Here is a 56,842-nt window from a genome sequence, read left to right as displayed (position 1 = left end):
CGCACTTCGTCTCGACCGCGGCGACGTAGGCCGGCTGTGCCGGGTCGCTGATGTCGAAGACCCGGATGCCCTCCCAGGACTCCTTGACCCGCGCCGACTGCGCGACGTTGTCGCAGGTGTTGTTGCTGCGGCTGGAGTCGACGGAGAGGACGAGCAGGTCGCCGTGGACCGAGATGTCGTTCTGCGAGCCCGGGCACACGACCTGGGTGACCAGCTTGGGCTTGTGGGGCTTCTTGATGTCGATGACGTTGAAGCCGTTGTAGTTGCCGGCGAAGGCGTAGCGGCCCTGGAACGCCAGATCGCTGTTGAGCGCACTGGTGGGCGTGAACGCCCCCGACTTCGGGAGGTTCGCGATCAGGTGCAGGTTGGGGGTGCCTTCGGTCTCTCCTGCCTCCACGGCCGGGTTGTTGACGCCGAGCTTCGCGATGTCGTTGCCCGGAGCACAGGCCGAGGCGAAATTGTCTCCGGCCGCGGCCAGGATCTTCTTCTCCGCCTCGGTGCAGCTGGGCTGGGGAGCGGCGCTCTGGGAGCCGTGCGAGTGGGACTCGTCGGCCGAGGACGGCGCGGCGATGGCCAGCCCTCCGGCGACGATCATGGCCGATGCGACTCCGGCCAGGATGTGGATAGGACGTCTCATGGGGGGGTCGCCTTCCGAGTCGACTGCCGTGCGGATGAGCCACGGGCCTGTCGATTCTAGGGAAATCCCCTTCCGCCGACGGCGAGAATGAATAAGTTGACTACCCTGCGTACGCCTCGGAAGGCAGGTCCATGCGGAAACTCGGCGTCCCCACCGCTGTGCTAGCACTGCTGTTGCTCACCGGCTGTGCCGAGGAGCAGCACGCCCACTCAGGCCACGAACCGAGTGCATCGGGTTCGCCTCAGTCGGCGCCCGTCCTCCAGCCGGGCGCTCCCGGCGAGGCTGCGGGCACGATCGCCCCTTCGGACGTGCCGGTCGACGCCGAGTGGAACCAGACCGACGCCACCTTCGTCACGATGATGATCCCGCACCACGCCCAGGCGCTGGAGATGACCGAGCTGGCCGTCACCCGCGCCGCCAGCGACGACGTGAAGTCGCTGGCCAAGAGCATCACCGCGGCTCAGGGACCGGAGATCGTCTCCATGAGCGGATGGCTCCAGGCCCGCGGCCTCGAGGTGCCTGCTGCCGGTGATCTGCCAGATCACGCCGGCATGCCCGGCATGCTCACTTCCGAGCAGCTGAAGGAGCTCGGAGCGGCTCGGGGCGAGGAGTTCGACCGGCTCTTCCTGACCCGGATGATCACTCATCACGAAGGCGCCCTTACGATGGCCGCCCCGGTGCTCAGCAAGGGCAGCGACACCCTCGCCATGGAGTTGGCCCAAGACGTCGAGGCCTCGCAGAAGACCGAGATCGGAATCATGCAGAAGCTGCTGGAATCCCAGTGAGTCGAATCCCAGCGAGGCGCCGCCTCGCCGTCGCAGCCGGCGCCTTCGTCGCCGCCGCTCTCACCCTCGCGCTGCTGGTCTACACCGGCGTGGTCATGCCCACCCGCCTGTTCGCCGCAAGATTCGACGTACGCGGCATCGACGTCTCCCATCACAACGGGGTCGTCGACTGGTCGCGGGTCGCCGAGCAGGACATCGACTTCGCCTGGCTCAAGGCGACCGAGGGGTCCGCCCACGTCGACTCGCGTTTCGCCGCCAACTGGTCCGCGTCGCGTGCCGCCGGGATCGCCACCGGCGCCTACCACTTCATGAGCTTCGAGAGCCCGGGCGCCGGTCAGGCCCACAACATGATCGCCACGGTTCCACGCGTAGCCGGCACGCTCGCCCCGGTCGTCGACCTGGAGCCGTACGGTTCGTTCAAGGGCAACCTGCCGCCCGCCACCGAGGTGCGGGCCATCCTCGATCCCCTGCTGAGCACGCTCGAGGACTACTACGGGATCGCGCCGGTCATCTACACCACACCGTCGGCCTACCGCGCCTATCTGGTCGACCGCTACCCGGACAACCCGATCTGGTTCCGCTCCGTCGCCTGGCCCCCGCGGGTGCCGGACGGACGCGACTGGTCGATCTGGCAGTACTCCAGCCGCGACCGGCTCGACGGCGTCGGCAGTGACGACGAGGCGTACGTGGACATGAACGTGCTCTCCGACGACGTGTCGCTCGAGTCGCTGGTCGTTCGCTGAAATCGCCGAGTCGGCGCATCGGCCCCCTCTCGCCTCGCTTCGCTCGCGAGACACGGGGGCAGATGCGCCGACTCGGCTATGCCTTGCTGTGAATCAGTGGCCGTGCCCGTGGCCGTGACCGGCCGCGGGCGCGTCGTCCTCTTCGGGCTTGTCGACGACCAGCGTCTCGGTCGTGAGCAGCATGCTCGCGATCGAGGTGGCGTTGGTCAGCGCGGAGCGGGTGACCTTGACCGGGTCGATGACGCCCTGAGCGATCAGGTCGCCGTACTCACCCGTGGCGGCGTTGAAGCCCTGACCGACGCCGAGCTCACGAACCTTGGTGGTGATGACGTAGCCGTTGTCGCCACCGTTCTCGGCGATCCAGCGCAGCGGCTCGTCGGCGGCCTTGCGGACGACGCGAACGCCGACCGCCTCGTCGCCCTCGAGACCGAGGTCCTTCTCCAGCACCGAGACGGCGTGGATCAGGGCGGAGCCACCGCCGGGGACGATGCCCTCCTCGATGGCGGCGCGGGTCGCGGAGACAGCGTCCTCGATGCGGTGCTTCTTCTCCTTGAGCTCCACCTCGGTGTGAGCGCCGACCTTGATCACGCAGACGCCACCGGCGAGCTTGGCGAGGCGCTCCTGGAGCTTCTCGCGGTCCCAGTCGGAGTCGGTGCGCTCGATCTCGGCCTTGATCTCGTTGACCCGAGCCTCGACGGTGGCAGCGTCGCCGCCACCCTCGACGATGGTCGTGTTGTCCTTGGACACGGTCACGCGGCGAGCGGTGCCGAGCACCTCGAGGCCGACCTGGTCGAGCTTGAGGCCGACCTCCTCGGCGACGACCTGCGCACCGGTCAGGATCGCGATGTCCTGCAGCATGGCCTTGCGGCGGTCACCGAACGCGGGCGCCTTGACGGCGGTCGCGTTGAAGGTGCCCTTGATCTTGTTCACGACCAGGGTCGAGAGGGCTTCGCCCTCGACGTCCTCGGCGATGATGAACAGCGGCTTGCCGGCGGCGATGACCTTCTCCAGCAGCGGCAGGAACTCCTGAACGGAGCTGATCTTGCCCTGGACGAGCAGGATCAGCGGCTCGTCGATGACGGCCTCCATCCGCTCCTGGTCAGTCACGAAGTACTGAGAGATGTAGCCCTTGTCGAACTGCATACCCTCGGTGAACTCGAGCGCGGTGCCAGTGGTGTTGGACTCCTCGACGGTGATCACACCGTCCTTGCCCACCTTGGCGAAGGCCTCGGCGAGGATCTCGCCGATCTTCGCGTCGCGGGAGGAGATGGTGGCGACCGACGCCATGTCGGACTCGTCGACGACCTCACGAGCGGCGGCGCGCAGCGCGTCGCCGACGGCGGTCGCAGCGGCGTCCATACCGCGCTTGAGGCTCATCGGGTTCGCGCCGGCGGCAACCGCGCGCAGACCCTCGTGGACCATCGCCTGGGCGAGGACGGTCGCGGTGGTCGTACCGTCACCAGCGATGTCATTGGTCTTGGTCGCAACCTCCTTGGTGAGCTGAGCACCAAGGTTCTCGAACGGGTCGTCCAGCTCGATCTCACGGGCGACGGTGACACCGTCGTTGGTGATCGTCGGGGCGCCCCACTTCTTGTCGAGGACGACGTAGCGGCCCTTGGGCCCCAGCGTCACCTTGACGGCGTTGGCGAGGGCGTCGACGCCACGCTCGAGGGCGCGGCGGGCGTTCTCGTCGAACTCCAGGATCTTCGGCATTTCACATACTCCTCATGACACGCGCGGACGCGGCCGGGCCGGCTGGCCCGGCCGCGTCACGTGCGAGACGGATGATCTCAGGCGATGACCGCGAGGATGTCGCGGGCGGAGAGAATGAGGTACTCCTCGCCGGCGTACTTGACCTCGGTGCCGCCGTACTTGCTGTAGATGACCTTGTCGCCCACGGCGACGTCGAGCGGAACGCGGTTGCCCTTGTCGTCGATACGACCCGGGCCGAGCGCCAGGACCTCGCCCTCCTGGGGCTTCTCCTTGGCGGTGTCCGGGATGACCAGACCGGAGGCGGTGGTCTGCTCGGCCTCGACGGCCTTGACGACGATCCGGTCCTCAAGAGGCTTGATGTTGACCGACACTGTGTCGACCTCCCCATTTCTTTTCTACGGAGTCAGACTGGTGGGTGTTGCTACGTCTGTGCTTGCGATGTGCCACGTACGCCGTCGCGGGGGTCGCACCCGGCTCGCAAGCGTTGGCACACTCCAGGGGAGAGTGCCAATGCAGACGTTAGCACTCGGCCGCAATGAGTGCCAGCATGACCGCCCTATCTCTGGCCGGGGAGCCTCACCAGCAGCGCGACCATGCCGGCCAGGAGACCGATGATGATGCCGCCGGCGACCACGAGCGACCGCAGGCCCTCCTCGTCGTCGTCCTCGTCCAGCGAGGTGATCCGGAGCTCTTCACCGTCGCTCAGCCGCGACATCTGCGACGAGTCCTCGTACTGCTCGGAGACCTCGGCGGAGGGTTGGCGACTGGGCTCCGCCGCCGGCGGTGTGGCGCTGGCGGACGGCGTACGCTCGCGCCGTTCGTCCTTCTTCGTGTCCGGCGTCTTCTCGACCGCCGCCGGTGCGCTCTGCTGAGCCTCGGCTTCAGCCGTCTCGGCAGCCTTGTCCGGCTTTTCTGGCTTTTCTGGCTTGCGGTCCTCGTCCTGGTCGTCCCGCTCGTCCTGGTCGTCCCGCTCGTCTTCGGACTGCTCGTCGGCGTCCGTCTCCGGCCCGCCGGAGGCACCGCCCCGGGCGTACTCCACCGAGTAGCCCTCGAGGGACCGCCCGTCGCTGTGCCAGACGACCGTCGTACGTTGCGGCGCGGACAGCGTGCGCACCTCCGACCTGCCCTTCCGGCCGCGGCCGTCCACGCAGTAGGACACGATCAGGTAGCCCTCGGGAGCACTGACCACCACTGAGGAGCCACCGTCCAGTTCGTGGTAGCCCTCTCCGCGCGCACAGTCGCGTACCGGTGTGACCGTTTCGGCCGATGCGGGCGCGGCGAACAGCAACGACAGCAGGGCCATGATCGCCGCGAGCGCCCAGAGGCGCACCGGGACTCGACGCGGGGGTCTGCACACCCGGCGGATCCTAGAGCAGAAACACCCCGCGGGGTAATGGCCTTTTGTCCGGGCCGGAAATGGGCCTGAGAGGATCGGCGCATGGATCTCGACGCCTTCGCCTGGTTGCTGACCGATGACGGCCAGCAGCTGCTGGCGCGGGCCACCGAGATGACGGCAGGTGCAACCGATGGCAAGGGTTCGGCCCTGGCCGTGCAGGTCGCTCTGCGCAAGGACGAGACTGCCGAGCACGTGACCGCGGCCATGAGCCAGGTGGACCTACGCCGGAAGGCCGCCGCCAAGTTCGGCGACCTGGCCCCGAAGATGTACTTCACTCCCGACGGCCTCGAACAGGCCACCCGTCTCGCCGTCGCCCACCATCGGGCCGCGCGCCTGCGCGCCTTCGACGCAGCGAGCGTCATCGACCTGGGGTGTGGGATCGGCGGTGACCTGATCGCCTCCTCGCGCGCCGGCCTCACTGCTGCCGGGGTCGATCACGATCCGGAACGGGTCGCCATCGCCCAGGCCAACCTGGATGCCCTGAGGCTGCCCGGCGCGGTCACCGTCGCAGACGCGACGACCGTCGACCATTCACCGTTCGAGGTGGCATACGCCGATCCGGCACGTCGCGGCGCCAAGGGCCGAGTCTTCTCCGCTGAAGGGTGGACGCCGCCGTGGTCGTGGGTCGAGACGCTCTTCGCCCGCGATGCGTGCGTGAAGGTCGCGCCTGGGATCCCGCACGATCTCGTGCCCGAGAGGGTCGAGGCCGAATGGGTCAGCGACCGCGGCGAGGTCAAGGAGGCCGCGCTGTGGTCGGGCTCGCTGGCCAGCACGCAGCGGCGGGCCACCGTGATCGGCGAGCGTGGTCTGGCGACGCTCACCTCCGAGGACGACCCGGGCGGTGAGGTCGGCCCCGTCGCGGAGTTCCTCTACGAGCCCGACGGAGCGGTCATCCGCGCCGGGCTGGTCACCGCCGTCGCCGCTGGGGTGCAGGGGCACCTGGTCGACGAGCACATCGCGTACGTCACGTCCTCGGCGTCCTTCGAGACGCCGTTCGCCCGCGGCTATCAGGTTCTCGAGGAGCTCCCTTATCGGGAGAAGCAGCTCAAGGCGGCGCTGCGCGAGCGCGGGATCGGGAGGCTGACGATCAAGAAGCGCGGCGTGCAGGTCGTACCCGAGCAGCTTCGTAAGCGACTCGCGCTCTCCGGGTCCGAGGAGGCCACCATCGTGCTGACCAGGGTTGCCGGTGAGGGGACTTGTCTGTTGGTTCGGCCGTTCTGAGGGGGTCTCGACAAGCTCGACCACCGGATGTGGCTCGGCCTCCGGGATGTGGCTCGACCACCGGGATGTGGCTCGATCTCCGGGACGGGAACTGACTTTGGGTGGCCGGGTCAGGCCAGAACGCTGGTGATGGGCTGGGAGGAGTCGGCGGGGAGGTCCAGGGCCGAGGGGGTGCGTCCCCGCGCGACCATCTCGGCTCCCAGAGCCGCGACCATCGCGCCGTTGTCCGTGCACAGGCCGGGGCGCGGGACCCGGACCCGGATGCCGAGCTTGGAGGCGCGTTCCTCGGCGAGCACCCGGAGTCGGCTGTTCGCCGCAACCCCGCCACCGATGATGATGTCCTCGATGCCTTCGGAGGAGGCTGCGTCGAGGGCCTTCCTGACCAGTACGTCGACCACGGCCTCCTGGAAGCTGGCGGCCACGTCGGCGACCGGCACCGACTCGCCGCTGCGCTCCCTGGCCTCGATCCAGCGGGCGACCGCGGTCTTGAGGCCGGAGAAGGAGAAGTCGAAGCGGTGTCGCTCGAGGTCGCGGCGGGCGGTGAGCCCGCGCGGGAAGTCGATCGCGATCGAGCTGCCCGAGGTGGCGGTCCTGTCGATCACCGGGCCGCCAGGGAAGCCGAGGCCGAGCAGACGGGCTACCTTGTCGAAGGCCTCGCCCGCAGCGTCGTCGATGGTCGCACCCATCGGGTCGACACCCACGGTGATGTCGGTGACCTTGAGCAGGCTGGAGTGGCCGCCGGAGACGAGCATGGCGACGCAGGGCTCGGGAAGCGGTCCATGCTGCAGCTGGTCGACCGCGACGTGCGAAGCCAGGTGGTTGACCCCGTAGATCGGCTTGTCGAGGCCGAGCGCGAGTGCTTTGGCCGCCGCCACCCCGACCAGCAGGGCGCCGGCCAGCCCCGGCCCCGAGGTGACGGCGATCGCGTCGACGTCATGAAGCTTGATGCCCGACTCCTGGCAGGCACGCTCGATCGTCGGCACCATCGCCTCCAGATGCGCCCGACTCGCGACCTCGGGCACGACCCCGCCGAACCGGGCATGCTCCTCGACACTGCTCGCCACCGCGTCGGCCAGCAGAGTGTGGCCACGCACCACTCCGATCCCGGTCTCGTCGCAGGACGTCTCGATCCCGAGGACCAAGGGCTCATCAGCGAGGGCACCAGAAGTCATGGGTCCATTCTGCCTCCCCGTCGATCTGGAACTCGGTAGCAGTCTCGGTTCCATGCCGTTGGCCATCCCCGGCGCGGGCACGCCGGCAGGCGAACGAATTTTCGTTCGCCGAGGCTCCGGGTGGGTCGAGCACCTTGCTCCCGCGCGGACCGAGCGCGCACGTCGGTTGCACGAACGAAAATTCGTTCGGCCGGTTTCGAGCCGTTGGCGCCGGCGCCAACGCCGACACCACAAGCCCTGAGGAACCAGACCCTTCCCTCGGGGCGAACGAATTTTCGTTCGCCAAGTCGAGACCGCCCTACCGGTTCACCACCGCTGCGGCGGCGCGGCCAACCGGCGTCCCGGTCAAGCTGCAGCCCCGTTGCTGTCCGGGTCGTCATGCAGATCTGCGTAGGCGGCAGCCCAGAGACTCTGCGCCAGCTCGGGCTGGATCGGATCTGCCGAGCAGAGGCTGTCCCACAGCCCCCGGAGCAGGATCACCAGTCCGCCCGACTCGTAGTCGGTGAGTTCGCGGCCGATCGAGGAACGGAGCCAGAACCTGACGTCGTGCCACAGGTCTCGGACAGTCTCGCCGACCTCGTCGTTCGACCGGGCGAGCTCCTCGATCCCCAACCAGGCCCGCTGGAAGAACAGCTCGTCCTCGGTCGTGGGCAGGTAGCCCGCCCATCCCCGTGCCTTCACACGCTGGGCGACCTGCTCCCACAAGATGCCGGCGAATCCCGCCGCCGCGTGGGGCAGCATGTTCTGCTGCCCGGCGAACCACTGGTGCAGCGTCGACACCCCCATGTTCGCTTCCTCAGCCACCACCTTGAGAGTGGGTGCACGCAAGCCGTCACGACCGATCGTCCTCGCCAGAGCGAGGCCGGCCGTCTGAGATTCGAACCTGTTGCGATTGAAGGCCATGGCACTGATCGCACCACAGACCACCGACATTTCAGCCAGAGGTCGCTGTCGACCCTGGTAGCTCCATCGCCAGCACGAGCCCCGTCGCCCCATCGCGGTAGTAGCGCTCGCGGCGGTCGATCTCGACGAACCCGGCCCGGTGGTAGAACTCGATGGCCGCGACGTTGTTCTCGCGCACCTCGAGGAGAAGACGATCCGCACCCTCGCTCCGAGCGAGGTCGACCGAAGCGGCGAGGAGCGCCCCGCCGATCCCGCGGCGGCGCTGCTGCTCAGCGGTCGCGATCCGCTGGAGCTCGGCGATCTCGTAGACCACGCTCACCAGCGCATGGCCGACGACCTTACCCGTGGCGTCCTCGGCGACGAGGATCCGGACCGTGGGCATCTTCCCGTCGATCGCGACCTGCAGGTACTCCGGGGTCCAGGCGTCGTCAGGAAACGCCTCGAGCTCGAGGGCGGCGATCGCGGCGACGTCGTCCGGGCCGGCCGAACGTACGGTCACCTGGGGCTCACCGGCTTCTGAGTCTCCGGGGGTCGAGCCTGTCGAGACCCCTTCTTCTGGGCAGCCTGATCCACCGCATCGGGCCGACGCAGGTAGAGCGGCTCGGGATCCATCAGCTCGACGCGCTCCTCGGCCACCGCCCGTGCCAGCCAGCCCGCGGACGGACGCACGGGACCGATCGGCGAGGGGAACGCGTCCGGATAGAGCAGCGCCCCTTCTCCGACCACCGGCATCGAGGTGGCCACCTCGCCCGGCCTGACGACAACAGGACCCTCGAGCCGGGCGCCGTCAGGGTCGTAGGAGCCCAGGTAGACCTCCTTGCGCCGCGCATCCGTCGCCACCAAGAACCCGCCCCCGCCGGTGGTCGAGCTTGTCGAGACCACCCCAGACGACACCGCCTCCACCGCCAGCACATCCAGCGAGCAAGCCGCATAGACCGGGATCTCCAGCACGAACCCGAGGGTGCGTGCGGTGACCAGCCCGACTCGCAACCCGGTGAACGGCCCAGGTCCGGCGCCGACGGCGATGGCGGTCAGATCCTGGCGTACGACCCCCGCCGCCGTCATGACCTCGGAGATCAACGGCGCGAGCTGCTCGCCATGCTTCATGGCACGGTCGGAGACCATCTCGGCGACGACGTCGTCGCCGTCGTGAAGCGCCACGGTCACCTGCGGCGTAGCAGTGTCAAAGGCGAGAAGCACACTCACACTCTAGAGCGCGCCGAGATCCACCCCACGCCAGCGGGCCCCGACCGGCACGATCTCCACCCGCCGCGGATCCGCCCCGTCGGGTGCCTCGACCAGATCGAGGGGAGCCTCGTCGGCCTCGGCGCGCACGATCCGGATCTCGAGCCGCGACTCGGAGAGCCCTTCGGCCAGCCCCTCGCCCCACTCCACGACCGTGACCGCATCGTCGAGATCCGTGTCCAGGTCGAGATCGTCGAGCTCTTCGATCCCACCGAGACGATAGGCGTCCACGTGGACGAGTTCCGGGCCGTCGACGGTCGAGGGATGCACGCGGGCGATCACGAAGGTCGGCGAGGTGACCTCCCCACGTACGCCGAGCCCGGCCCCGAGGCCCTTGGTGAAGGTGGTCTTCCCAGCACCGAGGCCGCCGGAGAGGACGAGCACGTCCCCCGCCGCGACCAGCGCGGCCACTCGCCGGCCCAGCTCGAACATGGCCTCGGCGTCGAGCGCCTCGACGACATGCTCGTTCAGCGGGCGACGGAGCCGCACCTCCGGCACTGCCCGGGACTCCTCACGGGGCTCATCACGACCTCGCTCGCGCCTGAAACCCTGCCGCTCCCAGAACCGCAGCGTCTCCGGAAGCTCCTCACGCGCAATCACCGCAAGGTCGTCGAAACCCTCCGCCCGCGCGAGACCGGCGGCGTACGTCACCATCTTGTGCGCCACTCCATGACCCTGCTGATCAGGCAGAACGGCAAAACGACGCAGCCACAGCGTCGAGTCCGCGGGATCCATGAGCACGGCCCCGACAGCGACGCCGTCCCACCGCGCCAGCACGCCGCCGAACCCGGCGAGGCGCTCCTTCATCGTCCTCTCGGTCTCGCCGAGCGCTTCAGCGGGCGGGTCCAGCGGCGGACGGGCGGAGAAGGCCACCCGGACGATATCGAGCACCTCCGCCGCGGCCTCAGACCCGACCCGCTCGAAGACGAGCGTCATGCCGAAGCCGCATCCCGGGTCGCCGAGGCGAGCAGCTGGTCGAGCTCGGCGTTGACCTGGCCGTGCCGCTCGAGGATGACCATGTGTCCGGCCTTCTCGCACTCGACCAGTCGCGATCCTGGGATGTAGGAGTGCAGCTTGCGGCTGTGACCGATCCCGGTGAGCCGGTCCGCGGTGCCACAGATGATCGTGGTCGGCACCCGCCCCATCGCGGCAACGCTCGAGAACTTGTCCAGCGCTCGGAAGCTCGGGAAGAACTCCGCGACGACCTCGAAGGGCGTCTGCGAGAGCAGCCCGTCGACGAACTGGACGTACGCCTCGGGCACCTCGTCCCCGAAGGCGAACACGTCGGTGAACACCGTCGCCACCGAAGCCCCCATCGCACGGAACCGGTCGACGACCCCGTGGCCCTTCGCGAGCGTCCTGATGGTGCGGTTGGCGATCCCGCCGGACAGCTTGGCCGGGAGCACCGGGATCAGCAGTCGGCTCGGGTCGAGACCACCCGCGGTCGTCGAGATCAGGGCGGCGCCGATGATCCGGCCACCCTCGTCATAGGGCGCGAACAGCTCGGGATGGTCCTCGGCGAGCGCGGCGATGGTCATCCCACCCATCGAGTGGCCGACCAGGATCACCGGACCCTCCGGCACCACCGCGTCCAAGACCCGGAGCAGATCGTCGCCGAGCTGGTCGATGGTGGCGTTGCCGAGCGAGGACCGGCCGCTGCGGCCGTGGCTGCGCTGGTCGTAGAAGATCGAGCGCACCAGACCTCGGTAGGCGGCCCGCTGGAAGTGCCAGCAGTCGAGGTTGAGGCAGTAGCCGTGCACGAAGACGAGCGTCACCTCGCTCGATCCGCCGTTGTGAGCTGGGTCGACCTCGTCGATCTCGACATGAAGGGGTACGCCGTCCTCGGTCACCACGGTGACGGGACACGACCGCAGCGTGCCGAGCGGAGTCCGATCAATGGGGCGATCCTCGATCGCGCGACGGCGCTTCTTGACCACCACCGCGCCGCGAGCGGCAGCAGCGACCGCCGCCGCTCCCAACGTCCCTGCCGCGATCTGGCCGACTCGTGTTGCGATGCTCATCGGGCAACTCCCTGCTCGCTGGGGCTGTCAGTGTCCTGGTCGCTGTCGACATAACGCCGTTTCATCCGACCTCCGATCCTGGTGACGACCTCGTAGGCGATGGTCTCGCTCGCCTCGGCCCAGTCCTGGGCGGTCGGCTCGCCGTCTGCACCGGTCCCCCACAGGACCACCTCGTCACCCGGTTCGACCGAGGTGTCGCCGAGGTCGACCACGATCTGGTCCATGCACACGGTGCCGCGTACCGGCCGCCGCTCCCCGCCGACCCACACTGACGCGCGGTTTCCGGCCCGGCGCTGGATGCCTTCGGCGTAGCCGACCGGGATCAGCCCCACCGTCGTCGGCCGCTCGGCCACCCAGGTGTGGTTGTAGGAGACGCCCGCACCGGCTTCGATCTGCTTGACCAGCGCGAGCTCGGCCCGCACGGTCATCGCGGGGATCAGCCCCAGCTCCGACCAGGGCGATCCGTCGACTCCGGGCGCAGGATCGATGCCGTACGTCGCGACCCCGACCCGGACCAGGTCGAGCCGCGCGCTGGGACGCAGCAGCGCTCCCGCGGAGTTGGCGAGGTGGCGTACCTCAGGCCGCAGGCCCGCCTGCTCCGCGATCGCGACCGCCTCACCGAAGACCTTCTCCTGGAGCGCGCTGGCCGGGTCCGCGGGACTCTCTCCTGCGCTGAAGTGCGACCAGATCCCGGTGACGCGGATCGCTCCCTCGGCCTCGAGGATGCGCGCCAGCGCAACCAGGTTCGACCAGTCGGCGAACGCCGCGCCGCCCCGGGCGAGCCCGGTGTCGACCTTGAGCTGCACCCGCGGCGTACGTCCCAGGGCGTCGCCGGCCGCGGCGAACTTCTCCAGGTCGGCGACGGTGTAGGCGGTGACGTCGACGTCCGCCGCCAACAGGTCCTCGGCGGGCTCGCTCGGCATGATCAGCCACGCCAGCAGCCGGCCCTGGTCGCCGGCCGCGCGCAGCGCGAGCGCCTCGTCGACAGAGGCCACGCCGAGCCAGTCCGCGCCGCCCTCACGCGCGGCCCGCCCGACCTCGACCAGGCCATGCCCGTAGCCGTCAGCCTTGACCACCGTCATGATCGGCGTACGCAGATAATCCCTCAGCCGCGAGACGTTGTGTCGGATCGCAGCGAGGTCGATGACGATCTCGGCTCGCCGAAGCGGAGCCCGAGTCGCTGGGCTCGGTGACATGGTGTCAAGGGTAGTTCCTGTGCAGTGCTCTACAGGGAAGGGGGCGAGACAGCGGGGAGGGACCGGATGACGGCGGGTATCGCCGCAGCGACCCCGCTCGCCGTGACCGGTCCGCCGTCGCTCGCAAGGGTCGCTGCCGCGCCGTGCAGCCAGGCACCCGCCGACGCGGCGTCGATGGGGGCGAGACCGGCGGCGAGCAGCGAGCCGATCAGCCCGCCGAGCACGTCCCCGGAGCCGGCGGTCGCCAGCCAGGAGGTCCCGGTCGTGTTGACCCGCACCGGCGCGTCGGGGTCCGGCGAGGCGATCGTGGTCCGGCGGCCCTTGAGCAGCACCACGGCGTCGAACCGCTGGGCCGCGAGCCGCGCATAGTGCAGCGGACGAGCCTCGATGTCACCGCGGTCCTCGCGGATCAGCGTCGCCAGCTCACCCGCGTGCGGCGTCAGGATCGCGGGCACCCCGAGGGGCCCGTTCAACGGACGCAGGCTGTCGGCGTCAATGACCAGAGGTACGCCGCTGGCCCGTGCGAACGCGAGCGCGCTGTTGGCGCCGTCGGCGCTGCCCGAGCCGACCACCCAGGCCTGCGCCTGGCCGTCGCCGACGACCTCCGGGTGGCGGCGCTTGACCCACTCCGAGGCGGTGCCGACGTAGCGCACCATCCCGGCGAGCCCGGTGTTGGCGCCGGCGACGGCCAGCAGCGCGGCGCCAGGATAGGTGGCGCTGCCGACCCGCAGCCCGACGACCCCGCGGGAGTACTTGTGTCCGTCCGGCGCCGGTCGCGGCACCAGCGCGGCCACGTCGGCCGCCTCGAGGCTCTCGATCATCGGTGTCGGCAGGTCGAGTCCGATGTCGACCAGCTGCACCGTCCCGCACGCGGAGGCCGTCGGGTCGAGCAGATGACACGGCTTGTACGTGCCGAAGGTGACCGTCAGGTCCGCGCTCACGTGGGCCCCGTCGATCTCGCCGGTGTCGACGCAGACCCCGCTCGGCGTGTCGACGGCGACCACCGGAACCCCGGCAAGCGCCTCCAGCGCCTCCTCGGCTTCCGGTCGGAGCCCGGGCTTCCCTCCGATCCCGACGATCCCGTCGACGACCACGTCAGCCCCGGTGGTCGAGCCTGTCGAGACCACCCGCGAGGACACGGTTCCTCCCGCCGCCTTCAGCGCCGCCAACCCGCGCGCGTGCGCCCGGTCCGACAACAACCACGCCTCGACCCGCGCCCCGCGACGCGCGAGCAGCGCCCCCGCGTACAACGCGTCGCCGCCGTTGTCGCCGCTCCCGACGAGCAGGACGACGCGTTTCCCGTAGGCGCCGCCGAGGCCTCGCCCGCGTAGGTGGCCGATGACCGCGTAGGCAAGTCCGGCAGCCGCCCGCTGCATCAGGGCGCCTTCCGGCAGGCTCGCCATCAAGGCGTTCTCTGCTGCTCTGACCTGCTCAACCGAGTGCGCACGCCGCATGGGTCCAACCCTACGCGCCCTGTCAGTCCTCCAGGACGACCATGGCCGAGGCGATCCCGGCGTCGTGGGAGAGCGAGAGGTGGACGGTGGCGACGCCGAGCTTCGTGGCCTGCGCCAGCACGGTGCCGCGGAGCTCGAACCGCGGCTGACCCGACGACTCCGAGATCACCTCGGCGTCGTGCCACTCCATCCCCTGCGGCGCGCCGAGCGCCTTGGCCAGCGCCTCCTTCGCGGCGAACCTGGCGGCCAGCGAGGCCATCGGCTTCGTCGCCTCAGCCGGGGTGAACAGGCGCTCACGCAGCCGCGGCGTACGCGCCAACGACTCCTCGAAGCGCCCGAGGTCGCAGACGTCGATCCCGACTCCGAGGACAGCCATCAGCGCGCCACCGTCACTCGACCGTTACGGACTTGGCGAGGTTACGGGGCTGGTCGACGTCGTAGCCGAGCTCGGTGGCGAGCTGGCAGGCGAAGAGCTGCAACGGCACGACCGCGACGAGAGGCTGCAGGAGCACCGGCACCTTGGGCAGCCGGATGATCGTGTCGGAGACCGCGTCGACCGAGTCGTCGCCCTCCTCGACCAGCGCGATGGTCCGCGCCCCGCGAGCGCGCACCTCCATGATCCCCGAGCGCATCTTGTCGTGCAGGAAGTCGCGGCCGCGCGGGGGCACGATGCACCAGATCGGCAGGCCCTCCTCCACCAGCGCGATCGGGCCGTGCTTGAGCTCGCCGGCGGCGAAGCCCTCGGCGTGCAGGTAGGCGAGCTCCTTGAGCTTGAGCGCACCCTCCAGGGCGACCGGGTAGCCGGCGTGGCGGCCCAGGAACAGGAACGCCCGACGGTCGGCGTACTCACGCGCCAGGTCATAGACCTGCGGAGCGGTCTCGAGCACCTTCTCGACCGCTGCGGGCATGGCCTCGAGCTGGGTCATCACCCCGTCGATCTCGTCGCCGTACATCGTGCCCTTGGCCTGCGCCAGGTAGAGCGCGAGCAGGTAGCAGGCGACCAGCTGGGTGACGTACCCCTTGGTCGAGGCGACCCCGATCTCCGGGCCGGCGTGGGTGTAGATGACCGCGTCGGACTCGCGCGGGATGGTGGAGCCGTTGGTGTTGCAGATCGCCAGCACCTTGGAGCGCTGCGAGCGCGCGTGCCGGATCGCCTGCAGGGTGTCGGCGGTCTCGCCGGACTGCGAGATCGCGACCACCAGCGTCGAGTTGTCGAGGATCGGGTCGCGGTAGCGGAACTCGGAGGCCAGCTCGACCTCGACGGAGATCCGGCACCAGTGCTCGATGGCGTACTTCGCCACCATCCCCGCGTAGAACGACGTCCCCGCGGCGATGATGATGATCTTGGTGACCTCGCGCAGCTCGTCGTCGTCGAGCCGCATCTCGTCGAGGTGGAGAGCACCCGAAGACGTACGCCGCCCCAGCAGCGAGTCGGCGACGGCACGAGGCTGCTCGAGGATCTCCTTGCGCATGAACCAGTCGTGGCCGTCCTTCTCGGCGGCGGCCAGGTCCCAGTCGACGTGGAAGTGGCGGCCCTCGGCGGCGGTGCCGTCGAAGTTGGTGACCGTCGCCCCCTCGCGGGTGATGGTGACGACCTGGTCCTGGTCGAGCTCCAGCGCCTCGCGGGTGTGCTCGATGAAGGCGGCGACGTCGGAACCGAGGAATGACTCCCCCTCGCCCAGACCGACCACGAGCGGGCTGTTGCGCCGCGCGGCGACGACCCGGGACGGGTCCTCGGCGTCGATGGCGACGAAGGTGAACGCACCTTCGAGGATCGAGCAGACCTTCTGCATCGCGACGGTCAGGTCGGCTCCGACGACTTCGCGCTCGAGCAGGTGGGCGGCGACCTCGGTGTCGGTCTGCGAGCTGAAGTCGTGACCGTCGCCCTCCAGCGAGGCACGCAGCTCGGCGAAGTTCTCGATGATCCCGTTGTGCACGACGGCGACACGTCCGGTGCGGCCGACGTGCGGGTGCGCATTGTCGTCGGTCGGGCCGCCGTGGGTCGCCCAGCGGGTGTGGCCGATCCCGGTCGTCGACGCCGGCAGCGGCGTGTCCGCGATCGCCTTCTCCAGGTTGGCGAGCTTGCCGGCCTTCTTGTTCGTGGCCAGCTTCCCGTCGGCGATCAGCGCGATCCCCGCCGAGTCATAGCCGCGGTACTCCAACCGCCGCAAGCCATCGATCACGACGTCCTGCGCCGACCGGTCTCCGACGTACCCAACGATGCCGCACATGGCCGATGATCCTACGGCTCTCGTGGACCCCAGCAGGAAGCGGCGGCGCATGTGCGTAACAATCGTTGCCATGTCACACCCCGGGCCACACGGCGATGACCGCGGCTCCTCGCCCTACGTCGAGCTCGACCGTAGCGCGTGGGCCGAGCTCGCGACCGAGACCGAGAGTCCGTTGACCGAGGCAGAGATCGAGTCGCTGCGGGGCCTGGGCGACCAGATCGACCTCAAGGAGGTCGAGGAGGTCTATCTGCCGCTGAGCCGGCTGCTGAGCCTCTACGTGAGCGCCTCTGACAAGCTCCACGACCAGCAGGAGCTGTTCCTCGGCAAGACGATGCCGGAACGTACGCCGTTCGTCATCGGCGTCGCCGGCTCCGTCGCGGTCGGCAAGTCGACCACGGCTCGTGTGCTCCAGCAGATGCTCGCCCACTGGCCCGAGCACCCCAACGTCGCCCTGGTCACCACCGACGGGTTCCTCTACCCCAACGCCGAGCTCGAGCGTCGCGGTCTGATGGAGCGCAAGGGTTTCCCGGAGTCCTACGACCGCAAGGCCCTGCTCCGTTTCCTCGTCGACCTCAAGTCCGGCGAGGACGAGGTGCGCGCGCCGATCTACTCACACCTGACCTACGACGTCACCGACCGGACGGTGACCGTCAAGAAGCCCGACATCGTCATCCTCGAGGGGCTCAACGTCCTGCAGCCCTCTCGGGTGCGCGCCGACGGCACCATCTCGCTGGCCCTCTCCGACTTCTTCGACTTCTCCGTCTTCGTCGACGCCGACTCGCGCGACATCAAGCAGTGGTACGTCGATCGCTTCCTGCGCCTGCGCGAGACGGCCTTCCGTGACCCGTCGTCGTACTTCACCAAGTACGCTGCTCTCTCGCACGACGAGGCCGTCACCCGCGCCACCGAGATCTGGAACGAGATCAATGGCCCCAACCTCCGCCAGAACGTCCTCCCCACCCGCTCCCGCGCCACCCTCGTCCTCCGCAAGGACCGCGACCACTCGGTGCGGTATGTGAGGTTGCGGAAGATCTAGCCACGTCGCTGGTCGAGCCGTTCCCATCAGCGCTCGTCCGAGACCGTGTTGGTCTCGACACGCCTCCGCCTAGCGGCTCCGGCGGCTCGACCAGCGAGGGAAGCTACAGGGCGAGCCGCGCGCGTACGACGCCGGCGAGCCGCTCAGCACACGCCTCGGCCTCGTGGTGCGTAGGAGCCTCGACCATGACGCGGACGAGGTTCTCGGTGCCCGACGGGCGCAGCAGGATGCGGCCGGTGCCGGCGAGGGCCTTCTCCTCGGCGGCGATGGCCTCGAGGAGCCCGTCGTCGGTCTTGCAGCGGGTCTTGTCGACGCCCTTGACGTTGAGCAGGACCTGCGGAAGGCGGGTGACTGCGGAGGCGAGGTCGGCCAGGGTGCGGCCGGTGCGGCTCATCCGCTGCAGGACGTGCAGCGCGGTGAGGATGCCGTCGCCGGTGGTGGCGTGCTCGCTCATGATGATGTGGCCGGACTGCTCGCCGCCGATGGTGTAGCCGCCGCGGCGCATCTCCTCGAGCACGTAGCGGTCGCCCACCGCGGTCTGCTTCACCTGGACGCCCGCGGCGTCCATCGCCTTGACGAAGCCGAGGTTGCTCATCACGGTGACGACCACGGTGTCGCCCGGCAGCCGGCCGGTGTCGTGTAGGCCGAGAGCGAGGATCGCGATGAGCTGGTCGCCGTCGACCAGGTTGCCGTCGCCGTCGACGGCCAGGCAGCGGTCGGCGTCGCCGTCCCAGGCGAAGCCGACGTCGGCGCCGTGCTCGACGACCGCCTTCTGCAGCATCTCCGGGTGGGTCGAGCCGACACCGTCGTTGATCGAGAGGCCGTCGTTGATGTCGTTGATCGCGATCACCTTCGCACCGGCCTGGCGCAGGGTCAGCGGGCCCGCGGCGGCCGCGGCGCCGTTGGCGCAGTCGACGACGACGGTCAGCCCGTCGAGACGTCGCTCGAGCGTGGAGACCAGGTGGGCTGCGTACGCCTCCACCGGGTCCTCGTGGAAGGAGATCCGGCCCACCGATGCGCCGGTCGGGCGGTCCCACGGCTCGTCGAGGTGTGCCTCGATCCGGTCCTCGAGCACGTCGTCGAGCTTGTGCCCGCCGCGCTGGAGGAACTTGATGCCGTTGTCGGGCATCGGATTGTGGGAGGCCGAGATGACCACGCCGAGGTCGGCCTGGAGAGCCGCCGTGAGGTACGCGACCCCCGGCGTCGGCAGCACGCCCACCTCGATCACGTCGCAGCCGGCCGAGGCCAGACCGCCGGCGACCGTCGCCTGCAGGAACTGCCCCGAGACGCGCGAGTCGTTGCCGATGACGGCCAGCGGCTTGCGCCCGCTGCCGGAGACCCGCAGCTCCTCGGTCAGGACCAGCGCTGCAGACGTCGCCAGGTTCTGGGCGAGCGAGGCGGTGAGGATCTCGCCGTTCGCGAGACCGCGAACTCCATCAGTGCCGAAAAGGCGTGCCACGTCCGTGTGACCTTCTTTCGTACGTCGGCCCCCGCCCGAAAAGACTTGGGGTGCCTCGGCAAGCCGAGGCACCCCAACAATCTAGGCGATCAGCGCTTGCTGAACTGCGAAGCCTTGCGGGCCTTCTTGAGACCGGCCTTCTTCCGCTCCACGACGCGAGCGTCGCGGGTCAGCAGACCGGCCTTCTTCAGGGTCGGGCGGTTGGCCTCTTCGTCAACGATGTTGAGCGAGCGGGCCACGCCGAGACGCAGCGCGCCGGCCTGGCCGGCGATGCCGCCGCCGTCGATACGGGCGATCACGTCGAAGCGACCCTCGAGCTGCAGCGCGGCGAACGGCTCGTTCGCGATCTGCTGGTGCAGCTTGTTGGGGAAGTAGTCCTCGATGGTGCGGCCGTTGATGGTCCACGAACCGGTGCCCGGGACGATCCGGACGCGGGCCACGGACTCCTTGCGGCGGCCGGTGGCGGCAGCCGGGGCGATGGTCGCCGGGCGCTCGGGGGCGTCGGCGGAGGGGGCGCTCTCGGAGGTGAAAGCAACGCCCTGCTCGTCGGTCTCGAAGGTCTCCTCGACCTCTGCGGTGTTCTCAGTCATGTCCTGGTCCTGGCTCACTGGGAGATCTGCTTGATCTCGAACGGAACGGCCTGCTGCGCGACGTGCGGGTGCGTCGGACCGGAGTAGACCTTGAGCTTCTTGAGCATCTGACGGCCGAGCTTGTTCTTCGGCAGCATGCCCCACACAGCGGTCTCGATCGCCTTGCGAGCGTCCTTCTCGAGGATCTCGCCGATCGGGGTCGCGGTCAGACCGCCCGGGTAGCCCGAGTGGCGGTAGGCCAGCTTGGTCTTGGCCTTGTTGCCGGAGAGGGAGACCTTCTCGGCGTTGATGATGATGACGAAGTCGCCGGTGTCCGCGTTGGGCGCGAAGATCGCCTTGTGCTTGCCGCGGAGGAGCTCAGCGGTCTGGACGGCGAGGCGGCCGAGACGGACATCGGCCGCGTCGATCACGAGCCAGGCGCGCTCGATGTCGCCCGGCTTGGGAGCGTAAGTACGCACGTGTGCCTTCTTAGTTCGTAGTGCCCGCTCAGCGGGTGCAGAGCGGGATGTTGCTGCGTGGCTTCTGACGAACACGGCCCGGCTTGCCCTGTCCTCGGGAGTTCCCAGCGACAGTCATCCGGATCTGCGCCCCTGACCGTGCGAATGATCAGGACGCGGCAGGAGTCACGACCGAACAAGGTTACGAGCCGCCGTACACCAGAGACAAATCAAGACGTACGCTGCCGGGCCGCCGCCGCCTTGCCCGAAGTCGGGCATCTGCCCCTGGGGATGCTGACCGCCTCCGGATCCAGGCACGGCGACAAGCACCACCGGCCAGCTGACGACATGGCGACAGCGATAGGACATCTGGCGTACCCTGATCGTAGGATTGTCTGACAATCAGATGATCTCGGCTCAGATCACCAGAACACCCCATGAGATGGAGGAGTGCGATGACCCTGCTCAACGAAGCTCAGGACACCGTTGCGACCAGCCTGACCCCCGCCGCCTTCGCCGCCGCCGAGGCGCACTCCGCACACAACTACCACCCTCTCGAGGTGGTGATCAGCCACGCCGAGGGCGCCTGGGTGACCGACGTCGACGGTCGCCGTTGCGTCGACATGCTGGCCGGCTACAGCGCGCTGAACTTCGGTCACGGCCACCCCGCTCTGCTGTCCGCGGCCCGTGAGCAGCTCGACAAGGTCACCTTGACCTCGCGCGCCTTCGTGCACGATCAGTTCGCCGAGTTCACCGAGCGCCTGGCCGCGATGTGCGGCAAGGACATGGTGCTGCCGATGAACACCGGTGCCGAGGCCGTCGAGACCGCCATCAAGGTCGCCCGCAAGTGGGGCTACGACGTCAAGGGTGTCCCCGCCGACCAGGCCGAGATCATCGTGATGGCCGGCAACTTCCACGGCCGCACCACCACCATCGTCGGCTTCTCCGACGACGCCGACGCGCGCGACGGCTTCGGCCCGTTCGCCCCCGGCTTCGTGATGGTTCCCTACGCCGACCTCGCCGCGATCGAGGCCGCCATCACCCCCAACACGGTGGCCGTCCTGGTCGAGCCGATCCAGGGCGAGTCCGGCGTGGTCATCCCCGGCGACGACTTCCTGATCGGCCTGCGCGAGCTCTGCACCCGTGAGAACGTGCTCTTCGCCGCCGACGAGATCCAGGCCGGCCTCGGCCGCACCGGCTACACCTTCGCCTGCGACCACGCCGGCGTGAAGCCGGACATGTACATCCTCGGCAAGGCGCTCGGCGGCGGCATCGTCCCCGTCTCGGCTGTCGTCGCGGACAAGGACGTCCTCGGCGTGATCGGCCCCGGCCAGCACGGCTCCACCTTCGGCGGCAACCCGCTCGCCTGCGCCGTCGGCACCGCCGTCGTCGAGCTGCTCGAGACCGGCGAGTTCCAGGCCCGCGCCGAGTCGCTGGGCAAGGTCCTGCACGACCGGCTGATGGCGATGGTCGGCAACGGCATCGTCGGCTTCCGCTCCCGCGGCCTGTGGGCCGGCGTCGACATCGACCCGGCCGTCGGCTCCGGTCGCGAGATCTGCGAGCGCCTCCTGGCCCGCGGCGTACTCGCCAAGGACACCCACGGCTCCACCATCCGCCTCGCGCCGCCCCTCGTGATCACCGAGGAGGACCTCCACTGGGCCCTCGACCAGCTCGAGGCGGCCGTCTCGGCCTGACTCCCTCCCGACAGATACGACGGGACGTTCTCGTCGGTTGCCACGCGGCAGACCGACGAGAACGTCCCGTCGTTTCTGCGGATCAGCGAACCAAGCTAACCGCGGGTCGGCGCCGGGTCGAACTGCTTGGTGACGTCCGGGATGACGTACACCTTGCCGATGAAGACGTCCTTGGCCGTGATCGGGACGAAGCGGATCCGCTCGTGCACCTCACGGCTCCCGGTGAGCGTGGTCCATCGGTTGCCGACCGCGCTGGCGTACGCGTTGATCGTGCCGAAGTAGGTGGACCCGACGTAGACCTTGGCTCGCCCCCGGGTAGGTCCGACGCGGTACTGGATCCGCAGCTTCTTGGCCGAGTAGCGCTCGGTGGTACGTGCCGGCTTGCCGTACTCGTCGAGCCCTCGCACGGAGGTCCAGATCTTGCCTCCCGCAGGAGACCCGGCGCCGATGGTCCAGTTCCCGTCCATCGGCGTGATCGGCGCATGGGAGCACTTCCAGCTCGTCCACGCCGAGTAGTTCCCGGCCGCGTCGTACGCCCGGATCCGGTGGCAGCTCGCTGAACCCGACCAGTCGACACCCACCGGCATCGAAGTGCTGGTCGTCGTGGACGTACCGCCCTGGACATAGGAGGTCTGGCCGCCCCACTTCGCGGCCACCTCATAGCCGGCGACCTTGACGTTGTCGCTGCCTCGCCACGACGCCTTGACGGTGTAGGTGCCGTAACGGTTCCGCGTCGCCGGGAAGACAGGCGACACCGAGAACGCGGTCATCCGCGGGGGCGTGGTGTCAGAGCTCGCGACCGGATTCGGGGCCAGCTCGGACCAGTTTCGCGGCTGCCAGGGAACCACCTTGCTCGAGCCCAGCGGCGTGGTCGAGCGCAGCGCCCACAACCCGACGAACCGGAACGGGCGGGTGCCAGCGGAGATAGCCCGGACCTTGATCCCGCCGGTCAGGTTGGCGGACTTCTGCAGCGTCACGGTCTTGTAGCCGTACTTGGTCGCGTAGCCGTTGACCGTGCCGAGCAACGTCGACCCGACGAGGATCCTCGCCTTGCCGTACTTGGGGCCGGTGCGCACCTTCACCCGGACACCCTTGGCGCGGTAGTTCGCCGACCGGAGGGGATTGTTCGAGGCCCCGTTGTTGTGCACGTAGTAGTGGAAGACACGATCGTCGAAGCCGCCCTGCACGAACTCCTCCGTGCCGAGCGGAGCATGGCTGCACTTCCACCCCGACCATCTGCCCGTCGTCCCGGCGCTGTTGACGGCGCGTACGCGGCGACAGATCTGGTCACCGGAGTAGATGTGCCCCGCGACCGAGGTGCGCGAGGCTGCGTAGTTGGCGATGGTCGACCGGTAACCAGAGCCCATGGAATCGGTGCCGACCATCGACCCAGTCCGCTTGCCGTGCCAGGTCTGCACCTGGTACTTCGCGACGCCTGCGGTGGTCGTCGGTTTCCACCGGAAGGGCGGGGTGGCACTCCAGTGCGTGCCGCGCCAGCGCATCGAGGCGGGCGCGACGAACTTCGGGTACGAGGTCGAGGCGATCGACGGAGGCACGGTCGCGGCCGACGCGCTCGGGGCGCCGCTCGCAGCCGGGGTGAGCACAGCCGCGACCAGTGCTGCAGCACCGACGAGGCGCGTCATACGCGCGCCTCGAGCGGCGGAAAACCATGACATGGGGACTCCTTGAGAAGAGCCGGCTCACGGACACTCCCGGAGCCTGGCCCGCGGAGCATAGCGAACACCCTCAGGGGTGTGCGCGCGTTCGTGTAACACGTCGTTCGTAGGTCTACTCGCCTTTTATAACGACCGGATGGTCCTACGAACGACGTGTTACAGCTCCTTACCGCTCCGCCACCCCAAAGCCGCGGAGTCGGCCCTCAGCCCTCGCTCAGCCCTTCGGCTGCCACCTCTGGTCGAGTACGAAGTCGACGGCGCGGTCGACCGGGATCGCGCCGTCGCCGTACACGCTGACGGTGTAGACGGGGCCCTGGAAGACGACGAGGTTCACCGGGTCGGCGGGCTTGCCCATCCAGCGGCGCTTCTTGCCGAGTCCGATGAAGACCTCGTTGCCGTCGACGGTGCGGATGATGCAGCTCTTGTAATCGGCGCGGCGGCACGCCTTGTCCATCTGGATCGGGTTGAGCGTCTCCTCCAGCCGTACTTCGACAAGGCCCGGCTCCCCGCCGGAGAAGCCGTCAGTGTCCTTCTTGACTTCGGTCAGAGCGACGTACGCCTCATGGTCGAAGCGCGTCGGCATACCGTCGAACCACTTCGCCGGGGTTCCTGGCGGGACCAGCGTCTTCCGGGCGATCCTGCCCAGCTCCTTGGCGTCGACCGCAGGCGGAGCATCCAGCTCCGGGACGGCCAGCCGGGGGTCGGCTGCGGCCGCCATGACCTCCTTCTCGCCGAGGTCGACTCCGGAGACGGGGATCGTCGAGTTGTTGCCGAACAGCGAGTCGAGCGTGATCGCGACGACCGTCCCGTCGGAGCGCTCGACGGCATAGGTGCGTACGTCGTCACGCGTCGCGATTCTCGCCGACTTCGCCCCTGGATGATCGACGTCCTCACAGGTCCAACCGGGGTCCTCGCACAGGAAGCCGACCCCATCCCAGCCGGACCCGACGGCCAGCTGAACCATCCCCAGACCGTCCTCGCCTTCGACAGTCCACCCCAGCTTGGTACCGACGGTGCGCCCGCTGCGGGCCTCGCCGCCCTGCATGTTGGAGACGGTCTTGTCGAGATGCTGCCCTGTGGGATCGAGGTGCTCGGCGAGGATGTCTCGGTACTCCTGAAGCACCGGGAGGTCGCGAGACCACGAGGCGCCGGAGCCGTTGAAGGCCGCTGGCCACAGGTCCATGACGTCGCCCCCAGGGGACTTCACCGGCGTGACCACCCGGTCGGGCACCGGCGACGGCTTCGCCGACGTCTCCCCCGACTTCTCCAGCGGACCCGCCGCCTGCTCGTCGCCCCTCAGCATCGTCGTCTGCTGGGCGACCACGACACCCCCGGCCGCCGTGACCGCCACCGCGGCGGCAGCCGCGACGGGCACCGTCCACCTCTTCGTACGACTCTCCCGCGAGATCGCCTGCATCAGCTCCGCCTCTCGCCGCGCCTTCACATGAGGTCGCAGCCTGCGTTCAGGAATTCCGGTCATCACTCTCCCCCTCACCCATGAGCGCGGCGACCCGCTTGCGTGCGCGGGAGAGCCGGCTGCGTACGGTCCCGACAGGAATGTCGAGGGCCTGGGCAACTTGCAGATACGAGAGGCCGTCCCAGGCGACGAGCATCAGGATCTGACGGTCCTTGCGGCTGAGCCGGTCGACCGCCGCGAGGAGCTCGGCCATCCGGCGCTCCTCGTCGAGGCGGCGTACGACTCCGTCCGCATGGTCCTCGGCGTCCTCGAGGCGCACCAGCTGCAGCCTGCCCGCCAGCGCGTTCTGCCTGCGGGCACCACGGGTGGCGTTACGGCAGACGTTCTCGGCGACGGTGTAGAGCCACGGCATCAGCGAGCCGTCGTAGGCCACCGTCCGCTCCCGCACCCGCCAGACCTCCAGGAACGCCTGGGACATCACGTCCTCGGCGAGGTTCCAGGAAGCCACGCGACGGAAGCAGAAGTTGTAGACCGGGTCCGCATAGCGCCCGAACAGCTCCGCCATCGCCTCGTGGTCGCCCCGGCGCAGACGCTCCGCCAGAGCGCTGTCGTCTTCGGTCACCACGAGCCCGAAGCTCTGGGACTCACTACCTCTCACGCACCCTCTATGTCCGGTGCGCCCGGAAAGGTTCCACCTCCGGCCGCACGCACTCGTGTAACACGTCGTTCGTAGTACTACTCGCCTTTTATAACGACCGGATAGTCCTACGAACGACGTGTTACACGCCCCACAGTCACCCCGACCCCAGCATCTCCAGCAACGCCGGCAACGATCCCGCCAGCACCCCCAGCAGCTCCTCGCGCGACAACCCGGCCGCATCCGCCTTCCACGACAGGACCAGCTCCTCCGACATCGCCTGCCAACCCCTGACGATCAGCCGGGCGGCGGGGGTGTCGACGACGAAGTCGACGTCGGCCTCGAAGATCCGAGCGCCGAGCGCGCCGAAGGCCTCGTCGTAGATCGCGCGCAGGACCGGGTCGCTCGCGGCGCCGCGGACCATGGAGACGTACCCCTCGTAGTTGGCGTCGACGAAGTCGACATACGCGGTCATCGACGCCAACAGGCGCTCGACCGGCTCCCCGGTCTCGGGCGGCGCGGTCTGAGCGACGAGGGCCTCGGCGGCACGCCGCACGACCGCCTCGCGGAAGGCCATCTTGTCGCCGAAGTAGTGGTAGAGGAGCCCGCGCGAGATGCCGGCCTCGCGCGCCACCACGTCGATGGAGATCTCGTCGAGGGAGTGGTTGGCGAAGAGGCGCACACCCAGGTCGAGCAGCTGCTCACGGCGTTGCTCGGGCGTCAGTCTCGTCCGTTGGCTCATGCGGACCATTCTATTGACATCTGTTCAATAGGCAAGAATACTCTCGGTATGACCACTGCTGACCTCACCCATGTCGACCACCTGATCGTCGGTGCCGGCTTCGGAGGCCTGTGCGCGGCGATCAAGCTCGAGGAGGACGGCGAGCGCGACTTCGTCGTCATCGAGAAGGGCTCCGGCGTCGGGGGCACCTGGCGCGACAACACCTATCCCGGTGCCGCCTGCGACGTGCCCAGCCAGCTCTACAGCTACTCCTTCGCGCTCAACCCCGACTGGTCGATGAGCTTCTCGCCCCAGCCGGAGATCGAGGCGTACATCAAGAAGGTCGCCGAGAGCTCGGGCACCTTGGACCGCTTCGTCTTCGACACGGCGATGACCGCCGCGACCTGGGACGAGACCCAGCAGCGCTGGCTCGTCGAGACCGAGGGCAAGACCGGCAAGAAGACGTACGCAGCGACCACCCTGATTGCCGGCCCAGGCGCCCTCAGCGAGCCGAAGCTGCCCGACATCGAGGGCATCGAAGGCTTCCAGGGCGAGATCTTCCACTCCGCGCAGTGGAACCACGACACCGACCTCACCGGCAAGCGGGTCGCGGTGATCGGCACCGGCGCCAGCGCGATCCAGATCGTCCCGGAGATTCAGAAGAAGGCCGCGCGCCTCGACGTCTACCAGCGCACCGCGCCGTGGGTCCTCCCCCGCAACGAGCACCGCTACTCCAAGCTCGAGAAAGCCGCGTTCCGCCACGTCCCCGGCGTCCAGCGGCTCGCCCGGGCGGCGGTCTACTGGGGCCTCGAGGTCCGTGTCCTCGGCCTCGCCGTCCAGCCCAAGCTCACCTTGGCCCACCAGCTGATGGCAAAGAACAACATCCGTCGTGGCATCAAGGACCCCGAGCTGCGTCGCAAGGTCACCCCCGACTACACGCTCGGCTGCAAGCGCACGCTGATCTCCAACGCCTACTACCCGGCGCTGGCCGCCGACAACGTCGACCTGATCACCGACGGCATCGCCCAGGTGAGCGAGAACGCGATCGTCGCCAAGGACGGCACGACCCGCGAGATCGACGTCCTCGTCGTGGCGACCGGCTTCTACACCACCGACCTCCCGATCGCCCACACCCTCACCGGCAGCAAGGGCCGCACGATGGCGGAGCGGTTCGCGGAGACCGGAATGAGCGCCTACAAGGGCACCACGGTCCCCGAGTTCCCCAACCTCTTCTTCATCGTCGGCCCCAACACCGGCCTGGGCCACTCCTCGATGGTCTACATGATCGAGTCGCAGGTGGCCTACGTCCGTGACGCGATCCGCACCATGCGCACCAACGCCTACGCCGCGGTCGAGCCCACCGAGGACGCCACCTCGGCTTGGAACGACGATCTGCAGCGCAAGATGGCGAACACGGTCTGGTCCGAGGGCGGGTGCGCGTCGTGGTATCTCGACGAGCACGGCCGCAACACCACCCTGTGGCCTACCTTCACGTTCCTGTTCCGCCACCTGACCAGCAAGTTCGACGTCGACAAGTACGTCGTCACCGCGGCCTCGACAGGCTCGACGGTCTCGACCACCAATGAGGAGAGTGTCCCCGCATGAAGTCCTTCGACGACAAGGTAGTCGTACTCACCGGAGCCGGTTCCGGGATCGGCCGCGCCCTCGCGGTCGACCTCGCCGGCCGCGGCGCCCGGCTGGCGCTCTCCGACGTCAACGAGGCCGGCCTGGCCGAGACCGTCGAGCTCGCCAAGCAGGCCGGAGCCCGCGGGATCAAGTCCGACAAGCTCGACGTGGCCGACCGAGAGGCCTTCAAGACGTACGCCGAGGGCGTCATCGCCCACTTCGGCACGGTCAACGTGGTGATCAACAACGCCGGCGTCGCGCTGTCCGGTCGGGTCAACGACCTCGACTGGGAGGACATCGACTGGATCATGGGCATCGACTGGTGGGGCGTCGTGCACGGCACGAAGTTCTTCCTGCCGGCCCTGATCGAGTCCGGCGACGCGCACATCGTGAACATCTCCTCGCTGTTCGGGCTGGTCTCCATGCCCGACCAGGCCTTCTACAACGCAGCCAAGTACGCGGTGCGTGGCTTCACAGAGGCGCTGCGCGAGGAGATGCTCATCGACGGTCACAACGTCGGCGTCACCTCCGTCCACCCCGGCGGCATCAAGACCGCGGTCGCCCGCAGCGCCCGCGTCTCGGCCAAGGACGACCAGGCCGCGACCGCGAAGTTCTTCGACGAGAAGCTCGCCAAGATGGAGCCTGCCCGCGCCGCCGAGATCATCATCAAGGGCATCGAGAAGAAGCAGGCTCGCGTGCTGGTCGGCCTCGACGCCCACGTGATCCACAACTTCGGCAAGTTCACCGGCTCGCGCTACCAGGACCTCATCGCGCTGGGGGCGAAGTACGTCATGCCCAAGAAGAGCGTCTGAGGCGAGCCCGCCCTCCTAGACTGAGCGCCATGCGCTTCGAGGCCGGTCACCCTGTTCGTGTCGAGTTCACGAAATGGGGTGGCCGGCCTCACTGGTCCTTCACGGGCCTCTACCTCGGCGAGGACGAGCACGGCGAGTGGATCGGCCACCACGCGGGCACCTTCGCTGCCAAGCCGGACAACAGCTTCACCTCTGAGCTGCCATGGCTCACCCTGAAACCCCGGCGCGACCCGGGCCACCTGATCACGATCAACCCAGCAGGTCATCCGCTGGCGTTCTACGTCGACATGTCCACGCCGCCGGAGTGGTCCGGCGCGGTGCTGGGCTGCGTGGACCTGGACCTCGACGTGATCGCGCGCCGCGACGGCACGATCTTCATCGACGACGAGGACGAGTTCCTCGAGCACCAGGTCTCGCTGGGCTACCCGCTTGAGATCATCGACCTGGCCCGGACCACCGCCAACCGGGTGCTGGCCGAGGTGAAGGCCCACACCACGCCGTACGACGGCAGCGCGAACCCGTGGTTCGAGACCCTCGCGGGCCTCACGCCAGTCGTGGCAGATTGATCCCATGGCGCGCTTCGAGGCAGGGACCCGGATCCGAGTCGAGATGACGAAGTGGGGCAACAAGCCCCACTGGGGATTCGACGGGATCTACCTCGGCGAGGACGAGCACGGCGAGTGGATCGGCCACCGGGCCGGCACCGAGTTCGCCCGCCCTGGGCGAGGCTGGGTCGCCGACTGGGACTCGGTCAGCTTGGTCCCCCACCACGACGCGGCCCACTTCCCCGCGTTCAACCGGCCTAACGAGAAGGTCAACGCGCAGATCTACGTCGACATGTGCACCCCGCCCGTGTGGCAGGACTCGACGGTGACCTGCATCGACCTGGACCTCGACGTCGTCAAGAAGTTCGACGGGTCGGTCTACATCGACGACCAGGACGAGTTCGAGCACCACCAGATCGAGTACGGCTATCCACCCGAGATCATCTCGATGACCGAGGACTCCGCCGAGCGCGTCTATCTCGCGGTCAAGGAGAACCAGGCGCCGTACGACGCGACGCCGGAGCGCTGGTTCGAGGCACTGGGCCTTCGTCAAGGTATGTAGCCGAAGGCGCACATCCCGCGCGGACCTCCGCCAGGGATCCGTGCTGTTCCCTGCATACCTTGACGAAGGGACGCCCCGCCGCAGCGTCCTACGAGTCGATTTCGACAGCAGACACCGGGGCGGTCCTGTCCTTCCGCAGCGGACCGACCAGGCGCGGCCCGGACAGTCGCGTCTCGATGCGCCACGACCGACGACTGAGGGGCTGGGCGATGAACTCGCCCAGGTAGACGCCGGAGGCGAGCGCCAGCGCGACCGAGGCGGCGGTGAAGAGGGCGACCAGGCCGACCGAGGTGGTCGCCGGCGTCTCCTGGGCGAGCATGGTGAGCCCGCGGTAGATCGAGTAGCCGGGCAGGAACGGCACGACCGAGGAGACCACGATGACCAGCGGCGGCACCTTCAGCCGGGTGGCGACCGAGTAGGCGATCAGACCGATGAAGAGGGCGGCCACCGTCACCCGCCACGTCCGGCCGATGTCGCCGGGGACGACCATCGACAAGATCACGGCGACAGCGGCGATGACCGCGATCGGCGCCAGCGTCCGCTTGGGCGCGTACGCCGCGTACGCGAAGGCCGCGGCGCCGGCTGCTCCACCCACGGCCGCCAGGGTGATCGACTGCAGCGAGGTGACGCTGCTCGCCATCGCTCCGTGGATCGGCACGCCGATCGCGCCCGCGAACACGAGTCCACCGGTGACCCCGGCGATGATCCCCGCCGTGGAGACCAGCGCCTCCAGGATCCGGGCGCTGGCGGTGACATGGAAGCCTGTGAGGGCGTCCTGCAGGGCGCCCATGAAGCTGATCCCGGCCAGCATCACGGTGATGTTGGCGGTGATCGAGGTGGAGACGTCCAGATCCAGCGGCAGCGCCGCGGCGACGACCGCCAGCAGTGTGGCCACGCCGGCGCCGGCGACCTGCAGGTAGAAGAGCGGCAGCCGCCAGCGGCGGTGGAGGTAGTGCTGCAGCTGGTCGATCGTGGCACCTGAGATGAAGGCGAGGACGACGACACCGACCTCACCACCGACGTAGACGGTGAATGCCGCGGCCATCGTCGCCATGCCGAGCGTCACGGCCCAGCGCGGCCGGCGGTGGCCGCCGGAGATGATCCGACCGAGCGCGATCCGGGCGCCCTGGAGGTCCACCTCGTCGCGTACGACCTGGCGGACCAGGTGGTCGACGGCGGTCAGGTGGTCGTAGTCGATGGTGCGGTGCTTGACCTGGCGGGTGGTGTGCACCGGGATCGCCTCTGGATCGCCCTGGTAGCTCATCGAGAGGCTGGTGTAGGTGACGTCGACCTCGGCCTCGCGAAGGCCCAGATGCTGGGCGAGCGACCTCATCGTCGCGGTCACGTCAGCGGCCCCGGCGCCGGTCGAGATCAGCAGCTCACCGACGCGGAGGCAGAAGTCCAGAGTCAGGCTCACCTCGCGCGCATCCACCGTCACAGAGTGCCACCGGGCCGGTGAACGACAGGCATCAGGGTGCTCGACAAACGCGCCCGCTCAAGGAACGCTCATTACATGCGGATCGACTTCCATCCCTCCCCCCGGCCGACGCTCGGCGTCGAGTGGGAGCTCGCGCTCGTCGACCGCGAGACCAGGGACCTGGTCAACGTCGCCGACCACCTCTTCGCACGGGCCAAGGCACGGGTTCCCAACCCCGAGCGGATCCACAAGGAGCTGCTGCGCAACACCGTGGAGATCGTCACCGGGGTCTGCGAGAGCGTCGAGGAGGTGATCGACCAGATCCGGAAGACGACCGCCGGGGTGGTGAGCGCCGGCGACGACCTCGGTGTGGACCTCTTCGGCGCCGGGACCCACCCGTTCGCGTCGTGGACCACGCAGGAGCTCTCCGCCGGGCATCGTTACCAGGAGCTGATCGACCGCACCCAGTGGTGGGGGCGGCAGATGCTGATCTGGGGCGTGCACGTGCACGTCGGGATGCCCTCGCGCGAGCGGGTGTTGCCGGTGCTCAACGGCCTGCTGACCTACTACCCCCACTTCCAGGCTGTGTCGGCGTCGTCGCCGATCTGGGCGGGCGTGGACACCGGCTACGCCTCCAACCGGGCCCTGATGTTCCAGCAGCTGCCGACGGCCGGGCTGCCGTTCCAGTTCGCGGCGTGGGAGGAGTTCGAGGCGTACGTCTCGGACCAGACGATCACCGGCGTGATCGACGACATCAGCGAGATCCGCTGGGACATCCGGCCCTCGCCCCGGCTCGGCACCATCGAGAACCGGATCTGCGACGGGGTCGCCACCATCCAGGAGCTGGCCGCGATCGCCGCGCTGGCGCACTGCCTCTGTGTCGACCTGGATGCCCGGGTCGCGTCCGGGGAGCCCGTGGCCACGATGCCGCCGTGGCACGTCCAGGAGAACAAGTGGCGTGCCGCCCGCTACGGCCTGGACGCGATCGTGATCCTCAACGGCGCCTCCGAGGAGAGGCCGGTCACCGAGGACCTCGCCGACCTGCTGGTGCGGCTGGAGCCGGTGGCCGCGCGCCTCGGCTGCGAGAAGGAGCTCGCCGGGGTGCACGACATCATCCACAAAGGCGCCTCCTACCAGCGACAACGCGCCATCGCCGCGTCCACCGAAGGCGACCTGGTCGCGGTGGTCGACTCGGTCGTACGTGACCTGCGCGGGTCGCTCTAGCGCGGCTGCTGACCGAGGTAACTCGGTCAGCCGTCACCTCCTTCGTGGAGTTCCACGAGGTGAGTACACGTTCACCGAGTTACCTCGGTGAACATTCAGCGTGGCGGCAGCGGCGGCAGGGCATCGGTCGCCTCGAACTGTCCCATCCCGGTGACCCCGAGCAGGTCGACGATGATCGACCGGATCTGGACGAGGATGACCTCGGCGTTGAGCGATTCCGTACGCTCCACCTCGGCCGACTGCTCGCCGATCGTCAGCAGCACCGACCTGGCCTCATGGCTCAGTCCGTCCGGAGTTCGGCCCGCAGCGAGCTCGGCCTCGACGACGTCGACGGCGTCGGCGAGCCCGAAGGCCAGCTGGTAGTAGCTCTCGGGCACCACGTCGCCGCGGTAGGCCGAGACCGCCGCCCGCCGCACCAGCACCCGGGTGCTCCGCAGCGCGCGGTCGAGCGGTTCGACGAGCTCGGCCATCCGGTGCACGTGGCTGCGATGTCGGAACCGGAACGGCGAGACGGCCAGCACCGACATGCCTTCGTCGGAGGCGTCCTGCAGCTCGCGGATCAGCGGGTCGGTGGCGCGCGCGTCGGCGAGGACCTTGAGCCCGTGGACCGCGTCCGCATCGAGCATCACCTGGCCGGCGGCACGCAGCAGCGAGGCGATCTTCTTGGCCACGACGGCCGCCTGCTCCCCTGGGCGCCGCAGCGGAGCGGCGGGCACGATCGAGGCGGCCACCAGCGCGACCGCACCACCGATCAACGCATCGGTCCAGCGCGTGAACGCCGCACCGGGCGTCGGCAGCAGCCCCATCACGAAGATCGACTGCACCGCGGCCTGGTTGCGGAAGACCTGGCCGGAGGAGATGAAGATGCCCACCGCCATCGCCATCGCGACCACCAGGGTCATCTGCCAGGCACCCTCGCCGATGACCTGGACCACGACGTCGCCCAGGAAGACCCCGAGCGCGACCCCGATGGTCACCTCGGTCACCCGCCTCAGTCGCTGCCCGTAGGAGGTGCCGAGGCTGACCACGGCCGCGATCGGCGCGAAGACCGGTTGGACGTGGCCGAGCAGGCCGGCAGCGATGAACCATGCCACCCCGGCCGCCCCGGCAGCCTGCACCACGTGCCACCGCTTCGACTTCAGCCGCGCCAGCCGGCGGCGTACGTCGGAACGCATCTGCTCACGGGTGACCCGCGGAGCAGTGAACGCCATAGCCGGGATTCTATCGGTCCAGGCACCCGCCGAGACGTCACTCGCGTCGGCCGAGACGTCAACCCCGCCGGGCGAGACGTCACTCGCATCGGCCGAGTGGGCACGGCGGTGCCCACTCGGCCGACCGTAGCGACGTCTCGGCCGACCGTAGCGACGTCTCGGCCGACCTGAGTGACGTCTCGGCAGGTCTGGATCAGCGGGCGAGGGCCACCGAGACGGCCTGACCGCCGCAGCCGTTGGCGGAGGTGAGATCGGTGAGGGCCGACTTCTCCGTGCTGTCGACGGAGAGACCCCACCTGATCTTCACCGAGACGTACTCCTTCAGGTAGCGGCACTTCTGGAGGTCCGGCATCCACCCGGCGGGGTCGGCGTCGGACTTCTCCTGGTTCTCGTTGTCGGTGACGCCGACCAGCGAGCCGTAGTAGCCGAGGTCGTTGGCGTAGGCGCGCCGGTCGGTCGAGGTCCAGGTGCGGGCGCCGGAGTCCCAGGCCTCCGCGAGCGGGACCATGTGGTCGATGTCGACGTCACTGGTCGCGGTCCAGGAGAGACCGTCGTAGTAGGAGTACCAGCGCCCGCCCGACAGCGAGCAGCCGGAGCCGACCGTGGGGGCATCGTCGGCCTCCTCGATCAGCACCTCGTATCGGGTGTTGCAGCCGTCGCCGTCGGCGTCGATCCAGTGTTGGAAGAGGTCACGGCTGTAGCCGGTGCGGTTCTCGGCGGCGACGGGCAGGTCGCCGATCGCGGTCGTGAGCGACTGGGAGTAGGACTCGGCGTGCGCTGCCGCCGGAGTCGTGAGCGGCACGAGGGCGCCGCAGGCGAGGATGAACAGGCCACGGAGTTTCATGGGGGGCTCCCGAGGTGAGGTGTTCGGTCGCCCCCTGACGATGCCGCGTTTTACGCACCCCGTGTAACGGCGTTACCAGATGTCTCGAGAAGTTCACCCAGGCCACGTTCGACCAACCCCTGCGCGCCGCCGTTCCCATGCGCCGCGACCACTGCTCGCAGTCGCGCGCGGGTGATGTCGGAGACGTAGGCCATCTCCGCCTTGGCCGCGTTCGAGCCGGGCCGGGTCGCCTCGGCGATCTGGACAGACCAGCACGTACGCCGCGCCCCGTCCTCCGCGTTGGCCAGCGCGACCGCGTGGCCGGTGGTCCCGGAGCCCGCGAAGAAGTCGAGGACCCTCGCGTCGAGCGGCATCGTGGCCAGGATCCGCCTGATCAGACCGGTCGGCTTCGGCGACTCGAACAACGGCCCCACCAGCGACTTCAGCTCCGCGACGGCGGAGTCGGTCGAGCCGATCTCCTCGGCCAGCCAGATCGTGGTGAGCTTCTTGCGCCTTGCGTCGCCGGAGGCATCGCGGGAGAGCCAGTCGCGCTGATAGACGTCGACCCGCTCCCCCAGCTTCCCGCGTACGCGACGGCACATCAGGTCGTCGGGACGGGCCGCGATCAGCGGGGCGCTCCACCGCCAGACGGCCGGGCGACCGTCACCGAAGACCGGCCAGATCTCCTGAGCACCGGCGAACGGCTCGACGGCGACGCGACCGGACTCGGGATCGCCCCACACCGGGAAGTGGAGCGTCTTGGCGGTCGCCGGGTTGAACTTCTTGTTGGTGTTGCGCAGCGGCAGCCGCCGGTAGTGGCGGCCGTCGTCGGTGACCAGCGGGAAGTCCCGCTCGTTGACGGCCTCGGGGATGCTCGACTCCAGCGCACAGGATCGGGCGTCCTTGGCGTAGACCAGCAGATACTCGTGGGAGGTCGCGAACCCGTTGCCGAGCTGGCGGCCCTTGGGGTTGAGGTTGACCACGATCTGCGCGAGCCGGTTGCGCTCGTCGAAGACCTCGTCCATCAGGACCTTGAGATGAGCGGCCTCGTTGTCGTCGATGGAGACGTAGATGGCCGCGCGGTCCGACATGACGGCGCTCGCCGCTTCCAGCCGTGGCCTCATCATCGCAACCCAGGCCTCGTGGCGGCCGGCCCGGCGGCCGTCCTCACCGCGCCGGTCGTCCTGGTAAGCGAAGAGGCTGCCGGTGTTGTAGGGCGGGTCGATGTAGATCAGGTCGAACTTCTCCCCCGCCTTCGCGAGCGCCCGGAGCACATCGAGGTTGTCGCCCTCGACGAACGTGTTCCACGGCTCCCTCACGCGAGGAACGTTAGCCGACCGGCGCCTCTTGAGTGGATAGCAAGGCGACCGACCGCTCGGCGACCAGGCACTGGATGTTGGTGCCCTTGGGTGCGGCGACGTCGAGGACCACGTCGCTCCCGGTCGTACGGGCCGTGATCGTCGCCGGGTCCGGGGACTCACAGCCGTCGTAGACGGTCTGGGCATAGAGCCGCTGGCCGGCCGGGACGTGCGCGAGCAGCGTGGTCGCCTTCGTGGTGAACGGAGTCTGGAGCGAGGTCCCGAGGGTGGCGGCGTACGCCTCGATCGCGGCCTTGTCGGGAAGCGGCGTCGCGGTCGTCTCCAGGCTGCCCTCGGCCGCGCCGCCGGCGGAGACGATGCCGCGGACGGGTTTCTCCGAGCTCGGCGGCCGGGACGGCTCCGGCTGTGGCTTCGGCTTGGGCGGCGGAGAGGACGCCGGCGCGGAGGCCGAGGGCGACGACCCTGGGTCCGTCGCTTCCTCGGGAGTGCCGCAGGCCGCGGCCAGGAGCGCCGTCGCCGCGAGTGCGAGTGGGAGGAGACGCTTGGGGTGCATATCTCAAATACTCCCCACGGCACCAAGCTGTTGCACCCGACGGCCCGGCCCCGGCATCTGGGCACCTGCGCGGAAAGGAAGATGCGGATGGGATGATCACGGCGTGGCCCGCTTCACCCAGGCCGAGCTCCAGACCTACTACGGCGCCTCGGTCCCCGATCTTCTCCCCGCAGACGACCAGCCCCTGCGCCTCCTCTTCGTCGGCATCAACCCCGGCCTGTGGACCGCGGCGACGCAGACCCACTTCGCGCACCCGCTCAACCGGTTCTACCCGGCGATCTTCCGCGCCGGGATCACCGCCCGTCCCGTCGACGCCTCTACGGGCATGACGGCCGAGGACCGTGACTACTTCCGGGCGCGAGGCATCGGCTTCACCAACATCGTCCGCCGCGCTACCGCCAAGGCCTCCGAGCTCACCAATGCCGAGCTCAAGGATGGTGGCGCTGAGCTGTTCTCCCTGGTCGCACGAAGAAAGCCTGATGTCGTCGCGATCGCCGGGATCACCGCCTACCGCACCGCGTTCAACCGCCCCAAGGCCAAGCAGGGCCACCAACCGGAGCCGCTCGCCGTGTCCGACCTCTGGGTCGTACCGAACCCGTCGGGCCTCAACGCCCACGAGACCGTCCCGACCCTGGCCGCCGCCTACGCCGAGGTGGCCCGCGCCGCCGGCCTGCTCTGAAGCCTGCCGAGAAGTCGCCCCCGCAGGCCGAGACGTCACTCCCGTCGACCGAGAGGGCATCTGCGTGCCGTCTCGAACGACCGCAGTGACGTCTCGGCCGACCTGCCTGACGTCTCGGCGGAGGTCAGAAGCCTGAGGGGGCTTCCGGGAGGTCGGGGACGCCGAGCTTCGCCAGCAGCGCGATCGCGTCGTCGGCCGAGACCCGCGACGTCTGGGAGTGGAGCAGGTCGTCGACGGCGAGGTCGACCTCGGCGGTGAGGCACACGAGCACATCCTCACCCTCGGCGTCGGCAGGCCCCTGGAAGGCGACGACGGGCAGGTAGACGAGGTCGAGCGACACGGCCTTCTGCAGGACACGTACGGCGCCGAGCACCTCCCCGCGCGGGTCGCTGACCTCCAGGGCGCGACCGTCGATCTCCGCGGCCCCCGCCGCCGGCACCGAGACCACTCCGGCGGTCGACGGGATGTCGTACTGCTCCACCACGGCGATCCCGCCGGGATGCACCACGACGGCCTCGATCTCACGGCCGGCGACCGGGACGTTGAGCACCACCAGCGCCGACTCGAGCTGGCCGAGCGCCTGGCGGAGCTTCTCCTCGCCGAAGGTCTCGGGCGCGCCCAGGTCGAGCAACCAGCCACCGGCGGCCGTGGCCACCCAGGCGGCGGTCTCCTGCTCCTTCAACGCCACCAGCTTCTCGGCCTCCTGCCGCAGCCGGTCGCGCTCGAGGGCCGCGTCGTGCGCCCGCCGCCTCTCGTCGTCGAGCTCGGCACGCAGCATCGCGACCTCGCTCTCGGCGATCTGCTGGAGCTCGCGGCGCCGCTCGGCCTCCCGGGCTCGCTCCTCGGCCCGCTGCTTCTCGGCGCGCAGCCGGGCGACCTCGAAGCGGCGTACGCCCTCCTCCAGCAGCCCGAGCGTGCGCTCGGAGACCGCGACATCGGCCCCCGACTCCAGCCGGTCCCGCAGCGCGCCCCAGTTGACCTCGGGATGGTCGGTCACCAGCGTCTCGAGCACCTTCAGGAGTACGTCGCTCCCCACCCCCGCACGCGAGGCCAGCGAAGCAAGGTTGAACCGAGCCGGCGCAGGAGCCGGGGCCGAGGCGGCAGCCGGGGACGGGGTGGGAGCCAGGCTCCACTGCCCCGGAGGCCCCTCGACGAAGCCGCCCGAGCCCAGGATGGTGAGCAGCTCCTCCTCGGTCAGCAGCACCCGCTTGCCCTTCAACGCGGCGCGCAGGACCTGCAGGCTCAACGGAGCCCGCAGGCGCAGGATCTCGGCGACGGCCGGCATGGATGAGTGGGGCATATGGCTGGCAAAGGGTTGTTCGAAACGAAGCTCTCGCAGGCGCGGCGATCGTACACCGGACCGCCGACAGTTCCCGGCAGGCCGCAGTTCGGGCAAACACACCGCTACCCCCGGGGGCAATGACCCGACGGTGTCATATACCCCCATCACTCTTTGCTATCAGCCTTGTCGTATTTACGACATTGGCGTGATGCCGCCGAGGTTTTGCCGCGAAAGCAAAGACGCTGAAACATTTCAGGCGGATCGTCTTCCTTTGCATTGTCCATCCGTCCGCTCGGGCGCTCGGGGGCGCGGCGGACACCTGCAAGGAGAACAGCCTTGAGAAAGTTACGCATCGACCGCACGGTCATCGCAGTAGCAGCAGGATTCGCCACAGTCGCCATGCTGGCCACCCCAGCAGGCGCCTTCACGCAGACCGCCGCCACCACAGTCAAGGCAGCGGATGCGCAGGACAAGCTCACCTCAGCGATCACCAAGAAGTTCGACTCGAAGGAAAAGGTCGACTTCTGGGTCAAGATGGAGGCGAAGGCCGACCTGGCCTCTGCCAAGGACATCAAGGACTGGGACGACCGCGGCCAGTTCGTCTACGACCAGCTCAGGTCGACGGCGAAGGCATCCCAGGCCGGCGTCATCGACCAGCTCGAGGCATCGGGCGCCGACTACGAGAGCTACTGGCTCTCCAACCGCGTCCTGGTCGAGGACGGCACCGAGGACCTCGCGCTCGACCTCGCCACCAGCACCGCCGTCGAGCAGATCGGCGCGACCCACAACTACGACCTGATCGAGCCGGTCAAGCGGGTGAAGGCGGCCGACGAGTCCAGCCCGGCGAGCGTCGAGTGGGGCCTCGACTTCATCAACGCCCCCGAAGCGTGGGAGCTCGGAGCCACCGGCGAGGGCATCGTGGTCTCCAGCATCGACAGCGGCGTGGACGTGGGGCACCCGGCCCTGGCCCACGGCTACCGCGGCCTCCGCGCCGACGGCACCCTGGACAACGACTACAACGCCTTCGACACCGCCGGCTCGTGCGGCGCCTCCGGCAACCCGTGCGACACCGACGGCCACGGCACCCACACGATGGGCACCATGATGGGCGACGACGGCGCCGGCAACCAGATCGGTGTCGCCCCCGACGCCAAGTGGATCGAGGCCAACGGCTGCCACACCTGCTCGGACGCCGACCTGCTCGAGGCCGGTCAGTGGATCGCCGCCCCGACTCGTACGGACGGCTCCGCCCCTGACCCGGGCAAGCGGCCGCACGTCGTGAACAACTCGTGGGGCTACACCGCCGCGGGCACGATCGACGACTGGTACGCAGACACCACCGCGTCCTGGGAGGCCGCCGGAATCTTCGGCACCTGGTCCGCCGGCAACTCCGGCCCCGGCTGCGACACGACCTCGTCCCCGGGCGCCAACACGGCCAGCTACTCGGTCGGCGCCCTCACCTCGACCGGAGCCATCGCGGGCTTCTCATCGCGCGGTGCCGGCGAGGACGCCCTGGTCAAGCCCAACATCGCCGCTCCGGGAGCGAACGTCCGCTCCTCCATCCCCGGCGGCGGGTACGCCAGCTACAACGGCACCTCGATGGCCGCGCCCCACGTGGCCGGCGCCGTCGCCGCCCTCTGGAGTGTCGCACCGTCACTGATCGGCGACATCGAGGCGACCAAGACGCTGCTCAACGAGAACGCCGTCGATGCCGACGACACCACCTGCGGCGGCACCGCGGCGAACAACAACGTCTTCGGCGAGGGCAAGCTCGACCTGCTCGCCCTGGTCGAGGCCGCACCGACCGGTGACATGGGCACCGTGACCGGCACCGTGACCGATGGCGCCGGCGCCCCCATTGCCGACGCCGAGGTGCTCGTCGACGGCGAGCGCGACCGCACCCTCACCACCGACGCGAACGGCTCCTTCACCACTCGGGTCACCGTGGGGACGTACGCCGTCTCGGCCTCCGCCTTCGGCTTCCTCGGCTCCGCACCGCAGAGCGTGGACGTGGCCCTGGACGAGACCGAGACGGTCGCCATCTCGCTGGCGCCCGCGCCCACCCACGCGGTCTCCGGCACGGTGACCGCAGCCGACAACGGTGACCCCTTCGCGGGGATCACGGTCGGCATCGACGCGCCGATCGACCCGGTCCGGACGACGGCGGAGGGGACGTACACGTTCGCCTCTGTCCCGGAGGGCACCTACACGATCTCCATCGCGGGCGGCTCGTGCACGACGCCGTTCAGCAAGGAGGTCACCGTCGACGGTGACAAGACGGTCGACGCCGCGCTGACCCGCGTCTTCGACGACTACGGCTACTTCTGCTCGGTCGGGTCCGACGGTGCCGCAGCCGGCGACACCCAGCTCGCCCTGACCGGCGACGACGCCTCCGTAGCAGTGACGCTGCCGTTCGACTTCTCCTTCTACGGCGAGAGCTACGACCGGGCCTGGGTCTCCACCAACGGCGTCGTGAACTTCCTGGGCGCCAACTCGTCCTTCTCCAACACCGCCCTCCCGAGGCCCGCGGCGCCGAACGCGGCGATCTACGCGCTCTGGGACGACCTGGAGATCGACGCCGGCGCGGCTGTCTACACCGGCACCACGACGGTCGGAGACGTGGACGGGTTCGTCGTCGAGTGGCGCGACGTCCACCCGCGCAACATGGACGCCGTGACCAGCGACGTCTCCGTCACCCTGCTCGCCAACGGCGAGGTCATCCTCGGCTACGACGACGTGGCCGACGACGCCCGAGCCAAGGGCAGCTCGGCGACCATCGGCATCGAGAACGCCGACGGCACCGTCGCCTCGCAGTACTCCTACAACACCGTTGTGGTCTCCTCGGGCCTGTCGGTGCGCTACGACACCGCTCCGATGGGCGTCGTGACCGGCACCGTGACCGACCGCAACACCGGCGACCCGCTGGCCGGCGCCACGCTCACCCTGACCGGTGACAGCGGCGTGAAGACCGTCACCAGCGGCGAGGACGGCACCTTCGCCAAGACCGTTCTCACCGGCGACTGGTCGGTCGAGGTCACCAAGGCGAAGTACGCCACCGAGACCGGCAGCGTGACGGTGACCGAGGACGCTGACGTGAACTTCGACGCCGCGCTCGCGGCCGGGAAGATCACCGTCGGCTCCGACGGCGACCTGTCGAAGTCGCTGCGGATGGGCGAGGAGCAGGACGAGACCATCACGGTCACCAACGAGGGCACCGCGCCCGCGACGGTCGATCTGACTGCCGGTGGCGGCTCCTTCGAGCCGGCCTCGACCGGCGCGCTGAAGGCGCCGGAGGGCAAGGCGACCGTCATGAGGTCGACCACGCCGAAGGGCACCCTCGGCAAGGGCTCGAACTCGCTGAAGCAGTCGGACGCGAAGGCCGGCAAGACCATGACCCCGCAGGCCGCCCCGATCCCGGCCGGCGAGGTCTCGATCACCCACAGCGCCTCGCAGGAGATCGCGCCCGTCAACTCGGCCGCGTGCTGGGACCAGGTCACGACCGACCTCAACCAGTACCTGCGTACGTTCACGCTCTCGGACTTCGGACTGAACGGCCTGGACGTCTCCAGCATCTCCTTCGGGGTCGAGACCAACTCGGGCAACCAGCCCGTGACGGTCAACCTCTACACGCTGGAGGGCGCGCTGACGTACGCCAACATGACCCTCATCGGCTCTGCCGACGCGACGGTCCCGGCCGGTGACGGCCAGCTGGTCTCGGTGCCGGTCGAGGGCTCTGCCCCTGCCGGCTCGACGCTGGTGGTCGAGGTGGTCGCCCACGCCGGCGGCCGCTTCTTCATGGGGTCCAACGGTGCGGGTCAGACCGCTCCGTCCTACCTCGCCGCCGAGGCGTGCGGCATCGCCGAGCCGGTCGACACCTCCGAGGTCGGGTTCCCCGACATGCACATCGTCATGAACGTGACGGGCTCGGAAGGCGGCGCCGCCGCCGACTGGATCACCTTCGACCGGACGTCGCTGACGCTGGCCGCCGGTGAGTCCGCCTCGGTCAAGGCGACCGTGTCGGCCGACGTCGACCAGCCCGGTTCGTACGCCGCGGAGATCGGTGCCTCCACCGACACTCCCTACGACGTCGCGCCGCTCGCGGTCACGATGGACGTCGCGGCGCCGAAGAGCTGGGGCAAGCTGGTCGGCACCGTGACCGCCGACGGCGGCAATCCGCTCCGGGGCGCGATCGTGCAGGTCAACGGCGGGAAGGGTTACACCAAGACGCTGGTCACCGAGGCGGACGGTAGCTATGTCTACTGGATCGACTCGGCGGTCAGCCCGCTGCAGCTGATCGTCGCAGCCGAGGGGCACGTCCCCGAGACCAAGGACGTCAAACTGCGCAAGGGACAGACGGTCCGGGCGACCTTCAGCCTGACGCCGCTGCCCTGATCCACAGGTGACGACGCCCCGGTCTCTCTTCCCCGAGGGGCCGGGTCGTTGCCGTAGATCTGCTTTCCATTCGCTGTAGGTTTGGTGAAAGGAGGGGCATGTCTGCGATCAAGCGCGTGACGAACACGTCCGAGGCCGAGGCCCTCGCGGCGTTGCTCAACGGCGACGCCCGCACGAAGCCGACCGTGGTGGTGACGGTCGCGTCCGGACACAACGACCCCTACGCCGACGTGGAGAGGATCGCCGCCGAGATCGGCGACCTGGCCGACCTCTACCTGGTGACGACCGGCGGCCACACCTGGGCCTTCTCGAACAAGATGACGCCGGGCACGCAGGTCTACGGCGGCGCCGGACGGGTCTACCCGGTCGGCCTCGGCTGGAACATCGACCTGAAGCAGGCGCCGCTGCGGTTCGCGTGGAGCAAGTCCGAGGGCCGCAAGCTCACCGGGCAGCTCATCGACGACGCTCTCGACATGGCCGCGGCGGCCGGCCTCTTCGACAGTGCCCGCACCGCCTCGACCCGCGAGCGCCGCGCCGGCACGATCCTCTCGATCATGAGCGAGCGCGCGCTGGTCGACCTCGGCTCCGGCGATCTCGCCTCGATCCCACCCCAGCTCGCCCAGGCCGGAGTGCCGATCGAGCGCGTCCTCGCGCCCGGGATGCACGTCGACGGCGTCCTGGAGAAGAAGTCGCGCTGGCTCGACATCCGGGAGATCCGTCCCACCGCCGAAGAGGCCTTGAAGACGTACGCCGCCGGGGAGGTCGTCCCCGCCGAGGTCCGCTCGGTCCAGGCCGGCTCCGCGGACCTGCGTCTGCACCCCGACGTCACCGTCGAGGTCTTCCGCTCCGACGTGACCGGCGACCCCGACGACGACCTCCAAGCGCTCCTCACCCCGGGTGAGATCGTGCTCGCCCGGGTCGTCGCGACCGGACCCAAGTGGCGGCTCTCGCTGCGCGGCGTCGGCGAGCACGACACGGCCCGCGAGGCGCTGGCCTTGTACGCGGGCGGCCCGCCCTGGCTCGACCCGGACGCTCCGCCGCCTGCACCCGTCGAGCACGTCGAGAACGAGCCCGCACCCCCGGCGACGGCCCCGGAGGCCGAGCCTGTCGAGACGGTTCCTGAGACCGCTCCGGCGTCCCCTCCCAAGCCTGCGGCCCCGAGCCCCGCGATGATGCCGCGGCGCAGAGGAGAGCCGGTCCGCGCTGTCCGGCCCTCACCCACGACCGACCCGGCGCCGACGCAGGAGCCCGCTCCGGCGAAGAAGGCCGCAGTGCAGTCGATGTCGCTGCAGGTCACCGCGATCAAGGCCGAGAAGGCCCGCCTCGAGGCCGAGCTGACCGAGCTCCGCGACCAGGTCTCCGGGCTACGCAACGAGCGTGTGCAGTTCGCCAAGGACCTGGCGCGCGCCGCACGTCAGGTCGAGACCCGAGACGCGGAGCTGGCCCGGATGCGCTCCCAGCTGCGCCGTGCCAAGCAGCGGAGCGCCCCGCCCGAGGTCACCCCGCCCGTCTTCGCCGACCGTGAGCGCGGCTTCCGTCATCTGGTCGAGGCCGCCTGGGCCCGCCGGATCCCGGTCGGCGAGCAGCCCACCCGCCCGCTGCCCGGCTTCGCGATCGGCGAGAGGTTCCTCGACAGCGTCGACACGCTCGAAGGCATCGCCGTCGACAAGATCGCCGACGTGGTCATGGAGGTGCTCACCGGCCTCGCGGAGCAGTCGACGGGCCGCGAGCTGCACCAGCTGCGTACCTCTGTCGGGGGCAACTCCGCGCCGCAGTCCCGCGACGATGGCGCGATCTGTTACCGCGTCTCGATGCAGGTCCACACCCCCAGCGCTCGCCGCCTGCACTTCTGGAAGTGCCCCGACGGCACCATCGAGCTCTCCCGGGTCGTCGTCCACGACGACATGGAGCCCTAGCGGCCGAGCGTCAGCCCCAGCACCAGGTCAGCAGGCCGACCAGCGGGTCCGGGATCGACTCGAGCTCGACGGCCTCGCCGAGGATCGTGCCGTAACGGATCTTGCGTCCCGACGCGGTGCCGAAGAAGCGGTGCAGCTGGTCGGCGACCTCCGCGCCGCGGTGCTCGGGCTGGTTCTGCAGCGTACGGAACTTGCCGCCCTCACCGTTGGCCTCGAGGATCTCGACGATCCGCGCTGCGCCGATCGCCCGGATCATCTCGTCCTCGAGGTCGCGTCGGCACGCGAAGAAGCCCTGCCCGGAGAGGTCTTCCCCGATCTGCCGCCCCAGGGCGTTGGTGACGAAGTGCTCCTCCGCCTCGTCGTAGAGTCCGCCGACCCGGTGCCCAGCCGCCGTCGTCTCCCGGATGAACCGCCCGGCGTTCCCCGCGCCGCCCATCGAGACGAGCTCGATCCCGAGCTCTTCCAGGTGCACCCCGTAGCGCGGCGCCAGCGCCTCCACCAGAGCCTTGTCCGAGTCTCCCTCGACAAGCAGCGTGATCGGTCGTGTCATGGCGGACACCCTAGAAGAAAGGTACGCCGCCGCGCCTGTTCCATAAATGCAACAGATCATCCTAGGGTTGCATATATGGAACAGGACGTCGGTCAGCTGATCGCCGAGTGCATCGAGCACTCCGGGCTCAACGCGCGCCAGGTGGCTTCGCGCGCCGGCGTGTCCGCGTCCACGGTCCATCGGATCCTCAACGGGCAGGTGAGCCCGTCGGTCGCGACGCTCCAGAACATCACCGCCGCAGCCGGCCTCGAGCTGACGATGAGCGCCGCGCCGCTGGCCGCCCCAGCGGCCGCCGCGGCGGCGCGAGCGATCCTCGACGAGCACTATCCGGCCGAGGTGGCTGCCGACATCGACCTGTGGGCCGACCGGCTCGACGGCTGGACCGACGGCGACCCGGTCCAGCTCGTCGAGGAGGCGGCGGGTGCCTCCGGCGTTCTCCACCGTCCGGGTGCCGTCCGACTCAGCGGGGAGGCGACCATCGGCCGGCTCGCCTCGGCCGCCGACTCCTCGGGCCAGCGATGGGCCCTCTCCGGTGCGGCCGGCCTGGAGCTCCCGTCCTTCGACGAGGCCGTCCCCCGGATCTCGGTGCTGTGGTGCGAGGACCCGAGCGCGGTCCGTCCCCTTCTCGCAGGCGGAAGCCTTCGGCCGGCGTCGGCCCCGCACCGAGCCACCGTGGTCATCGCCGCCGCCGAACCCGACCTGTTCCTCGGTGCGTTCGAACGTGACCGCGTCACCTACGCGGCTCCGATCCAGATCGCCATCGACGCCATCTCGGTCGGCGGCGACGCCGCGGCCCGCGCCCGCGAGGAGATCCGGACATGGTGACCAAGCGGCCCCGCTGGGCCCCGGACCCCGAGACGTACGCCGCCCGCAAGTCGGCCTCGAGCGACACCTACCGGGAGGTCCCTGACCGCGAGGCCCAGCTGCGCGAGACCGGCATCTGGTGGACCGAGGTCGAGACCGCCCGGATCCCTCAGAGCGACACCGACCAGGCCTGGCGTCGGTTCCGCGCGAGCCTGCCCGAGCTGATCTGGAACGCCGCGAGGCTCGAGGGCAGCAGCTTCACCCTGGCCGAGGTGCGCTCCCTCCTCGACGGGGTCTCCGTCGGTGGCCACCGGAGCGCGGAGGAGCTGCAGGTGCTGGCGCTCCGCGAGGCGTACGGTGCTCTCCGCGACCTGGTCGGCTACGGCACCTTCGGAGTCGACAAATCGACGTCCGACCGGCTCAACCGCCTCGTCGCCCGCCACGAGAAGCCCGACGCCGGAAGGTTCCGCGGCGAGGGCACCCTGCGTCGGAATGGCAGCGAGCTTCTCCGAACCCGATTCGCGATGCTGCGGCACCACCTTGCCGAGACCGACGACCCGTGGCTCCAGGCACTGATCTACTTCTGCTCCGCCGCCCGGACCCGGTTCTACGCCGGCGGCAACAAGCGCACCGCCCTTCTGATGATGAACGGCATCCTGATCTCGAACGGCTTCGACGCAGTCACGGTCCCCTACGCTCGTCGCCTCGAGCTCGACCACGCCCTCGACACGCTCTTCACCACCGACGACGCCACCGAGCTGATGGCCCTCCTCGTCGACTGCGCCACCTCCGAGGGCTGACGGCTCACAGCACGAGATCTGCCCGATCCCGCGTCGCCCGCACCAGCGCGGCGTTGCGCAGATCGCTGTCGGCGATCTTCGCCTCCGCCTCCTCGCGCGACCTCCCGCCGGCCAGGAACCGCTCGAGCAACCTGGGCACGAGGATGTCGTCGGGGACGTCGACGAACCACGCCTCGTCCAGCAGCCCGCGTACGTTCCGCCACGGTCCCTCGTCCAGCAGCAGGTAGTTGCCCTCGGTGATCACGATCGGCTCGTCCTCGATCACGACGCCGCCGGGCACGGGCTCGTCCGTGACCCGGCTGAACGTCGGCCACTCGACTCTCCCCTGCCTGTCCCGCACCTGTCGCAGCGCGGCCACATACGCCTCGGCGTCGAAGGTGTCCGGCTCCCCCTTCCTCCCCCGCGCGCCCATCGCGTCCAACTCCGCGTTGCTCCGATGAAACCCGTCCATCGGCGCGACCACCGAAACCAGTCCAGCCTCGTTGAGTACGTCCCGCAGCCCCTCCGCCAGCGTCGACTTCCCGGCTCCCGGCGGGCCGACGATCCCCAGGACAAACCGGTCCTCCACCTGCCCCAACACTCGTTGCACGAGTTCGTTGAGGCACGCACCGCTGTACATCTCGACCTCTTTCCACTGTACGTTTCGACCTGCTCCAGCGGCGCAGATGGACCGGACTCGCTCTGGAGCGCGGCGCCAGCCAGACGCCAATCACGCCTGGAAGGCGACGACCCAGTCGTGAACCAACGCCTCAGCGTACGAGACGTCAGGCCGTGGCGACCTCGAGCTCGACGACGGCCCAGGACAACGGGGGCAAGGTGAGCCGTACGGTGCCGTCCTGGACACCGACGTCGCGAAGCGGGACGAGCCCGACAGCGTCGGGAGCCGACTCGATGTTCGAGGTGTGCCGGTCGCCGCCCTCGGGGATGGTGAGCACCTCGGCGCTCCGCACGGCTGTCACCCCGAGGCCACGCAGTTCGACGGTGACCTCCGAGGCCTCGTCGAGACCCCGGTTGGCGACGAAGAGCGCGACCCGACCGTCGGCCTCGGACCAGGTCGCGGCGGCGTCGATGACGTCGACGTCACCGAACTTCTCGGTGGCGATCTGGTCGGCGGAGACCGCCAGCCGGAGGATCTGCCCGCGAGCCAACGAAGCCATCCGGGCGAACGGCCAGAAGATGGTCTGCCGCCAGGCGGGCCCGCCCTCCTCCGAGCGGATCGGCGCGATCACGTTGACCAGCTGCGCCTGGTTGGCGATCCGTACGCGGTCGCCGTGGCGCAGCAGGCTGTTGAGCAGGGAGCCGACGACCACGGCGTCGGTGACCGAGTACTCGTCCTCGATCAGCCGCGGGTGCTCACGCCACTCCTTCTTCACCTGATCCGGCTGGTCCTCGGAGTCGAGGCCCTCCATGTACCAGACGTTCCACTCGTCGAAGGAGATGTCGACCTGCTTGGCGTGCTTGCCGGCCGCCTTGACGGCGTCGATGGTCGCCACGACGCCGTCGATGAACGCGTCCATCCCGACGGCCTCGGCGAGGAAGGAGGCGGCGTCGCCGGAGCGCTCCTGGTAGTACTCGTGCATCGAGATGTAGTCGATCTCGTCGTACGCGTGGGTCAGCACGGTGTGCTCCCAGGACCCGAAGGTCTCCATGTAGCGGTTCGAGGAGCCGACCGCGACCAGCTCGATCGAGTCGTCGACGAGCTTCATCGCCTTGGCCGTCTCCTGGGCCAGCCGGCCGTACTCGTGCGCGGTCTTGTGGCCGATCTGCCACGGCCCGTCGAGCTCGTTGCCCAGGCACCACAGCTTGATGTCGAAGGGGTCCTCGGCCCCGTTCTTCCGGCGAAGATCCGACCAGTACGTCCCACCGGGATGGTTCGCATACTCGACCAGTGCTCGCGCCTCCTCGACCCCACGCGTACCGAGGTTGATCGCCTCCATCACCTCGACGTCGGCCTCACGGGCCCAGCCCATGAACTCGTGGAGCCCGAACTCGTTGGTCTCGATCGTGTGCCAGGCGCCGTCGATGCGGCGGGGCCGGTCCCCCACCGGGCCGATCCCGTCCTCCCAGCGATAGCCGGAGACGAAGTTGCCGCCGGGATAGCGTACGACCGTCGGGCCCATTTCCCGGACGAGCTCGAGCACATCCTTGCGGTAGCCACGGCCGTCGGCTGTCGGGTGGCCGGGTTCGTAGATGCCGGTGTAGACGCATCTGCCCATGTGCTCGACGAACGATCCGAAGAGCCGTCGGGGGACGTCGGCGATGGTGAAGTCACGGTCGATGGTGATACGTGCGCGGGTCATAGATCTCCTAGCGTTGCATGCGCACTATTACATCGTTGTAATGAGGTCGGCAAGGGTCTCTTCCTCCCCTATTCGGTGGATCCCTCCTGACGCCGACCGGCCAGGTCTCGATCACGAGCGCCAATGGGAAGCATGAAGTCCCGAAAGCAACTCCGGCGATGAGCACGACGCTCCTCATCGGCGCGGGTATCGGCTACCTGCTGGGCATCCTCGTCGGCGCGTGGATCGCACGCGGCCGCCGGACCGCCCATTAGCTACCGCGTAGTGCTCGCCCGCACGACCAGCTCGTGCGGGATCGCCACCGCGCGCGACGGAGAGGTGCGGTCCCCGATCCGCGTCAGCAGCAGATCGACGGCCGCTTCGGCGTACGCGCGCCGGTCCAGGGCGACCGTGGTCAGCGTCGGGTTCATGAAGCGCGCGTGCTCGACATCGTCGAACCCGCTCACCAGGACGTCGCCCGGCACCTCGAGCCCATGCTCCTGGAGCACGTGCACCGCGCCGAACGCGATCGAGTCGGTGAACGCCATGACCGCGTCGAACTCGACACCGCGGGCCAGCAGTTCCTCCGCCGCCGCGGCTCCACCCACCATCGACCACTCCGCGACGTCCACCTCGAGCGCCGGGTCAGGTTGGATCGCGTGCTCGCGGAGCGCCCGGTGGTAGCCCTCGAGCCGCTGCACGCTGGTGGCCACGGCGTCGACCGCCCCCGTCTTCCCACCTAGCACGGCGATCCTGTGCGCTCCCCGGCGCAGGAGATGAGCCGCTACGTCGTACCCCGCCTGCCGGCTGTCGATCAGCACCCGGTCGACCTTGTGCTGCTCGACCTCCCCGATCAGCACCACCGGCGGCAGCTGGTCGTCGTGGACGACGATGCTGTCCTTGAGCCGGATCGGGTTGAGGATCAGCCCGTCGATCTGGTGCTCGCGGGCCCGGGAGACGAGGTCATACTCCCGCTGCGGCTCCGCCGCCGTCTCCTCGATCAGCACCGCCATCCCCCGCTCGTGCGCCACCTGCACCACCCGGTGCACCATGTCCGCCGAGAACGCCGTCGCCAGATCCGGCAGCGCCAGCGCGATCACCCCGGTCCGCCCGTTACGCAGGCTCCGGGCGCTCAGGTTCGGTACGAACCGCAGCTCCTCCACCGCCGCCAGCACCTTCTCGCGGGTGTCGGGACGTACGAACACCGTCCCGGTCATCACGTTCGACACCGTCTTCGGCGACACCCCCGCGAGCGCCGCGACGTCCTTCACCGTCGCCCGGCGCGGCCCCCTGGTCATGGGGTCAGCGTAATCACGGATTACCCATTCACGGACCCAGCAGCGCGAGCGGCACCACTGCGACGCCGTCACGCCGCCGGTACGCCTGATTTCCGGTGGTCAGCACCACAAGATCAGCGACCCGCTCACCGAGCTCTCGCCGAAGCCAGTGCAGATGACGTACGTCGTGGTCGGAGACGGTCGGAGCGAGCTTGACCTCCATCGCGACAACCCGCCGATCCTCGCCTTCGACGATGAGGTCGATCTCGCGCTCGTTGTTCGCCAGACGCAGGTGATTTGTCGTCGCCCCAGCGGCCTGCGCGTAGACGCGGACACTTTGGGCAGCGAGCGACTCGAACAGCGCACCGAGCCACGTACCCGTGCCGCGCGAGACTCGATCGCCGTCGCCCTGCAGCAACCCCTCACGCCCGACCCCCACCAACCGCGCCGCGAGCGCCGGATCGACCAGATGATGTTTGGGGGTCTTGGTGAGCTTCTTGATGGGATTGAACGTCGGAATCCATGCCGGGATCGGATCCAGGACGAAGATCCGTTGAAGGTGATCGCGGTAGGCACCTACCGTCACCCGCGACGGCTTGTCGCTTTCCCCGGCCGTCGCCGCGTCCAGAATGACGGAGTACGCAGCGTCGGTGGAGGTTGCCGCGGCGTACGCCCGGAGCCACGCCGTCATCGTGTTCGGCCGCCGGATCGTCACTCCGGCATCCGGCAGCTCCCTATCGACGATCCGCTGCAGATAGCTGTCCAGCTCCAAGTTCCGCGCGCGCGGCGGCGTGTCCCGAAACCCGGGGAAGCCCGAGCGAAGAATCTCGTCGACGTAGTCAGAAAGAGTCAGCGGCGATACACCGTCGACATCGCCCGCTTCGCCGCGAAGAAGCGCCTCGAGCGACACGACAGGCTCAGCCACCGCACGCTCGCTCAACGCCAACGGGCGCATGTGAAAACTGACGATGCGACCGGCGCCAGAATGGATGCGCGCCCCGGGAGGTAGACCAGCGGACCCCGCCAGGATGAACCGCCCGCCCTGTCGATCCTCGTCGACGGCGATCTTCACCCGGTCCCACACGTCGGGCTCGAGCTGCCACTCGTCGATGAGCACCGGCGGTTCCGCTACCGCGATCCTGTCCATGTCCGCAGCAAGCACCTCGCGCTGCCCGCGAACCGCAAGGGAAATGACCGTCGCGGCACGCTGAGTCGCGGTCGCGGTCTTACCCACCCCCTTCGCGCCCTCCAGCGCCACCGCTGGAAGGTAGGGAAACACTTCGTCAAGCAGGGCGTCCAGCACCCTTCGGCGATACGTCATCGGCGCCCTCCGAGGTCGTTACTACTATACATTTGAGCTAACATCTACTGTACATCTCAGCCAGTCTTTACTGTACATTTGAGCCGAGCACCCACATGCTGCACGAACGCTGACACTTGTGAGGATCTGCGCTTCGGCGATTCCTCAAGAATCAACGGTGGCCATGGGCAGCACGGAAGGCGTCCACGATCTTCGCCGGCACGCGCCCCTTGGCGGAGACCTCGATCCCCCGAGCCACGGCCCAAGCCCGAACCTCGGCAGGGGCCGGCTGCGCGGGCGGCAGCGCCGGCGCGGCCGCCAGGCTGCGTACGGCTTCTTCTCCCACGGTCTCTTCGGCGAGCGCGACGCTCGCGGCGGCGAGGAAGCGGTAGGTCCACTCCTGGGCGAGCTTGCGGGTGTCGCAGAAGACGATCGGGACGGCCGGCCACCGCACCTGGCACTCCGCGATCCCGTCCGCGACGACCGCGGGCCGGACGCGCTCGAGCTTGAAGACCTGCGAGTAGCGCTCCTCGACCACCACAGCCGCGCGTGGCAGCGCGGCCAGATCGGCGAGCTGATACTTGAGCTTGCCAGAGGTCAGCGATGAGACGAGGTCGGCCAGCGACTTCCGCTCCACGCTCGCCAGCAGGTTGCCGTCCTCGATGACCCCGTAATCCCCCGCCGGCAGCCCCTGGCGCCGCGTGGTCGCCTGCCGGTCGGCGAAGGTGAACGGGTAACGCTCGTGGGAGTCGATGACGATCTCGAGATCGGGTACGCCGCTCGCCCTCGCCCCCGGCACGCTCACCGCCGGCTTCGCCTGGCGGGTCGTGCGCGCCGTCTGCCAGAAGATCATCTGCCGCCCGCGTGCGTTGGTGACGACGAACTGCGACCGGTTCTCACGACCCCGCTCGAGAACCAGATCGATCGCCGCCCCGCGCCTGCTGCAGCTGCGCACCTTGGTGCGCTCGACAACCTCTGCCTCCTCCGGCCACTCCTCGACCCGGTGGCAGTAGACCTTCGACGTACGCGGCCACATCTCCTTCGCTTTGAGGATGATCCCCTCGCCCAGTGGGATGCGAAGGAGGTACGGCAGCGTCGACTCGTCCTCGGGGTTGCGGGCGATCACGAAGTCATCCAGCACCCGCCCAGTCTTGCGCATCGCGTGATCCTCGTTGTGGGTACGAACCTGTGGGTCGTCGCGCTTGGGTTCTGAATCCTGGTTCAACCGATTCGCACACGAGCTCGATGACGGGAACGTAAGCTCCAGCTCCGTGACCGAGCCCCGCGCCTGGCTGCTCATGGCAGCCGCTCCCCACGACCGCATGTACGGCGGCAACCACGGCTACGCCGATGAAATCTCCCGCTTCTACTCCTGGAACAGCCGCGTCCCCAATCACGCCGAGATCAGCGTCGGCGACCGCGTCGTCATCTGGGACAAACGGTTGCTCATCGGCCACTCAGTCATCGAGAAGATCGAAAACGCCGACGGCACCGTCGAACGCCGCCTCTGCGCCGTCTGCCAGCGGCCCAACATCGTCTATCGTAAGACCAAGTCACCCGACTGGCGCTGTCAGAAGTGCCTGAGCGACTTCGACAGGCCCATCACCGAGACCGTCGACGTCACCCACTACACCGCACACTTCGCCCAGGGCTGGGTCGATCTCGACAGCGTGCTCTCCGGCCCCGAGCTCCGAAGGTTTGCCCTCTCGCCCAAGTCACAGCATGCGATGCGCGAGATGGACTGGGCCAGGTACCTCGCAGCCCTCGCCACCGGCAGGCACGGCGTGGCGTAGAAGATCGCTTTCGCACCCTGACACCCCGATCCGGAAAGTCACCCATTTGGTCGATGCCCCAAAGAACGCCAGCGCCCCGGCCGCGGCTCGCGATACGTTCTCGGTCATGTCTCTCCAACCGGGCTACGAGACCGGGCCTTCACGAACACCGTTGTCGGCAGAACTCTGGAACATCTCAACACGCAGATGCACAAGCGCCGTGACGTCGCGCTCGCGGAGGTCGTCGCTAATGCATGGGAAGCCGACGCCACAGAGGTTCGCATGCTGAATCACGGAATGTATCGCCAGAAGGCCCCGGGATCCGAGGTCCTCGGCCCGAGGTGACGATGTTCGACTTCTTGTCCGATTCTCCGTCCGACTCGCAGACGTGATGGCCTGACGTGACTGACCGGCGCAGATCTCTCCCCCTAGAAGCGCGCAAGAAGCTCACCGCCACGCTGCGATCACGCCCGATGCTGTCCGTGGATGATCTCGGCGATCCTCGAACAATGCCCCTCATCAGACATGCTTGGGAGTCGCGCCTCGACGCACTTCGGACTCTACTGAATGATCTTGACGAGGCCGTCGATCCCAAGAACTACACGAGTGACACTTGGTCCGATCTAAGCCGCTCCCTCGATGTCCTCAACACGAGGCGGCACAAGGTGCTCGCCATGCTGATCGCACTCGCACCATTCGACGCGCGATTCATTCCCCAGCGGGCTCCCGATGTAACACAGGCCGAATCCCTGGCGTCGCCAAGCGCGGGGTCAGGACCTTGGGACTGGATCCTGGGAGCATGCGACAAAGCCATCGACGAGGTGCTAGATGCGATCGAGGACGGTCGATTGCCACGTTCATCGGAGATCTCGCTGGGAGCGCTCGCGCCCGGGGCCCCAACTACCGCTCTCTCGACCCAAAGCGAGGTACTCGCGGCCAGCTTCGGTATGGCGTCCGTGCCCCTGAACACCGAAGGAGACTTCAGTGCCGCACGAGTGTTCGAGAACTACAAGTACGCGAACCAACGACTACTGCCTTATCTCCTCGCTCACATGGACTCTCTCTACCTGGAACCGGTTGATGATGTCTTGGTTATGGTCTCTGTGTGCGGATGGATCCAGTCTTCGCCCGACGCAGTACTCGCGAGGCAGACATTGTGGGAGATGCGCAAGAGGCTGGAAGCCGCATTCGCATCGCCTGCCCGGCCCGCGGAGTCTGGTCAAGGACATCCTCATGAGCTGTTCGATAGCGAGAGGCCTGTACTTGACGATGTCCTGACACACCTCGCTCGGAGATACTCGGCACTACGTCAGGGGCGCAGAAGAATTCACGCGCTTATCGGGGAGTACCAGTCCAGCGACGACGCCGAGACCGCCGCTCATGCTTTGGCTGACTGCTATCGACGCCTCGTCGAGGGGCCCGTACGGGAATACGCCTGGGCCATGCGGTGCCTGAGAACCGGGACATGGAGCACCCCGCCGACTGTCGGTGTTCTTCCGGAGGCCCTGGCTCCGGACGCGTGGCTTGCCGAGGCCGTCGGTCCGAACCTTCTTCCAGATGTCCGGAACAGCCATGCGCACGAGTCCCTTGAGTGGGACGGACACCGCGGGGTGTACGTCGTTGACAGCACCTCCGTTGAACTGAGGAGGGTCGACATTGCCACGGCGAACGCCCTCTCATTTGCACTCGGATGCGAGGCAGCGCTCACACACTGGCATGCGCGGTCGGCACAGTCCTGCGCCTTGTCCCCGTCCGTCGACGAGCCAGGGCGCATGCCCGCACCGACGCGTGCTGAGGCAATCTTCGGAACGAACGGCCTACAACTCGTGACCTTCAAGCACAACACCAAAGATGCCGAGGTCCAGGTTGCACGGCTTCAAGTCGAAGACATCAATCCGGCGCTACAGGCGCTCATGCACGCTCGCAGGTTGCTTCCGACAATTGAAACCTTCCGGATCGTTGTCAGCGGCGCCGAAGGGGAGCCCCCAATCGCTGTCTCCGCAGCAGCATTGGACGAGACCTTTCCGGTATGGGTCAGAGCTCGTGAAGCGTTCGAGGCAATGCCGTTGTCGGCCTTCCTACCCGCGAATCTGGACAGTCGGCTACGCCATGAACCCGCCGATGAGGCCGCTCGTTCAGTGTCCTGGATCGCACTTGACGATGCGCTCAGCTCAATAGACGAACTGCCTGCGCGGTGGGGTGACGAGGAACTTTGGCACGTAAGGACGCGCCTGGATGTCGCCACTGAAGCGCTCTCAGCATGTCAACCGAACGTGCCACCGACTCAATCGATCGCCATGGCGATGAAGATACTCCGGTCGCTTCGAAGTGTCGCTGGGGATCTAGCAGCAGGCACGGCCGCCTCGGACGTGGACAAATTGCGGCCGACGATCGATCTACGAGTTGCCTGGAGAGCATGGGGACCAGCCGCCAGGATGCCACTTGTTGCCGAGCGACGGGACGACCCGGATCGTGGATACGCGCAACTACCATCGCGGCGCGCCGCCCCATTACAGGGCCAACGCTGGACAACTCTCTGAGCCCAACGTCCAACCGACATTCAGTCTCGACCGCTGCGTGGAATCTGAACCAGCACTCCGCCCAGACCAGACCATGGACCTCGCCGCTACAGCGGCGTCACGACGCAAAGATGGGAGTGCCTGCACTGGCCGTTCCATCGAATGCCTCAACGAGGGTGCGGCCGATGGCGGCCCCGAGCGGAATCGGCACGGCGTTGCCGATCTGGCGGGCGATCTCTTCACGTGTGCCGACCCACCGGTAGTCATCGGGGAAACCCTGAATTAGCGCGGCCTCGTAGTGAGTGATGACGCGATCCTGATCGGGGTGGATATATCTGCCCTTCTCTGGCTTGAAGAACTCCGTACGAATCGTGACCGACGGCTTCTCCCAAGTCAGCCTTCCCATAACGTCGCCAGCCCCCTTGCTGTGCTTGAGCCAACAGGGTGCCTTAAGCTCGTCCGGCAGGTCGGAGCGACTGCCACCGTTATGGGAGATTGCCTTGAACCGGTCCAAGGACAGCTGTGTGTAATTGCGTCCGAAGTGGAGCTCTCGGGTTGAGAAGATGCCCGGTATCTCGTTGCCCCAGTACTCAACTGTGCCATCGGGGATCCCGAGGCGGTCGACGGCGCGGGGTACGCCCAGCAGCGCTTCGGCCAGTGAGCGGTGAGCTCCCTGGTGAGTCTTCCGCGGCAGACCTGGGGAGGGTAGGTCCTTGTGGTGGCCGATGACGATGACTCGCTTGCGAGCCTGGAACGCTCCGTAGTCGGCTGCATTGAGAACGTCAACGTCGATGTC

At 68.6% G+C, this 56,842-nt stretch carries 52 protein-coding genes (2 of these 52 cut by a window edge); 17 read left to right on the top strand and 35 right to left on the bottom strand.

Annotated elements, in window-relative coordinates:
* Positions 1–637: the 5' portion of a hypothetical protein gene (locus ABZZ22_RS01855; protein WP_354926230.1), read on the bottom strand. The gene continues 863 nt to the left of window position 1, outside the view; the window shows 637 of its 1,500 coding nt (coding positions 1–637); its start codon is at positions 635–637; its stop codon lies beyond the left edge, outside the window.
* Positions 638–768: 131 nt separating this feature from the next.
* On the opposite strand from ABZZ22_RS01855, the gene ABZZ22_RS01850 reads away from it, so the two are divergent.
* Complete coding sequence (locus tag ABZZ22_RS01850; RefSeq protein ID WP_354926228.1) at positions 769–1,422, top strand: DUF305 domain-containing protein; 654 nt, start codon at positions 769–771, stop codon at positions 1,420–1,422.
* Complete coding sequence (locus ABZZ22_RS01845; RefSeq protein WP_354926226.1) at positions 1,419–2,165, top strand: GH25 family lysozyme; 747 nt, start codon at positions 1,419–1,421, stop codon at positions 2,163–2,165. Before ABZZ22_RS01850 ends, ABZZ22_RS01845 begins: the two co-directional genes overlap by 4 nt.
* A 93-nt stretch (positions 2,166–2,258) precedes the next feature.
* Here the strand turns inward: ABZZ22_RS01845 and groL are convergent, their stop codons facing one another.
* The 3 genes from groL to ABZZ22_RS01830 form a co-directional block, all read right to left on the bottom strand.
* Positions 2,259–3,878, bottom strand: coding sequence for a chaperonin GroEL (gene groL, locus ABZZ22_RS01840; RefSeq protein ID WP_292647164.1), 1,620 nt, complete (start codon positions 3,876–3,878; stop codon positions 2,259–2,261).
* 77 nt (positions 3,879–3,955) lie between these two features.
* Entirely contained in the window at positions 3,956–4,249 is a 294-nt protein-coding gene (groES, locus tag ABZZ22_RS01835; RefSeq protein ID WP_008362423.1) for a co-chaperone GroES, read from the bottom strand.
* A gap of 185 nt (positions 4,250–4,434) precedes the next feature.
* On the bottom strand, positions 4,435–5,235 hold the full coding sequence (locus ABZZ22_RS01830) for a hypothetical protein (RefSeq protein ID WP_354926223.1): 801 nt from the start codon (positions 5,233–5,235) through the stop codon (positions 4,435–4,437).
* Between the two features lie 81 nt (positions 5,236–5,316).
* Here ABZZ22_RS01830 and ABZZ22_RS01825 point away from each other — a divergent pair, with 81 nt between their 5' ends.
* Complete coding sequence (locus ABZZ22_RS01825) at positions 5,317–6,495, top strand: SAM-dependent methyltransferase (protein ID WP_354926221.1); 1,179 nt, start codon at positions 5,317–5,319, stop codon at positions 6,493–6,495.
* A 110-nt stretch (positions 6,496–6,605) separates the two neighbouring features.
* On the opposite strand, the gene tsaD is transcribed toward ABZZ22_RS01825, so the two are convergent.
* From tsaD to glmS, 10 genes are all read right to left on the bottom strand, one after another.
* Positions 6,606–7,667, bottom strand: coding sequence for a tRNA (adenosine(37)-N6)-threonylcarbamoyltransferase complex transferase subunit TsaD (tsaD, locus tag ABZZ22_RS01820; RefSeq protein WP_354926219.1), 1,062 nt, complete (start codon positions 7,665–7,667; stop codon positions 6,606–6,608).
* Between the two features lie 345 nt (positions 7,668–8,012).
* Positions 8,013–8,471, bottom strand: coding sequence for a hypothetical protein (locus tag ABZZ22_RS01815; RefSeq protein WP_354926217.1), 459 nt, complete (start codon positions 8,469–8,471; stop codon positions 8,013–8,015).
* A 130-nt stretch (positions 8,472–8,601) separates the two neighbouring features.
* On the bottom strand, positions 8,602–9,069 hold the full coding sequence (gene rimI / locus ABZZ22_RS01810; RefSeq protein ID WP_354926215.1) for a ribosomal protein S18-alanine N-acetyltransferase: 468 nt from the start codon (positions 9,067–9,069) through the stop codon (positions 8,602–8,604).
* The gene (tsaB, locus tag ABZZ22_RS01805; RefSeq protein ID WP_354926213.1) at positions 9,066–9,770 is read right to left on the bottom strand and encodes a tRNA (adenosine(37)-N6)-threonylcarbamoyltransferase complex dimerization subunit type 1 TsaB; all 705 of its coding nucleotides are present in this window, start codon (positions 9,768–9,770) and stop codon (positions 9,066–9,068) included. Before tsaB ends, rimI begins: the two co-directional genes overlap by 4 nt.
* A gap of 9 nt (positions 9,771–9,779) precedes the next feature.
* On the bottom strand, positions 9,780–10,751 hold the full coding sequence (gene tsaE / locus ABZZ22_RS01800; RefSeq protein WP_354926211.1) for a tRNA (adenosine(37)-N6)-threonylcarbamoyltransferase complex ATPase subunit type 1 TsaE: 972 nt from the start codon (positions 10,749–10,751) through the stop codon (positions 9,780–9,782).
* Entirely contained in the window at positions 10,748–11,836 is a 1,089-nt protein-coding gene (locus ABZZ22_RS01795; RefSeq protein ID WP_354926209.1) for an alpha/beta hydrolase, read from the bottom strand. Before ABZZ22_RS01795 ends, tsaE begins: the two co-directional genes overlap by 4 nt.
* Positions 11,833–13,032, bottom strand: coding sequence for an alanine racemase (gene alr, locus ABZZ22_RS01790; protein ID WP_354926207.1), 1,200 nt, complete (start codon positions 13,030–13,032; stop codon positions 11,833–11,835). Before alr ends, ABZZ22_RS01795 begins: the two co-directional genes overlap by 4 nt.
* A 29-nt stretch (positions 13,033–13,061) precedes the next feature.
* Positions 13,062–14,486, bottom strand: coding sequence for an NAD(P)H-hydrate epimerase (locus ABZZ22_RS01785; RefSeq protein ID WP_354926205.1), 1,425 nt, complete (start codon positions 14,484–14,486; stop codon positions 13,062–13,064).
* Between the two features lie 22 nt (positions 14,487–14,508).
* On the bottom strand, positions 14,509–14,862 hold the full coding sequence (locus ABZZ22_RS01780; RefSeq protein WP_354926203.1) for a holo-ACP synthase: 354 nt from the start codon (positions 14,860–14,862) through the stop codon (positions 14,509–14,511).
* A 13-nt stretch (positions 14,863–14,875) separates the two neighbouring features.
* The gene (gene glmS, locus ABZZ22_RS01775; RefSeq protein WP_354926201.1) at positions 14,876–16,717 is read right to left on the bottom strand and encodes a glutamine--fructose-6-phosphate transaminase (isomerizing); all 1,842 of its coding nucleotides are present in this window, start codon (positions 16,715–16,717) and stop codon (positions 14,876–14,878) included.
* Between the two features lie 70 nt (positions 16,718–16,787).
* On the opposite strand from glmS, the gene coaA reads away from it, so the two are divergent.
* The gene (coaA, locus tag ABZZ22_RS01770; protein ID WP_354926199.1) at positions 16,788–17,753 is read left to right on the top strand and encodes a type I pantothenate kinase; all 966 of its coding nucleotides are present in this window, start codon (positions 16,788–16,790) and stop codon (positions 17,751–17,753) included.
* A gap of 103 nt (positions 17,754–17,856) precedes the next feature.
* On the opposite strand, the gene glmM is transcribed toward coaA, so the two are convergent.
* The 3 genes from glmM to rplM all read right to left on the bottom strand — a co-directional run bounded on the left by glmM (position 17,857) and on the right by rplM (position 20,260).
* Positions 17,857–19,212: a phosphoglucosamine mutase gene (glmM, locus tag ABZZ22_RS01765; protein ID WP_354926197.1), complete on the bottom strand. Its 1,356-nt coding sequence runs from the start codon at positions 19,210–19,212 to the stop codon at positions 17,857–17,859.
* A gap of 89 nt (positions 19,213–19,301) precedes the next feature.
* On the bottom strand, positions 19,302–19,802 hold the full coding sequence (rpsI, locus tag ABZZ22_RS01760) for a 30S ribosomal protein S9 (RefSeq protein ID WP_292647216.1): 501 nt from the start codon (positions 19,800–19,802) through the stop codon (positions 19,302–19,304).
* A gap of 14 nt (positions 19,803–19,816) precedes the next feature.
* Positions 19,817–20,260: a 50S ribosomal protein L13 gene (rplM, locus tag ABZZ22_RS01755; protein ID WP_354926195.1), complete on the bottom strand. Its 444-nt coding sequence runs from the start codon at positions 20,258–20,260 to the stop codon at positions 19,817–19,819.
* Positions 20,261–20,694: 434 nt separating this feature from the next.
* Between rplM and rocD the strand changes: the two genes are divergently transcribed.
* Entirely contained in the window at positions 20,695–21,933 is a 1,239-nt protein-coding gene (gene rocD / locus ABZZ22_RS01750) for an ornithine--oxo-acid transaminase (RefSeq protein ID WP_354926193.1), read from the top strand.
* 95 nt (positions 21,934–22,028) lie between these two features.
* Here the strand turns inward: rocD and ABZZ22_RS01745 are convergent, their stop codons facing one another.
* From ABZZ22_RS01745 to ABZZ22_RS01730, 4 genes are all read right to left on the bottom strand, one after another.
* Positions 22,029–23,576 carry a hypothetical protein gene (locus tag ABZZ22_RS01745; protein ID WP_354926191.1) on the bottom strand — a complete coding sequence of 516 codons (1,548 nt, stop codon included), beginning with the start codon at positions 23,574–23,576 and terminating at the stop codon, positions 22,029–22,031.
* A gap of 247 nt (positions 23,577–23,823) precedes the next feature.
* Positions 23,824–25,089, bottom strand: coding sequence for a hypothetical protein (locus ABZZ22_RS01740; protein WP_354926189.1), 1,266 nt, complete (start codon positions 25,087–25,089; stop codon positions 23,824–23,826).
* The gene (locus ABZZ22_RS01735) at positions 25,073–25,684 is read right to left on the bottom strand and encodes an RNA polymerase sigma factor (RefSeq protein WP_354926187.1); all 612 of its coding nucleotides are present in this window, start codon (positions 25,682–25,684) and stop codon (positions 25,073–25,075) included. Before ABZZ22_RS01735 ends, ABZZ22_RS01740 begins: the two co-directional genes overlap by 17 nt.
* A gap of 136 nt (positions 25,685–25,820) precedes the next feature.
* Positions 25,821–26,405 carry a TetR/AcrR family transcriptional regulator gene (locus ABZZ22_RS01730; protein ID WP_354926185.1) on the bottom strand — a complete coding sequence of 195 codons (585 nt, stop codon included), beginning with the start codon at positions 26,403–26,405 and terminating at the stop codon, positions 25,821–25,823.
* A gap of 48 nt (positions 26,406–26,453) precedes the next feature.
* Here ABZZ22_RS01730 and ABZZ22_RS01725 point away from each other — a divergent pair, with 48 nt between their 5' ends.
* From ABZZ22_RS01725 to ABZZ22_RS01710, 4 genes are read left to right on the top strand one after another with little or no spacing between them, the layout of a single operon-like run.
* Positions 26,454–27,989: an NAD(P)/FAD-dependent oxidoreductase gene (locus tag ABZZ22_RS01725; protein ID WP_354926183.1), complete on the top strand. Its 1,536-nt coding sequence runs from the start codon at positions 26,454–26,456 to the stop codon at positions 27,987–27,989.
* A complete protein-coding gene (locus tag ABZZ22_RS01720; RefSeq protein ID WP_354926181.1) occupies positions 27,986–28,822 on the top strand; it encodes an SDR family NAD(P)-dependent oxidoreductase in 837 nt (278 codons plus the stop codon). The genes ABZZ22_RS01725 and ABZZ22_RS01720 overlap by 4 nt, the downstream gene beginning before the upstream one ends.
* 29 nt (positions 28,823–28,851) lie before the next feature.
* The gene (locus ABZZ22_RS01715; RefSeq protein ID WP_354926179.1) at positions 28,852–29,388 is read left to right on the top strand and encodes a DUF402 domain-containing protein; all 537 of its coding nucleotides are present in this window, start codon (positions 28,852–28,854) and stop codon (positions 29,386–29,388) included.
* A gap of 4 nt (positions 29,389–29,392) precedes the next feature.
* The gene (locus ABZZ22_RS01710) at positions 29,393–29,929 is read left to right on the top strand and encodes a DUF402 domain-containing protein (RefSeq protein ID WP_354926178.1); all 537 of its coding nucleotides are present in this window, start codon (positions 29,393–29,395) and stop codon (positions 29,927–29,929) included.
* Between the two features lie 88 nt (positions 29,930–30,017).
* Here the strand turns inward: ABZZ22_RS01710 and ABZZ22_RS01705 are convergent, their stop codons facing one another.
* Positions 30,018–31,361, bottom strand: a complete 1,344-nt coding sequence (locus ABZZ22_RS01705) for a threonine/serine exporter family protein (protein ID WP_354926176.1) — start codon at positions 31,359–31,361, stop codon at positions 30,018–30,020.
* A gap of 81 nt (positions 31,362–31,442) precedes the next feature.
* Here ABZZ22_RS01705 and ABZZ22_RS01700 point away from each other — a divergent pair, with 81 nt between their 5' ends.
* The gene (locus ABZZ22_RS01700; RefSeq protein WP_354926174.1) at positions 31,443–32,570 is read left to right on the top strand and encodes a glutamate--cysteine ligase; all 1,128 of its coding nucleotides are present in this window, start codon (positions 31,443–31,445) and stop codon (positions 32,568–32,570) included.
* Between the two features lie 95 nt (positions 32,571–32,665).
* Here the strand turns inward: ABZZ22_RS01700 and ABZZ22_RS01695 are convergent, their stop codons facing one another.
* The 4 genes from ABZZ22_RS01695 to ABZZ22_RS01680 all read right to left on the bottom strand — a co-directional run bounded on the left by ABZZ22_RS01695 (position 32,666) and on the right by ABZZ22_RS01680 (position 36,476).
* Positions 32,666–33,781, bottom strand: a complete 1,116-nt coding sequence (locus ABZZ22_RS01695; protein ID WP_354926172.1) for an FUSC family protein — start codon at positions 33,779–33,781, stop codon at positions 32,666–32,668.
* Positions 33,782–33,974: 193 nt separating this feature from the next.
* Entirely contained in the window at positions 33,975–34,625 is a 651-nt protein-coding gene (locus ABZZ22_RS01690; protein ID WP_354926170.1) for an HNH endonuclease family protein, read from the bottom strand.
* A 50-nt stretch (positions 34,626–34,675) separates the two neighbouring features.
* Positions 34,676–35,923, bottom strand: coding sequence for a site-specific DNA-methyltransferase (locus ABZZ22_RS01685; RefSeq protein ID WP_354926168.1), 1,248 nt, complete (start codon positions 35,921–35,923; stop codon positions 34,676–34,678).
* A 10-nt stretch (positions 35,924–35,933) separates the two neighbouring features.
* On the bottom strand, positions 35,934–36,476 hold the full coding sequence (locus ABZZ22_RS01680; RefSeq protein WP_354926166.1) for a hypothetical protein: 543 nt from the start codon (positions 36,474–36,476) through the stop codon (positions 35,934–35,936).
* Positions 36,477–36,579: 103 nt separating this feature from the next.
* Between ABZZ22_RS01680 and ABZZ22_RS01675 the strand changes: the two genes are divergently transcribed.
* The gene (locus ABZZ22_RS01675; protein ID WP_354926164.1) at positions 36,580–37,155 is read left to right on the top strand and encodes a mismatch-specific DNA-glycosylase; all 576 of its coding nucleotides are present in this window, start codon (positions 36,580–36,582) and stop codon (positions 37,153–37,155) included.
* A gap of 124 nt (positions 37,156–37,279) precedes the next feature.
* Here the strand turns inward: ABZZ22_RS01675 and ABZZ22_RS01670 are convergent, their stop codons facing one another.
* Positions 37,280–38,455 carry a hypothetical protein gene (locus ABZZ22_RS01670; RefSeq protein ID WP_354926162.1) on the bottom strand — a complete coding sequence of 392 codons (1,176 nt, stop codon included), beginning with the start codon at positions 38,453–38,455 and terminating at the stop codon, positions 37,280–37,282.
* 146 nt (positions 38,456–38,601) lie between these two features.
* A complete protein-coding gene (locus ABZZ22_RS01665) occupies positions 38,602–38,838 on the bottom strand; it encodes a hypothetical protein (RefSeq protein WP_354926160.1) in 237 nt (78 codons plus the stop codon).
* Here ABZZ22_RS01665 and ABZZ22_RS01660 point away from each other — a divergent pair.
* Both ABZZ22_RS01660 and ABZZ22_RS01655 read left to right on the top strand, forming a co-directional pair.
* Positions 38,837–42,829: a carboxypeptidase regulatory-like domain-containing protein gene (locus ABZZ22_RS01660; protein ID WP_354926158.1), complete on the top strand. Its 3,993-nt coding sequence runs from the start codon at positions 38,837–38,839 to the stop codon at positions 42,827–42,829. The genes ABZZ22_RS01665 and ABZZ22_RS01660 overlap by 2 nt on opposite strands.
* Positions 42,830–42,927: 98 nt before the next feature.
* Positions 42,928–44,745 (top strand): hypothetical protein, encoded by a 1,818-nt coding sequence (locus ABZZ22_RS01655; RefSeq protein WP_354926156.1) that lies wholly within the window; start codon positions 42,928–42,930, stop codon positions 44,743–44,745.
* Positions 44,746–44,755: 10 nt separating this feature from the next.
* Here the strand turns inward: ABZZ22_RS01655 and ABZZ22_RS01650 are convergent, their stop codons facing one another.
* On the bottom strand, positions 44,756–45,295 hold the full coding sequence (locus tag ABZZ22_RS01650) for a TOPRIM nucleotidyl transferase/hydrolase domain-containing protein (RefSeq protein WP_354926154.1): 540 nt from the start codon (positions 45,293–45,295) through the stop codon (positions 44,756–44,758).
* Between the two features lie 75 nt (positions 45,296–45,370).
* On the opposite strand from ABZZ22_RS01650, the gene ABZZ22_RS01645 reads away from it, so the two are divergent.
* Positions 45,371–46,120: a helix-turn-helix transcriptional regulator gene (locus ABZZ22_RS01645; protein WP_354926152.1), complete on the top strand. Its 750-nt coding sequence runs from the start codon at positions 45,371–45,373 to the stop codon at positions 46,118–46,120.
* Entirely contained in the window at positions 46,114–46,899 is a 786-nt protein-coding gene (locus ABZZ22_RS01640; RefSeq protein ID WP_354926150.1) for a hypothetical protein, read from the top strand. The genes ABZZ22_RS01645 and ABZZ22_RS01640 overlap by 7 nt, the downstream gene beginning before the upstream one ends.
* A gap of 4 nt (positions 46,900–46,903) precedes the next feature.
* On the opposite strand, the gene ABZZ22_RS01635 is transcribed toward ABZZ22_RS01640, so the two are convergent.
* From ABZZ22_RS01635 to ABZZ22_RS01615, 5 genes are all read right to left on the bottom strand, one after another.
* Complete coding sequence (locus ABZZ22_RS01635; protein ID WP_354926149.1) at positions 46,904–47,518, bottom strand: nucleoside/nucleotide kinase family protein; 615 nt, start codon at positions 47,516–47,518, stop codon at positions 46,904–46,906.
* 145 nt (positions 47,519–47,663) lie between these two features.
* Complete coding sequence (locus tag ABZZ22_RS01630) at positions 47,664–49,199, bottom strand: alpha-N-arabinofuranosidase (RefSeq protein WP_354926147.1); 1,536 nt, start codon at positions 49,197–49,199, stop codon at positions 47,664–47,666.
* A gap of 254 nt (positions 49,200–49,453) precedes the next feature.
* Entirely contained in the window at positions 49,454–50,476 is a 1,023-nt protein-coding gene (locus ABZZ22_RS01625) for a LacI family DNA-binding transcriptional regulator (protein ID WP_354926145.1), read from the bottom strand.
* A gap of 28 nt (positions 50,477–50,504) precedes the next feature.
* Positions 50,505–51,758 carry a DUF4143 domain-containing protein gene (locus ABZZ22_RS01620; protein ID WP_354926143.1) on the bottom strand — a complete coding sequence of 418 codons (1,254 nt, stop codon included), beginning with the start codon at positions 51,756–51,758 and terminating at the stop codon, positions 50,505–50,507.
* Positions 51,759–51,927: 169 nt separating this feature from the next.
* Positions 51,928–52,914: a histone-like nucleoid-structuring protein Lsr2 gene (locus ABZZ22_RS01615; protein ID WP_354926141.1), complete on the bottom strand. Its 987-nt coding sequence runs from the start codon at positions 52,912–52,914 to the stop codon at positions 51,928–51,930.
* A 112-nt stretch (positions 52,915–53,026) separates the two neighbouring features.
* Here ABZZ22_RS01615 and ABZZ22_RS01610 point away from each other — a divergent pair, with 112 nt between their 5' ends.
* Together ABZZ22_RS01610 and ABZZ22_RS01605 are read left to right on the top strand one after the other, a co-directional pair.
* Entirely contained in the window at positions 53,027–53,548 is a 522-nt protein-coding gene (locus ABZZ22_RS01610) for a hypothetical protein (RefSeq protein WP_354926139.1), read from the top strand.
* 488 nt (positions 53,549–54,036) lie between these two features.
* Entirely contained in the window at positions 54,037–56,067 is a 2,031-nt protein-coding gene (locus tag ABZZ22_RS01605) for a hypothetical protein (protein ID WP_354926137.1), read from the top strand.
* A gap of 97 nt (positions 56,068–56,164) precedes the next feature.
* Here the strand turns inward: ABZZ22_RS01605 and ABZZ22_RS01600 are convergent, their stop codons facing one another.
* A protein-coding gene (locus tag ABZZ22_RS01600; protein WP_354926135.1) for a DNA cytosine methyltransferase crosses the window boundary here: on the bottom strand, positions 56,165–56,842 show its 3' portion. Its footprint extends 516 nt past the window's final position; only the last 678 of its 1,194 coding nucleotides appear in the window; its start codon lies beyond the right edge, outside the window; its stop codon occupies positions 56,165–56,167.

It is taken from the genome of Nocardioides sp. NPDC006273 (genome assembly GCF_040613495.1).
Lineage (GTDB): Bacteria > Actinomycetota > Actinomycetes > Propionibacteriales > Nocardioidaceae > Nocardioides.
Note: the sequence above shows the minus strand (reverse complement) of the source record. Positions and strands in the feature narration are given on the sequence as shown.

Bases quoted from the DNA above. Each gene is read 5' to 3' on its own strand.
- ABZZ22_RS01680 (WP_354926166.1), bottom strand. From the start codon at position 36,476: ATGCACCCCAAGCGTCTCCTCCCACTCGCACTCGCGGCGACGGCGCTC.
- ABZZ22_RS01725 (WP_354926183.1), top strand. From the start codon at position 26,454: ATGACCACTGCTGACCTCACCCATGTCGACCACCTGATCGTCGGTGCC.
- ABZZ22_RS01660 (WP_354926158.1), top strand. From the start codon at position 38,837: ATGCTGGCCACCCCAGCAGGCGCCTTCACGCAGACCGCCGCCACCACA.
- ABZZ22_RS01795 (WP_354926209.1), bottom strand. From the start codon at position 11,836: ATGAGCATCGCAACACGAGTCGGCCAGATCGCGGCAGGGACGTTGGGA.
- ABZZ22_RS01650 (WP_354926154.1), bottom strand. From the start codon at position 45,295: ATGACACGACCGATCACGCTGCTTGTCGAGGGAGACTCGGACAAGGCT.
- ABZZ22_RS01645 (WP_354926152.1), top strand. From the start codon at position 45,371: ATGGAACAGGACGTCGGTCAGCTGATCGCCGAGTGCATCGAGCACTCC.
- tsaD (WP_354926219.1), bottom strand. From the start codon at position 7,667: ATGACTTCTGGTGCCCTCGCTGATGAGCCCTTGGTCCTCGGGATCGAG.
- ABZZ22_RS01625 (WP_354926145.1), bottom strand. From the start codon at position 50,476: ATGACCAGGGGGCCGCGCCGGGCGACGGTGAAGGACGTCGCGGCGCTC.
- ABZZ22_RS01780 (WP_354926203.1), bottom strand. From the start codon at position 14,862: ATGGCTGTCCTCGGAGTCGGGATCGACGTCTGCGACCTCGGGCGCTTC.
- ABZZ22_RS01720 (WP_354926181.1), top strand. From the start codon at position 27,986: ATGAAGTCCTTCGACGACAAGGTAGTCGTACTCACCGGAGCCGGTTCC.
- ABZZ22_RS01850 (WP_354926228.1), top strand. From the start codon at position 769: ATGCGGAAACTCGGCGTCCCCACCGCTGTGCTAGCACTGCTGTTGCTC.
- ABZZ22_RS01745 (WP_354926191.1), bottom strand. From the start codon at position 23,576: ATGACGCGCCTCGTCGGTGCTGCAGCACTGGTCGCGGCTGTGCTCACC.
- ABZZ22_RS01665 (WP_354926160.1), bottom strand. From the start codon at position 38,838: ATGGCGACTGTGGCGAATCCTGCTGCTACTGCGATGACCGTGCGGTCG.
- ABZZ22_RS01615 (WP_354926141.1), bottom strand. From the start codon at position 52,914: ATGCGCAAGACTGGGCGGGTGCTGGATGACTTCGTGATCGCCCGCAAC.
- ABZZ22_RS01690 (WP_354926170.1), bottom strand. From the start codon at position 34,625: ATGAAACTCCGTGGCCTGTTCATCCTCGCCTGCGGCGCCCTCGTGCCG.
- ABZZ22_RS01670 (WP_354926162.1), bottom strand. From the start codon at position 38,455: ATGCCCCACTCATCCATGCCGGCCGTCGCCGAGATCCTGCGCCTGCGG.
- ABZZ22_RS01700 (WP_354926174.1), top strand. From the start codon at position 31,443: ATGCGGATCGACTTCCATCCCTCCCCCCGGCCGACGCTCGGCGTCGAG.
- tsaE (WP_354926211.1), bottom strand. From the start codon at position 10,751: ATGACGCTCGTCTTCGAGCGGGTCGGGTCTGAGGCCGCGGCGGAGGTG.
- ABZZ22_RS01640 (WP_354926150.1), top strand. From the start codon at position 46,114: ATGGTGACCAAGCGGCCCCGCTGGGCCCCGGACCCCGAGACGTACGCC.
- ABZZ22_RS01630 (WP_354926147.1), bottom strand. From the start codon at position 49,199: ATGACCCGCGCACGTATCACCATCGACCGTGACTTCACCATCGCCGAC.
- ABZZ22_RS01825 (WP_354926221.1), top strand. From the start codon at position 5,317: ATGGATCTCGACGCCTTCGCCTGGTTGCTGACCGATGACGGCCAGCAG.
- ABZZ22_RS01655 (WP_354926156.1), top strand. From the start codon at position 42,928: ATGTCTGCGATCAAGCGCGTGACGAACACGTCCGAGGCCGAGGCCCTC.
- rocD (WP_354926193.1), top strand. From the start codon at position 20,695: ATGACCCTGCTCAACGAAGCTCAGGACACCGTTGCGACCAGCCTGACC.
- ABZZ22_RS01730 (WP_354926185.1), bottom strand. From the start codon at position 26,405: ATGAGCCAACGGACGAGACTGACGCCCGAGCAACGCCGTGAGCAGCTG.
- ABZZ22_RS01715 (WP_354926179.1), top strand. From the start codon at position 28,852: ATGCGCTTCGAGGCCGGTCACCCTGTTCGTGTCGAGTTCACGAAATGG.
- ABZZ22_RS01785 (WP_354926205.1), bottom strand. From the start codon at position 14,486: ATGCGGCGTGCGCACTCGGTTGAGCAGGTCAGAGCAGCAGAGAACGCC.
- ABZZ22_RS01605 (WP_354926137.1), top strand. From the start codon at position 54,037: ATGCCCCTCATCAGACATGCTTGGGAGTCGCGCCTCGACGCACTTCGG.
- alr (WP_354926207.1), bottom strand. From the start codon at position 13,032: ATGTCACCGAGCCCAGCGACTCGGGCTCCGCTTCGGCGAGCCGAGATC.
- ABZZ22_RS01695 (WP_354926172.1), bottom strand. From the start codon at position 33,781: ATGGCGTTCACTGCTCCGCGGGTCACCCGTGAGCAGATGCGTTCCGAC.
- ABZZ22_RS01635 (WP_354926149.1), bottom strand. From the start codon at position 47,518: ATGTACAGCGGTGCGTGCCTCAACGAACTCGTGCAACGAGTGTTGGGG.
- groL (WP_292647164.1), bottom strand. From the start codon at position 3,878: ATGCCGAAGATCCTGGAGTTCGACGAGAACGCCCGCCGCGCCCTCGAG.
- coaA (WP_354926199.1), top strand. From the start codon at position 16,788: ATGTCACACCCCGGGCCACACGGCGATGACCGCGGCTCCTCGCCCTAC.
- ABZZ22_RS01740 (WP_354926189.1), bottom strand. From the start codon at position 25,089: ATGACCGGAATTCCTGAACGCAGGCTGCGACCTCATGTGAAGGCGCGG.
- glmS (WP_354926201.1), bottom strand. From the start codon at position 16,717: ATGTGCGGCATCGTTGGGTACGTCGGAGACCGGTCGGCGCAGGACGTC.
- rpsI (WP_292647216.1), bottom strand. From the start codon at position 19,802: ATGACTGAGAACACCGCAGAGGTCGAGGAGACCTTCGAGACCGACGAG.
- ABZZ22_RS01710 (WP_354926178.1), top strand. From the start codon at position 29,393: ATGGCGCGCTTCGAGGCAGGGACCCGGATCCGAGTCGAGATGACGAAG.